The following is a 52,295-nucleotide window of genomic DNA, read 5'->3' on the forward strand; positions in this document are numbered from 1 at the left end:
TTCAGCGCACCCGTGATGAGCTGAAGGCCCCCTTGATGGCCGATGTGGATTCGCTGGAGAATGGCTTGCGCGCAGCCGATCTCGGTTGTGACTGGGTTGGGACCACGCTCTATGGCTACACGGAAGACACGGCGCAGCAGCGCCCCCCCGCATTTGATCTGCTCCCCCAACTTCGCGCTGAACTTCCCAGCTCGGTTCGTCTGATCTGTGAGGGGGGAATTGCTTCTCCAGTGGATGCACGGTTGGCATTGCAGGCCGGAGCAGACACCGTTGTGGTGGGGACGGCGATCACCGGAGTGGATCTCCAGGTGATCGCCTATCGCCAGGGAATGATCAGCTGATCACATCATTCCGGGCATGCCCATTCCACCCATTCCGGGCATGCCCATACCACCCATTCCGCCCATGCCACCCATGGGGTCTCCGTCTCCGGCGGGAGCCGGTGCAGGGGGTTCTGGCTTGTCGGCGATCACAACTTCGGTAGTGATCAGGAGAGAAGCGATCGAAATCGAATCCTGCACGGCCAAGCGCACCACCTTGGCGGCATCAACGATGCCAGCAGCCATCAGGTCTTCATAGGCACCACTGAGGGCATTGAATCCCTGGCCGCTGCTGCGCATGCCAGCAATCACAACGTCACCGTTCTGACCGGCATTGGTGGCGATCTGATGAATCGGCGCCGTCAGTGCCCGCTGCACGATCTCCACGCCGGTGCGTTGGTCGCCGTTGAGGGATGCGGCCAACGCATCCAGGCTGTCGGAGAGTTGCAGCAAGGTGCTGCCGCCGCCGGCAACGATGCCCTCCTCGATGGCTGCACGGGTGGCATTCAGGGCATCTTCGATCCGCAGTTTGCGGTTTTTCAGTTCCGTTTCCGTCGGTGCACCGACCTTGATCACAGCCACGCCGCCGGCCAGCTTGGCGATCCGCTCTTGAAGTTTTTCGCGGTCGTAATCGGATTCGGTGGCCTCCAGCTCACGTCGGATCGCACCAACGCGCTCGCTCACCGCCTGGCGATGGTCGTCGGTGGCGACAATCGTGGTGTTCTCTTTGCTGATGGTGACGCGGCGCGCTTTGCCGAGATCCTCGAGGGTCACTTTGTCGAGGGTCATCGCCTTGTCTTCGCTGATCAGCGTGCCGCCGGTGAGGATGGCGATATCGGCAAGGGCGGCCTTGCGGCGTTCGCCAAATGAGGGTGCGCGAACAGCCGCCACCTGCAGAACCCCACGGCTCTTGTTCATCACCAGCGTGGCCAGGGCTTCGCCTTCCACTTCCTCAGAAAGGATCAGCAGGGGAGAACCACTCTTCTGAACGGTTTCCAGCACAGGGACCAGATCTGTGATCGTGCTGATCTTGCGATCCGTCAGCAGGATCAGTGGGTTTTCAAATTCACAGACCTGACGGTCGGCATCTGTGACGAAGTAGGGGGAGCTGTAGCCCCGGTCGAAGGCCATGCCTTCAGTGATTTCAAGTTCCGTGGCCAGAGACTTCGATTCCTCAACCGTGATCACCCCATCGGTGCTCACCTTGTCCATCGCCTCGGCGATCATCCGTCCGACTTCGTCGTCACCCCCGGAGCTCACTGTGGCCACCTGACGAATGGCATCGCCGGCCACGGCCTGGCTCCGCTCCCCCAGCCCCGCAACAATCTGTGCAGCGGCCTTCTCCATGCCTCGGCGGAGTTCCACAGGACTCGCACCAGCAGCGGTGTTGCGCAGACCTTCACGCACCATGGCCTGAGCCAAAACGGTTGCTGTCGTGGTGCCGTCTCCGGCCTTGTCCTTGGTCTTCGCGGAGACCTGCTGCATCAGCTTGGCGCCCAGGTTCTCGAACGGGTCGTCCAGTTCGATTTCACGGGCGATCGAGTCGCCGTCGTTGACGATGTCGGGTGCGCCGAATTTCTTTTCGAGCACAACGTTGCGACCCTTGGGGCCGATCGTGACGCGCACCGCATCGGCGAGTGCATCAACACCCCGCTCCAGGGCGCTGCGGGATTCGTCAGAGAAAGAAAGGAGTTTGGCCATAGTCGCGGGCACGCCGTTGGTCACTGTCCCACAGCGATGCGGCGCTCGTGGAGAGGCCTTGCGGTGGGGAAAGCCGAATGGTTGCAGCAGCTCGGATGCCGCTCTGAAATGAACTGATTAGGGTCCGGTTATGGGTGAATCTGGAGCGCTCTTCTTTGTTCTGATGGCGGGGCTGGCCGGTTCGATGGCCCTGGTTTACGTGCCCCTGCGCATCTTTCTCACCGCCACCGCCCGCAGCCGTCGGCTACGCCTGCTCCAGCGCATCCGCCGCCTGCGGGATGAGCTGGCTCAACCCCTTGATTCGTAATCCTGGGGTCAGGCCATCACCATGCCGCCATCCACCTGCAGCACCTGACCTGTGATGTAAGCCGCGGCCGGGTCGGCTGCAAGGAAGCGCACGGCACCGGCCACCTGCTCCTGGGTGCCAAAGGTTCCCAAGGGGATGTCTTTGAGGATGGCCTCAGCATCGAGGCCTTTGGTCATATCCGTCGCGATGAAACCTGGAGCCACGGCGTTCACGGTGATGCCACGGCTGGCAAGCTCTTTGGCGGTGCTGCGGGTGAGACCGATAACGCCAGCTTTGGCGGCGGCGTAGTTGGCCTGTCCTGCGTTGCCCATCAGTCCCACAACGGAGGTGATGTTGATGATCCGACCACTCTTCTGCTTCAGCATCGGGCGTGCCACTGCTCGCGTGCAGAGGAACACTCCACTGAGGTTGAGGTCGATCACCGATTGCCAATCGTCGGTTTTCATTCGCATCAGCAGGCCGTCCCGCGTGATGCCTGCGTTGTTCACCAACACATCAAGACGGCCGCTGCGCTCCAGCACCGTCTTGATCAGGCCATCAACCTCGGTCTCGACCGACACGTTGGCTTGCAGGGCGTAGGCCTTCCCCCCTGCCGCGGCGATGGCAGCGACCACTTCATCTGCTGAAGCGGCGGAATTGGAGTAGTTCACAACCACTTCTGCACCCGCTTCGCCAAGGGCCAGGGCGATGGCCCGGCCGATGCCGCGCCCTCCTCCCGTCACCAGGGCGGTCTGTCCGGCAAGAGAAGCGCTGGGAGACATTTAGGCACCGTTGATCGAAGGATCGTACGGAGCCGTCGTCATCCAGCTCAACCCGGCATGGTCTCAACCGTGTCGACGGCCTCCCCAAGCAACGACTGAAAGGTGGCGAGTTGGGTTGTGCTTCCCAGCACGATCAGGAGTTGCCCCGGTGCCATCTGGGTGTCGCCGCCTGGATTAGCGATCAACTTTCCGTTCTCACGGATCGCCAGCACCATGGCCCCGCTGCGACGGCCAAGCTCCAGTTCCGCCAGGCTCCGCCCGCGGATCTCCATCAGGTGCAAAGGGTCGTGACTCAGCTGGAATTCCTCAATTTCATAGTCGGAACCCGCCAACAGCTCCATGAAGTTGAGGGCCAGAGGTCGCAGTGCAGAAGCGGCCATCACCCGACCACCGGCCACATAGGGACTGACCACAACCGTCGCGCCGGCCAGCCGCAGCTTTGAGGCGGCTTCATCGCTGTTGGCGCGTGCAATCAAGCGGCACTCCGGTCGTAGGTCTTTGGCGCTGAGGATCACGTAGAGATTGGATGCATCGCTGGGAAGGGCTGCCACGAGGCTGCAGCAGCGTGCGAGACCTGCGTCCAGCAAGGTTTCATCGAGGGTTGCATCGGCTTGAAGCACCCAAAGGCCATTTTCGTCGGCCACGGCTCGTCGTTCTGGATCGGTTTCGATCACGACGAGTGGCACCGCGTCCCGTTGCAGTTGAGCGGCAATCTCCTGTCCGATTCGTCCGTAGCCGCAAAGAATTACGTGGTCGTGCAAGCCTTCCAGCATGCGGAGGAAGCGGAATTCCCTCAGTCTGCGGAAATATCCCGACTCTTTCAGCCCAAGAACGCGTTGGATGGCCAGTTGCACAACCACCAAGCCACCCACCACGATCAAGACGGTGACCAGGCGGCCTGGAGGTGAAAGGGGGGCGACTTCTCCAAAGCCGATGGTGCTGATGGTGATCAGCACCATCCAGAGGCAATCGCCCCAGTTCCATCCCTCCGTGATCCGATAACCGACGGCACCAGCGAAGATCACGGCACTGAGGGCGCTGATGGGCCCCCGCCATGGAGCTGTGATCAACTTCAGCTCTCCCCTGGCTCGGCGCCGCCTCATGGGAACGTCCTTTAAAAACCGAGGGCCGTCAGAACATCACTGCTCTGAAGCGTGGCGAGCTCCTGCGGGCAACCGAGGCAGCGGATCTCCTGGCGCTCGGGAAGGTCTGCGGCCTCTGCTCCGAGGGCAACCAGGGGGGTGCCGCAATAGGCCGCTAGGCGCTGGGACACCGGGCAGCTGCTGAGCACGACATCGGCATTGGCCACCAGTGCCGCGCGCTTTGAAAGGCTGAGCTCCGCTGGCAGCACCATGCTGCGCAGCGCCGGTAGGCGGCTTTTGATCGTCTCAGGCAGCTTGTGCCACTCCGTTGCAGGCCAGTCATCCCCCAGGCCGGATGGAGACATCAGCAGTAGGGGGCCGTCACCGCTGGGTAGTGCTTCACGGGCTTCATCAAGAACCTCTGCCGCCACGGGCAGGCGGAACTGATCGGCATCGAGTTCAAGCCCTAGGGATTGGAGAAAAGGGTTGAGACGCTGCGCCTTCCAGCCGAGGCCGAGGCTGACCTGGTCGGTGCAGGCAAATCCCTCAACTGCCAACCGTTTGGGGATATGGCTCATCGACAGCATCAGGTTCACCTGTTGCCCTTCAGCGAAGTTGATGCAGATTTGAAAATCGGGTTCGCGCACACAGCCGAGCAGGTTGGCCCAGTCCGCAAGCGTGGGGTTGGCCTCGAAGCTGAACGGCAACAGCTTCTCCAGGCACGGCAGAAGCTTCCATGGAGCTGCTTGCTGGGGGTCACAGGCCACCTGCAGTGTGGCGTTGAGTTTCTGGCAGATGTCGGCCAGAGCCGGTAGACGGTCCATCTGGTCTTCGAGCGAACCCGGGCTCAGGGCAAGAACTCGCATGAAGCGCCGCCATCCATGGTGCGAGCTGATTGTATGGAGGTCGTTTACGCCTGTCCGGGGCAGGAGTCGCTTGTGCATCTGTTGATTGCTGCGGCGGGAAGCGGTCGGCGCATGGGTGCAGATCGCAACAAGCTGCTGCTGCCATTGGCCGGACGTCCCGTCATTTCCTGGACCCTCGAGGCGGCCCTGCGGTCTCAACGGATTGAATGGATTGGGATCGTCGGCCAGGAGGTCGATCGAGAGGCCATCCTTGCGTTGCTGGACGCACCCAGCAAGCCGGTGCATTGGATCCAGGGCGGCAGCACGCGGCAGGAGTCGGTGCTTTGTGGTCTGGCGGGGTTGCCGGAGCAAGCCCGCCACGTCTTGATTCATGACGGCGCCCGTTGTCTTGCTGAACCGGAGTTGTTTGATCGCTGTGCAGCTGTGGTGGAGGACGGCACGGCGCTGATTGCTGCAACGCCGGTGAGCGACACGATCAAGCGTGTGGGATCCGACGGTTTGATTCGCGATACACCGGATCGATCGGAACTTTGGGCGGCGCAGACGCCGCAGGGCTTTGCCGTTGATCAGCTGCGTCGCGGCCACGCTGAGGCGGTTGCCCAGGGCTGGATGGTCACCGACGATGCGTCGTTGTACGAGCGTCTGGGTTGGCCTGTGCAGGTCTTGGATGCCGGCCCCGCCAACATCAAGGTCACCACGCCTTTTGACCTCACCGTGGCGGAGGCGGTGCTTGCCCTCAGGTCAGCAGGCTGAGCCGGCCGCTTTGCCCGTCGAGGCGTGCCATTGCTCCTATGGGCAGGGCTGCGTTGCCGGATCGGTGACCAACGGGTAGGTCCATCACCCTGGGAATGCCGAGATCGGCCGTGCGCTCCTCAAGAACCTGCTCAAGGTTGAAGCTTTCGGAGGCGTCTCTGGTTTCGTCGGCGCACTCCTCGAAATTGCCAAATGCCAGACCCGCCAAGCCCTGCAAACTGCCATTCAGCCTCCACTGAGTCAGCATCCGATCAATGCGGTAGGGGGCTTCGCCCACGTCCTCCAGCACCAGAACGGCTCCTTTGAGGGGGGGGACGAACCGGCTTCCCAACAGGTGGGTGGCCACGGTCAGATTGGCCGCGAGCAGGGGACCTCTCCCCACACCGCCGCCGCCACCACGACCTTGCAGGTCGGGGACGGCGTTGCCGAAGAGCAGGTTGCGCAAGCGGTCTCGGCTCCATTGCGGCTCCTCCGCAAGCGTGGTGAGCAAGGGGCCATGGATCCCCCCTGAAAAACCTGCTGCTTGGCGGGCCCAGAGCAGAGCTGTCACGTCGGAAAAGCCCAGCAGCCAGCCGCTTTGCCAGCGGATGGGCTGCTCAAGCAGCCGAGCAGCCCCCCATCCACCGCGGGCACAGGCGAGCAGCGCTGCGGGTTCGGCCGGATGCAGATCGGCGTGGCGCGCGTCATCGCGCCCTGCGAAGTAGCCCCAACGTCGGGTGGCCAAGGCCTGGGGTTGAACATCCAGCCCCCAGCTCTGCAAAACAGCAATGCCCTGTTGCAGCTTGATGTCGTCTTGAAGGGCTGAACTGGCGGCCACGCAGGCCACACGGTCTCCAGTCCGGAGCGGTGGAGCCGGGGTGATGCGCATTAGGCTCCCAACCCCCTGGCCAGAACCAGGCCGAGCCAGAGCAGCGTCCCTGCCTGCACCTGTTGGGCAAAGTGCTTCCCGTAGGTGCCCATGGAGGCATCTTGCTTGTTTAAGGGGTTGCAGCTGAACTGCATGAAGACTGTGGCAAGCAACCAGAGAGGCCAGAAGGGTGCTGCGATCTGAGCCGTCCAGGCCGCAATGGCAAGGGTGATGGCTGTCACGAGGTAGCAGCCCCGCACCACAGGCACCACGCGGGATCCGAGGCTCAAGGCGCTGCTGCGCAGGCCGAGGCTGGCATCGTCACGTCGATCGGCCATGGCATAGACCGTGTCGAAACCAAAGGTCCAGACCACGGTTGCCAGCCAACTGCACACCAGGGCAGGACTCCAGCTCAAGGAGGCCGTCGCAGCGGACCAGGGGATCAGCACCGCGAAGCCCCAGCACAGCGCCAAGATCACCTGGGGGAAGGCGAACCATCGCTTCGCTGATGGATACCCGAGGATCGGCAGCACGGCCGTGCAGGCCAACGTGAGACAGAGTCTGAGGCTGGCGGCCGGAAGACTCAGCACGACAGCCAGGCTGAGGCCCAGCAAGGTCAGCAGCAAAGCGAAGGCTGGTCCTCGCTGCAGCGCACCCCTGGCCAGAGGGCGACGTTTTGTGCGTTCCACCTTGCCGTCGAACCGCTGGTCCCACAGGTCATTGGCGATGCAGCCCGCACCGCTTACTGCCATGCCCCCCAGCAGGATCTGCAGGATCAGCACAACACTTGGAGGAGCGGTTGGATTCAGCCAGAGGGCCCAGCCTGCTGGGATCAGCAGAATCAGCCGGCCGGTGGGTTTGTTCCATCGGAGCAGTTCGATCCAGGGCTGAAGACGTGCAGAGCTGCTGATCACAATCAACGGGATTTGAAGAACCCTAGTCAGGGCCTGATGGCCTCGGCCGTCAGTGGCAGAGTGGATTCCATTGCCGCTCTGACGTTGATGCTGGATGCCAAGGCCCCAGCCCAGCCAACGGAACAGAACAACGGCGTGCCTCAGGCAGCGAATCCTGATCTGCGCCGGATCGCCGCCATCGACATCGGCACCAATTCCTTTCATCTTCTGGTGGCAGCCGTTGATCCGAAGCTGCGCACGTTTCGGATCATCCAGGCCGAAAAGGCCACCACGCGTCTTGGGGAGCGTGATCCCGAGACCGGTGAGCTGACATCGGCGGCGATGCAACGGGGGCTGGAAACTCTCCGCCAGTTCAGAGATCTCGCCGCCAGTCACCGGGTTGAGCAGATCGTGACGGCCGCGACGAGTGCCGTTCGTGAAGCGCCCAATGGTCGCGATTTCCTCCAGACCATTCTCGACGATCTGGGGATGGAGGTGGATTTGGTCAGCGGCCCCGAGGAGGCCCGGCTGATCTACCTGGGTGTCCTCTCAGGAATGCCTTTTGGAGATCGTCCTCATCTTCTGCTCGACATCGGCGGTGGCTCCACGGAACTGATCCTTGCCGATGGTCGTGATGCCCGCGCCCTCACCAGCACCCGTGTGGGGGCTGTGCGCCTCCAGCGGGACTTTGTTCGGGATGATCCGATGCCTCCCCAACGGCGATCGTTTCTGCAGGCTTTCATTCAGGGGTCGCTTGAACCTGCGGTCGACAAAGTGCGTCGCAGGATCAAACCCGGTGAAACTCCTGTGTTGGTGGCCACCAGCGGCACGGCCATGGCGATTGGCTCACTGGCTGCGAGTGAAGAGGAGCGTCCACCCCGCAAATTGCATGGGTACCGCGTCACCCGGCAGCGCCTGGACCAGGTGGTCGATCGTCTGATCACGATGACCCCTGCTCAGCGGAGGGAGTTGGCTCCGATCAATGACCGTCGGGCCGAAATCATTGTTCCCGGCGCGCTGATCCTGCAAACCACCATGAAGATGCTGGGAGTCGAGGACTTGGTGCTGAGTGAGCGTGCGCTCAGGGAAGGTCTGATTGTTGATTGGATGCTTCGCCAGGGGCTTCTGGAAGACCGCTTCAGCTTTCAGAGCAGCATCAGGCAACGCACCGTGATTCATCAGGTTCAGCGTTTTGCGGTGAATCAGATCAGGGCTGAACGGGTCGCCAGCCATGCCCTAAGCCTCTACGACGCAACGCGAGGAGTGATGCATGACGACAGCGGCGAAGGTCGCGAACTGCTTTGGGCTGCCGCCATGCTCCATTCCTCTGGCCAGCACATCAACATCAGCGCTTACCACAAGCACACCTGGTACTTGATTCGTCATGGTGAGCTGCTGGGCTATTCCGAGGCGGAGCACTTGATGGTGGCGGCCATTGCCCGCTATCACCGCCGCAGCCTGCCGAAGAAACGCCATGAGTCTTGGCAGCTTGTGGCCACCCGAGAAAACCGTCGTTGCGTTCATCAGATGGCCCTGCTGCTGCGCTTGGCCGCGGCCCTGGATCGCAGGCCTGAACCGGTGATTTCAGCACTCCGCATTCATGCGGTGAAAGGAACTCTTGAGCTGGAAATCGTCCCTGAGCGGGTCAACCAGAACGTCAGCCTTGAGCAATGGAGCTTGGAGAGCTGCGCTGAGGTGGTGAAGGAGGCTGTCGGGGTGGATCTGCGCGTCAGCGTTCAGGGTTGAGAGGGATCCAGCGGATGTCGTTCACGGCGCCAAGGGTTCGTGTCTCTGCGTCGGGGTAACTCAGCTGGACCAGATCAGGCCGGCCGGCGTAGATCTCCACCAGATCGGGATTTTCAATCCTGCGCTCACCATTCAGGAGCCCTTCGAATTCCACAATTCCCTCACGCCGCAAGGCGATCCAGCTGGGTTCGCTGCTGCTGATCGTGAGTCCCAGCTCTGCGGTGGGTGGAGCTGGAACGATGAGAGCATCGAGCTCCTCTACAACCTCGGCCACCTCGAGGTCTGCCTCGCTTGGTTCAAGGGTTTGATTGGTAGGCCTCAACCCTTGGGCGAAGCGCGTCAACTCGGAGGAGTTGCTCCACACAACAAAGCCAAGCCCAGCAAGCCCGGCTAGGGCCAAAAGGGGAAGCGGATGAACTGTTCTTTGTTTCTGAGGGGTGATGCCCCGCGTTGTTGCCCCGGGAGTCGCCCGTTTGGGCTGGTTGGTGGTGAGGGGACCGAGGGTCTGAACCATGGCGTCAGCATCCAAACCCAGATGGGAGCTGAGCCGGCGCACCATGGCCTTGATGAACACGGGTTCAGGAAGTTCGGCTTGATCGCCGCGTTCCAGTGCTGCGAGTTGCTCCTCGCCCATGTGCATCTGGCCGGCAAGCTGGTTCTGGGTCAGGCCCGCTGCAGCCCGTGCCTCGGCCAACTGTCGCCCTGCCTCTACAAGGCCCGTGGCTTTGCCTTGGTCGTCCGCAAGACTCCGCTCGTTCATCAATGAGTAAGTCGACCTAGCTCAGGGCTGAACCTAGGCCCATTCCACAGTGCAGTCAGCCCTTGATGAACGCCGAAGGATTAAGTGCCACCAAAAAATATGGGCGATACTGGATTCGAACCAGTGACCCCTTCCGTGTGAAGGAAGTGCGCTACCACTGTGCTAATCGCCCGCACAAATCGATCCTAAACCACTGCCTATTGGGCTTTCGGACGGAACAGGTGGTCGTGGTCAGGCGAGTAAAGGCGTGAGCGTTGAGGACCACCGGCGAGGGCCGGACTGACTACGTAGAGCGTTGTTCGAATCAGATTCCGTTCCCGACTGACCGCAGCCATCTCCCTGAGAGGAACCACTGTGAGCATCTGATCGGGCCAGCTCACCCGATGTCCTATGGCTACTGGCGTGTCGGCGGGATAGTGCTCCAGAAGGGTGGTTTGCACCTCTTCAACGTGTCGTGCACTCAAATAGATGCAAAGGCTGGCGCGCAGGGCGGCCAGCCGATCCAGCTGTTCCCGTTCCGGCACGCCGGTGCGACCTCCAGCGCGACTGAGAACAATGGTCTGCACCACGCCTGGAAGGGTGAGTTCGCTGGCCAGTCCGGCGGCTGCCGCTTGGTAAGCGCTGATCCCGGGGATTACTTCCACGGGGATTTTGGCGTCGTTTAAGGCGCAGATCTGTTCGTTGATAGCGCTGTAGAGCGCAGTGTCTCCGTCGTGGAGTCGCACCACCCGTTTGCCCTGGCGGTGTCGATCGATCAGCAACGGGATCAGGTCTTCGAGCGTGGTCGTGCTGGTGCGGATCCGTTCGCAATCAGCCGGAGCCAGATCTGCGATGGCTGGACAGACCAGGGAATCCGTCCAGATCAGCACATCGGCCTGTTTAAGACGTTCAGCTGCGCGAAGGGTGAGCAGGTCTGGGGCACCCGGGCCTGCGCCGACGAAACTGACAACTTGACTCAACTGCGTTGGCCTGATGGATCAGGCAAGGGTCGCTTTCGTCCGTATAGCCACCAAAGCCCGATCATGCCCAGCGCGACCAAGGTGCAACTCATCAATTGGGCGATGCGGATTCCCCCTTCGCAAGCCGGTGGAAGCGAACCGATGCAGAGAGGATCAATGCGCAGACCTTCGATCCAGACACGGCCGAGGCTGTACCCCACCAGATACACGCAACTCATGACGCCCGATGGGAGCTTCCCAGGAGCTTTCAGCCCGCGGCGAAAGAGCAGCAGCAGAACTGCGAAGAGCAGCAGGTTCCAAATGGATTCATACAGAAACGTCGGGTGGAAAAACTCCGACGTGCTGTAAATCACCGGCCGGCTCTGCGCCGGGATGAACAGCTTCCACGGCAGATCAGTCGGAACCCCAAAGGCCTCTGAATTGAAGAAATTCCCCCATCGACCGATGGCCTGTCCCAAGGCCACGGAAGGAACCAGAACGTCCAGAACATCCCAGAAGGGTTGCCGACGCCAGCGGCAGAACAGGATCAGGGTGATTGTTCCCGCCAGCAAAGCACCGTGGATAGCGATCCCTCCTTCCCAGATGGCCAGGGCCTTGAGCGGGTTTGAGGCGTAGTTGTGCCACTCGAAGGCCACGTAGTAGATCCGTGCTCCGATGACGGCAAACAGCACCAGCAAGGGCAGCAGATCGCTGATCAGGCCGTTCTCCAGCTGTCGAAGCTTGGCCAGGCGGCTGGAGAGGTTCAGTCCAATCAAGACGGCTGTTGCAATCAGCAGCCCGTACCAACGCAGGGGAAGGAACCAGCTTTCGGTAAGAGGCAAAAATTCCCCTGGCGACTGGAAGGTCGCCAGGGGAAACAGGGCTTCAACAGCCATAGCGATCAGACGCCCTCAGCTGCCTGAACTTTTTCGATCTGCCTCTTCTTCAACACCAACATGATCTGAGCCAGAGCCACGGCAGCGAAGAAGGCGAGCAAGCCATAGATCCGAACGGGGTTCTGCAGAACAATTTCCGCGTCCACCTGGCCGAAGCCACCCACGTTGGGGTCGTTGGTCAGGGCAGCACCGGCTTCGATGCTGTCACCAACACTGACCAGCACTTCAGGACCAACTGGGATGGTCTCAGTCACGCTGTTGCCGTCAGCAGCTTTGATGCTGACCACGCTGGCGCCGTTGTCACCGGGCTCGATGGAGGCAATGGTTCCGCTGGTCGGAGCCGTGTAGACGGTGTTGTTGCTCTTCTCACCGGTGGGATACACCTGGCCACGGCCGCGATTGCCACCCACGTGGATCTGGTACTTGCCGAAGTGGATGTTGCTGTCGGTGGCGGGATCAGGGGACAGAACAGGGAAGACGATCTCTTGGTGTTCGTCACCAGGAATCGGTCCCACCAGCAGGATGTTCGGCTGGTCGTCGCTGTACTGGGTGAAGTAGACGCCTTCCGTCTCTTCCTTGATCTCCTCGGTCCAGCGGTCCTGAGGAGCCAGGGTGAAGCCATCGGGAAGCATCACGACAGCGCCCACCTGCATACCCACGTCGCTGCCGTCAGCTCCGATCTCCTGAAGACCCTTCTCGTAGGGAACCTTGACGCTGGCGGTGAAGACGCTGTCGGGGAGCACCGATTGGGGAACTTCAGCCTGGGTCAGCTTTTTGGCCAGGTGGCAGTTCGCACAAACAATCTTGCCTGTGGCTTCCCGGGGGCTGTCGTAGTTCTGTTGAGCCCAGAAGGGGTAGGCCCAGCTGGCAGCCGGGGCAATCAGCAGAGCCAGTCCAATGACTAGCGATCCAAGGAGGAGGGAGAGGTGACGACGCATGGGACGGTGAGGGAATTCAGGCGTAGGGAAGGGAAAGATCAGGCCCACCAGGGCTTATCACCAGTTCTGAAGTCGGTCTCGGTCCACTGGCTCATGAACACGTTGTCGTTCTCCACGCTGACGTTGGCCAGGGCCAGGGAGAGAGGGGCAGGTCCACGGACCACCTTGCCGGTGGCGTCGTACTGACTGCCATGGCAAGGGCACATGAACTTGTTGGCACCGCTGTTCCAGGGAACGACGCAACCGAGGTGGGTGCAGATGGCGTTGATGCCGTAGCTGCCAATGGCGTCTTCGCCTTCAACGATCAGATAGGTGGGATCACCCTTGAGGCCCTGCACCAGGCTGCGATCGCCCTCGGGGTGGCTGGAGAGCCAACCGCTGGCTGTGATCGGGTTGCCCAGCTCATCCTTGGCACTAGTGCCACCGCCGCTGCCGGCTGCCTTGGGGGGGATGAAGTAATTCGCCACCGGGTAGAGGGCTCCAAGGGCCACACCAGTGACGGAGCCGAACGTCAGCAGATTCATGAACTGCCGACGACCCATTCCGGGCACATCGCTCGAGGAGAGTTGTGTCATGGCGGACGTTCATCCAGCTCGGATTGGCGACCATTATGGATGCTTAAGTGCCTGTCAAGCTTTGCAACGACAGGCGTCTTCCTGCTCCTGCCGCTACTGCTTCTGTGCTTGAAATCGCCAACGCCGTGCCCGAGCCGCCGCTCAGCGTCGACGAGGTGATTGCCTGTCTACGCCAGCGCTGGCGGGCGACTTACGACCTTCAGCTGGTGGTGCGACGCCGTCGTTTGTACCTCCAGGTGATGTGGGCCTATCTCGAGCAACAGTCGTTTCCGATGGACCTTGAGGCCTATCGGCAGCATCTCGGTGAGGTGCTGGATGTTGTGAATCGTCTTGGTTTGGCGGGTGAGGTGCGCCAATGGCTTGGTTCCACCCGTGACAAACCGCGTCTGGGCAAGGCGTTGAGTCTTCCGCTGGAGGCGACGGGGCCGGAGGCGGAAACGCTGATCAAGGAGTTTCTGGTCTGAACGATTCGGTCAGAGCCACCAGGCCTACGCCAATTAAAAACAGTGCCGTGATGGCTCCAGCCAGCAGCAGCATCGTGATCGGATCGGTGGATGGCGTCAGCACGGCTCCAGCCAGGGCTGAACCCAGCACAACCCAGCGCCAGGCTCCCAGCATCGGCCTCCAGCGCACAAGCCCCAGAGCCCCGAGGAGCAGCTGCAGGACGGGGAGCTGGAACGCCAGCCCGGTGGCCAGCATCAGCAGCAGAACAAAATCCAGATAGCGCTCGATCGACCAAAGCGGCTCCACCACATCGGCGCCGTAGCTCACCAGAAAACGCAGGGCGGCTGGCACTAGGGCCCACCAGGCAAAGGCCAGGCCCACCATGAACAGGACCGCGGAGCCGGCGACGGCAGGGGCAATCAGGCGTCGTTCGCGGATCGTCAGGCCCGGCAGCACGAAGGCCAGGATCTGAAACAGCACATAGGGCAGGGCCAGGGTGAGTCCGGCGTAGCCGGCAACCTTCAGCGAGACGAATAAAAACTCGCCCGGCGCAAGTTGAAGGAAATGAATGCCACTGGCTGGCGCTTCCAGCAGGCGCACCAGCGGTTTGACTCCCAGCAGACAGGTCAGCGCTGCAATGACAACGGCCAGCAAGCTGCGCAGAACCCGTTGGCGCAATTCCTCAAGGTGATCCACCAGAGGCATCTCCACCTCATTGGGTAAATCGGCATCGCCAGGTGCCCGCCCAATGCGAATGGGTGGTGGTGGTTGCAGAGCTGGGGGACCTTCGGGGCGCTCAGACACGGACGCGGGTCGGGCGGCGCAACAGGTCAGCCCGAGTGTGGATTCAGGCTAGGGGCAAGCAGCCGCTCTTCCGCGCCCTGGGGATCCCCCCAGCGGATCTCAGCTTGTCCATGGCGCACGGTGCCCGGTCCGGCACCGGGAATTCGCTGCAGCTGATCGGTGGGCACCATCACCACTGCCACCCGCGTGTTGCCCCGAGCGCGACTGAAATAGGCCGCCAGGTCTGTTGCCATTGCCAGGTCGGATTCCTCGGCCAGCCCATTGGAGCTCTTCAACACCACATGACTCCCTGGGCATTCCTGGGCGTGAAACCAGAGGTCACCACTGCGGGCCTGGCGCAGCGAGATCCAGTCGTTCTGGCGGTGGTTCCGCCCCACCTGAACCTTGAGACCTCCCGGAGTGTTCAGTTCCAGCGGATTGGGCTGGTCCCGTTGACGCTGCTGTCTTGTGTTGCGACGGCGTTCCTTTGGCTGCAGCAGCTCATCGAGTTCCTCCCGCAGATCATTGAGGGCGGAGAGGCGTGCTGGGCAGTCCTGCCAGGTTGCGCTCAGTTGATCCTCGATGAAGGTTTCGCTCTCGTTGATCAGCTCAAGACGTCGCTGATGGTGCTTCAGCCGCTGCTCGAGGATCGGGCGCGATCTCCGTAGTTTTTTGGCCCGGCGATAGAGCGACTGGGCTTCATCGACCTGGTCGCGGCTTGGGTTGCCAATGCAAAGGAGAGCATCCGCCTGGCGTTGAAGGGCCCCGTGCCCGTCGGTGGCCTTCAGGCGCTGACGTTGGTCCTCCTGGGCGGCCTGTTCTTTGCTGCGCCAACGCTCCAGGCGTTGACGCAGGTCATGGTTGACCCGTGCCAGGGCCCGTTGCTCTTGGCATTGCTGGTGCAGGGATCCCAGCGTGAGCGCCAGAGAGGGTTGTGGATGCACTTCAGTACGAGGAGATCCCCAGACCCGGTAACGACCGTCGTTCTCCACCACGAGGGCGAACTGTTCGCTCTCGAGTTGGTCCAACCAGAGAGACCATCGCTCAAAGAGGTGGCTCCACTGGCTGGCATCCAGGCTGTCCACCGGGGTGTTCACATGGTCTCCGGCGAGCTGTCCAGCGAGGGCTGGGCTGATCCCCTGATAGGTCTGCTGAAAGGCCTTGCGCAGCGGGATCGGGACGAGAGAGAGCCGCTCCTTCCAGCGTTCAAAGCCCTCCGTTCGATCCGGTGCCAACCCCTGAAGCATCGGGGGTTGGCTGTAGGAATCACCGGTGGAGAGAGGGCGCACGCGGGACTGATGGTCCCGGACCTGGCGCCCCAGAGCAATGATGCGGCGCTGCTCATCGAGGAGCAGGAGGTTGCTGTGCCGTCCCATCAGCTCCAGCACGAGCACCCGCTGGATCGGTTCCCCAGGGCGTTGGGCAAACCGGAATTCCACCACCCGTTCAAAGCCGCTCTGGTGAAGCTCCACAAGAGCCAGCTGGCGGAGGCTGTGTTGCAACTGTTGCGCGAAGGTGCTGCCGCTGCCGCTGCGCGGGGGAGGGTTGACCTCCACCAGTCGAGGTGCTTCGGCTTGCCAACTCAGTTCCAGCCACACCATCCCCTTGAGGCTGCGGCATCCCAGTTGAATCGTTGCCGGGTCCGGTTGTTGTGCCTTTTCGAAACGGCTTGGCACCAGCTTTGGACGCAGATTCCAGAGCACCGCGCGAAGCGTGGTGAGATCCATTGGCTGCAGGCTGGTGGAGGCGATCACCTGGAGCACCGGGCGGAGCGTTGGGGCTTCCTACTCTGCTGAGCCACGCAGACGCCGCGATGTCCACCAGTGGAAAGCTCACCTTGATCACCGGTCCCAGTGGAGTCGGCAAGGGAACCCTGGTGAACCAGCTGCTGGAGCGCCATCCCCAGATTTGGCTGTCGGTGTCTGCCACCACCCGTTCTCCGCGCCAGGGGGAGCAGGACGGCATCAACTACTTCTTCCACAGCCGTGCGGGGTTTGAGGCCTTGGTGGAGCAGGGAGGTTTTCTGGAGTGGGCGGAATTCGCAGGGAATTGCTACGGCACTCCCCGCGGTCCTGCTGAGCAACAAATGGCGGCGGGGCGCCCTGTGCTTTTGGAGATTGAGTTGGAAGGTTCCCGCCAAGTGCGTCGCAGTTTCCCGGATGGGTTTCAGATTTTTCTGGCTCCCCCAAGCTTTGAGGAATTGGAGCGCCGGATCCGGGGGCGCGGTACCGATTCCGAGGACGCCATTCAGCGCCGCTTGACTCGCGCTCGTGAGGAACTCGAGGCTCAACATGAATTCGATGCCGTCGTGATCAACGACGATCTCGAATCAGCGTTGAACCAGGTGGAGACGCTGATGGGGCTGGGATAACGCGAAGCTGCTGATCTTGGCAACGCGGTGCAGGCACAAAAAAAGGGAACCCGAAGGTTCCCTTATCTGATATTGATCAACCCGTGGTTCACATCGGGTGGAAGAGAAGATCGGGGAAGAAGCGGTTCCACTCGATCAGAATGCCGGCGGTGGCGGTGAACCAGATGGCTGCAACTACTGGAGCTGCGGTCAGAAACTTGTTCATTGTTGAGGGAGCAATGGTTGAAGTCGTATGAATCAGCGCGGTGAAACAGTCACCTTGCTGTCGTCTTCGAGCAACTTGCCGCTGGTGAATTCACCGAATGCAGCGAGGGGCCAGGTGGCGGCAGCCAGAAGGCTCTTGAAGGCAATGCTGCGATCGATGAAAATTTCGTACTGGGCAGCATTCTTGCCGCGGGTTGCTTTCAGGTACTCACGACCGGCCCAGCCGATGCAACCGGTGATGTACAGAAACATGATCCCGGGATAGACAAAATCACCGGCATGACTCCAGCGGCCGTCCACGATCAGGTGGGGAAGGCCATCCTCACCACAAGAGGCCTGGCTGTACATCTCGAAGCGGGCTTTGGCCTGAGGCGTTGTAGCGGCAGCGGCACGCTGCTGGAAACGGGCGCTTTCAGAGCAGGGTGTGAGGCCAGCCACATCCGCCTTGGCGACGGGGGCGAAGCCGAACACCAGGAGTGCTGAAAGCACGACGGCGAAGAGACGACGCATCGGAACGATTCCTCTGAACGGTGCCCCGAAAGGGCAAGATGTCACAAGCAGGAGAGTAGGAGAGGCGCATCGCTCCGATGCATGCAGTGCTTGCCCTCGAAACAAGTTGTGACGAGTCTGCGGCTGCGGTCCTACTCCGTCACGCTGATGGACGAATCGACGTTCTGGCGTCGCGGATTGCGTCCCAGGTCGAGGAGCATGCCCGTTGGGGTGGTGTTGTGCCTGAAATCGCCTCGCGTCGTCACGTCGAGGCCCTGCCTGGGCTGGTGGAGGCCGTTGTCAATGAGGCGGGTGTCGCTTTAGGGCAGCTGGATGCCATAGCGGCAACGATCACTCCAGGCCTGGCTGGGGCTCTGATGGTGGCCTCGGTGACCGGCCGCACCCTTGCCGCGCTGCATCAGCGCCCCTTCCTCGGCATCCATCATCTGGAAGGCCATCTGGCCTCGGTGATGCTTGGAGATGCTCCACCGCAAGCGCCTTATTTGGTGCTGCTGGTGAGTGGGGGCCACACTGAGCTGATCCTGGTGGCTGACGACGGGGCGATGACGCGTCTAGGCCGAAGCCATGACGATGCCGCTGGAGAAGCTTTCGACAAGGTGGCGCGCCTGCTCGGTCTGGGATACCCCGGAGGCCCTGCCATCCAGGCTGTTGCCGAAACGGGTGAGGCAACGCGCTTCCGCCTGCCCAAGGGGCGGATTTCATTGCCGGGCGGTGGGTTTCACCCCTACGACTTTTCCTTCAGTGGTCTGAAGACAGCCATGCTCCGCACCGTGGAAACACTGCGGCAGACCAGCGATCCGCTGCCTCTTGCCGATCTGGCCGCCAGTTTCGAACAGGTAGTGGCTGATGTTCTGGTGGAACGCAGCCTCCGCTGTGCTGAAGACCATGGTGTTCAGCAACTGGTGATGGTCGGCGGTGTCGCTGCGAACCGTCGTTTGCGCCAATGCATGCTCGAACAGGGGAAAAAGCGGGGCATAGCAGTCTCCATCGCTCCTCTGGCCTTCTGCACCGACAACGCTGCAATGATCGGAGCTGCGGCCTTGATGCGTCTGGGCCAGAACACGGCTTCCACCTCTCTTGAATCGGGAGTTGCGGCCCGCTGGCCCTTGGATCAAGCCAATGCTCTTTACACATCAGACCCACCCTTTTAAAGAAGCCTTTTAGGCTTAAACGCACCCTTCGGTCTCTGCGTCGTGGATCAACCGGAAACCAGATCAGATGCTCCGGAGCCCGTGGAGGCAGAAGAGCTGAACGCCTGGAAGCGTGGGTTTACTCCGCAAGCCGAAATCTGGAACGGCCGTCTGGCGATGATCGGCCTGTCCGCAGGGATCGCAGTAGTCCTTTTGGTGCGTGTGTTCAGCGGTGGCTGATTAGCTTCGGCCCCGTAGGGCTTGAGCCAGTTCGTTGGGTTTGAGGCTGACAGCTACAGCCTCTGTGGCGTCAATGCGATCTGCCTCCACCAGGGCCAGCAGCGATTGATTGGTTGTCACCATCCCATCAAATCCGCTGCGTTCCATGATTTCCTCCACCTCATCGAGCGCCCCCCGCTGGATGTAGTCCTTGCAGGCATCGGTGTTGATCAGAATGTCGTGATACGCCGCCCGTTTTCCGTCTTTCGTCTTGATCAATCCCTGGGCGATCACCCCCAGCAGCGACTCGGACAACGAACGGCGCACACTCTCCTGTTCCTCAGGTGAATACATGCCAAGGACCCGTTCCACGGTTTTCACCGCTGAATTGGTGTGGAGCGTCCCGAACACCAGGTGGCCGGTCTGGGCGGCTTCGAGGGCCGTGGAGAGGGTTTCCTGATCCCGGATTTCGCCCACCAAAATCACATCAGGGTCTTCCCGCAGGGCGGCCCTCAGGGCGTTGTGGAATTTGAGGGTGTGCAATCCCACTTCCCGGTGCCGGATGAGGGACTTGCGGCTCTCGTGCACGAACTCGACGGGATCCTCGATCGTGAGGATGTGCCGTGCCTCGTTGCGGTTGATCCAGTCGATCATGGCCGCGAGGGTTGTGCTTTTGCCGGACCCTGTCGGTCCGGTCACCAGGATCAGTCCCTTCCGACGGGCCGCGAGGCTCTGCAGCACGTTGGGGAGATGCAGCTGATCCATGCTGAGGATCGTCTGCGGAATCAGGCGCAGCACCATGGCCGGGCCGCGCAGTGAATCCATCAGGTTGATGCGCACGCGCACGAAGGGGAAGGCATGGGAGCCGTCGAATTCCTTGTCGCGGTTGAAGCCATCGATCTGCTGTGGCGTCAGGATTTCCTGGAGCCATCCCTGAAAGACATCGGCCTGGGTCAAGGGCCATTCCGTGCCTTGCATGTCTCCCCGTGCGCGGTAGCGCGGTACTTCTCCAACACCCAGGTGGACGTCGGAATGGCCGGCCTCATGGGCGATGCGAACGATCTCCTCGAGGCTTGGAGAGCCATCTGCAGCTGATCTGCGCGCCGGGTTTTGAACCTCCAGAGATCGTTCTGAGGTACGAACCGAGGTTGGGCGCGGCGGGAAGCTGGGGGGGGAAACCGGCTGAGCCACGTTGATGGCGAGGGATCTTTCATCAGGATCGTCTCGATGCTCGGACTGGCAAGGATTTCTCACTGTTCTCTCCGGGTTGACGCCCGTAAACTCCGGCGGTCCGTCTGGATGGAATGGCTGAACAGCCCCGCGTCACGATCGTTCTGGGAACGCGTCCCGAGGCGATCAAGCTGGCTCCGGTCATCCGGACGTTCCAAGCCTGTGATGCATTGCAGACCCGTGTTGTCTTGACCGGTCAGCACCGTGAAATGGTGTGCCAGGTGATGGATCTGTTCCATCTCCAGGCGGATCAGGATCTCAATCTGATGGCACCTCGTCAGACCCTGACGCATGTCACCTGTGCTGCTCTGCAAGGGCTACGGGAAGACTTTCAGGCCTACCCCCCGCAGTTGGTCCTGGTGCAGGGCGACACCACCACGGCGTTTGCCGCTGGTTTGGCTGCGTTTTACGAGCAGATCACGATTGGTCATGTGGAGGCCGGTCTGCGCACCGACGATCTTTTGGATCCCTTCCCAGAAGAAGCCAACCGCCGGCTCCTCTCCCAGATCGCGACCCTTCATTTCGCGCCGACGGCTAAGGCGGAATCCAACCTGAAGGCCTCCGGTGTGGTCGGGGAGATCTCCGTGACCGGCAACACCGTGATCGATGCGTTGTTGTTGATGGCGAAATCGGCGCCGGATGTTCAGTTTGATGGCCTCGATTGGGACCAACAGAGGGTGATTCTCGCCACGGTCCATCGGCGTGAAAACTGGGGTGAGCGTCTGCATGACATCGCTGCAGGAATGCTGAAGGTGCTTGAGCGCTACCCCGACACGGCGCTTCTGCTGCCCATGCACCGCAACCCGACGGTGCGTGAACCGCTGCAGGCCCTGCTTGGAAGCCATCCCCGTGTCGTTCTGACCGAACCTTTGGACTACGACCGTCTCGTCGCAGCGATGAAAGGCTGCTGCCTTTTGCTCACCGATTCCGGTGGTCTTCAGGAGGAGGCCCCTGCGCTCGGGAAACCTGTGCTGGTTCTGCGGCGCACCACGGAGCGGCCCGAGGCCGTTGATGCAGGGACAGCCCGGCTGGTGGGCACGGATCCCGATGTGATTCTGGAAGAGACCTCGCGGCTGCTTGGGGATGCCACGGCCTATCAAGAGATGTCCCGCGCCGTTAACCCCTTTGGCGATGGTCATGCCAGTGAACGCATCCTTGAGCGTTGCCGCCGACAGCTCGGGATCTGAAGCGTCCCTCAGCAGCGATGGCTGTTACCGCTGGTGGCTGCGGCGCTGCCTGGGTACGGGCGAAGGGTGCCTCCTCTTCCTGGGTCTGAATCCCTCAAGAGCCGATGGCCAGCGTGATGATCCGACCCTGCGCCGTTTGATCGGCTTCGCCAGGACATGGGGATATCGGGAGTTGCTGGTGCTGAATTTGTTTGCCCGGATGTCGCCGTCTCCGGCGGCGCTGCTGCGGGTGAAGGACCCCATCGGTGAGCAGAACGACGCGATATTGAACCTCTGGTTCAACCACTGGTCCCAAACATCTGGGGTCGATCTCTGGTGTGGATGGGGGGCGAATGGGGTGCGATGGGACCGGGCTCAACTGGTTCTTGGAGACATTCAGCGTTTGTTGCCACAACGCCGACGCTCGGTTCCCGACTCGCCGCATCCTCTGATGTTGGGTCAGACGGCCTCGGGGCAACCGCGTCATCCGCTGTACGCCCCGCGCAACGCCTGTCTTCGCCCTTTTCTCTGGGCAGACCCGGAACTGATCCGTCATCCTGTGGGGACCGTGATGGATGTCTTTCTGCGCTGATGTCCCGTACGCCCCGCCGCTACGCCGTCCATCTCCACCTTGTGGGAGGCCAAACCGAACGGGTGTTTTTTCCGAAACTCGAGACCTTTCAAGAGTGGTATCAAGGGGTGGTCAATGCCGAGAACCAGGGCGGTTTCGTCAACGTTCCCCTCAGCGATCTGGAAGGCGAGTATCTGGTCGTACGTCCCCAAGCCGTGATCGGCGTGCGCGTGGAACCTCAGTTCTCCTCTGTCGATGACGCCTGAGCGTCTGGGCCTCCTCTGGGGCGTCACGGTTTCCTCGGGTGCTGCGGCCCGTTTTCTGGCGGCCAAGTCGGAATTTCCTGGGGTGGTGTTGCTGCTCTTGTCTGGGTTGCTGATCGGTCGCTCTGGTCTGGGTTGGGTGGAACCCCTCGACCTCGGCTCCGGGCTTGGAACCGTGGTGGGTCTTCTCGTCAGCCTGGTGCTTTTCGACGGCGGACTGAATCTGCGTCTGCCTGGAGACACGATCAAGGCCACGGTGCAGCGGATTGCAGCCCTGCGTTTGTTGATCTCCCTGGGCGGCGGTCTGTTGGCAGCCCATTGGCTTGCCGGCCTCAGCTGGTCGCTCGCCGCTGTATTCAGTGCCATCGTGCTGGCCACGGGGCCAACGGTGGTCACCCCTCTGGTGCGTCAGATTCGGCTCGCCCCTCCTCTGGGTGAAGTCCTGGAGGCTGAGGGGCTGCTGCTGGAGCCTATCGGCGCCGTTTTAGCCCTGCTGCTGTTGGAGCTTGCCCTTGGCAACCTGCACGGCTGGCGTGAGGTGATGCTCGGCCTGCTGTATCGATTGGGCGGCGGTGTGCTGATTGGCGCAAGCGTCGGCTGGCTGCTGTCTGAGCTGCTGCGACGGCTCAACCCCGATCAGTTGAAAGGGCTCCCACTTCAGCTCAGTCTGGGTTTGCTGTTTCTGATGTATGGCGTCAGTGAGTGGCTGCTGCCGGAATCCGCCCTGCCTGCTTCGGTGGCGGCGGGCATCGTCGTCGGTCGACGTCCAGGACCTCACACCGCTGAATTGGATGGCTTGATTCAGGAACTGGCGCAGTTGGCGATCACCATGCTGTTTCCACTGCTGGCCGCTGACGTGTCCTGGGCTGAACTCAGCCCGCTGGGTTGGGGCGGAATCCTCTGCGTGCTGTCGTTGATGCTCGTGGTGCGTCCGATTGGCGTGGGTTTGGCCACCATCGGGCTGCCCTTCAAGCTTGAGCAACGGCTGTTTCTGGGTTGGCTAGCTCCTCGAGGCATCGTTACCGCTGCGGTGGCCTCTCTTTTCGCTATCCGTTTGGAGCAGGCCGGAATCCTTGGGGCTGGACGCCTTCAGGGGTTGGTGTTCCTGACCATCCTGATGACGGTTGGCCTCCAGGGCCTCACAGCCCAGCCCTTGGCTCGGGCTCTTGGCCTGGTTAAAACCGACGATGACGAACCTGCCTCAGCCGAGGCAGCGGCGCAGACGCGGCAGGTCCTCACCGATTCGGGCCAGCAGTGACCATGTGGTAATTAGGTCGGGGCCTTGAAGACGCCCAAGCAGAGCGGCGCGCAGGGATTTCATCACAACCCCTTTCTTCACACCGGCTGCTTTGGCGGCATCCCCCAGCCAAGCCTTGGCTTGATCGATGTCACTGCCATCCCAAGGGTTGTTTTCGAGCCGCTGTATCAGGTCGGCAAGGGCTGTTTGAGCTCCCTCGACGGCCAGTTGCTCGACAGCATCCTCCTGGAGGTCAGGACAATCAAAGAATGGTTCCGCTTGGTCGACGCCATCTTTGAGCAAGGTGAGGGATGGCCCCAGCAAGGCACAGAGGTCGAGGCACCAGCTGGTGTCGCTGGGAGTGGTCCAACCGCGCTCGGCCCAAAGAGGCGTCAGTTCTTCCAGGAGCTTTCCTGCGGTCCAGCCATGCAGAACCTGGGCATTCAGCCAGTTGAGCTTGTCCCAGTCGAAACGCGCACCGGCTTTGTTGACGCGGTCGAAACCAAAGACGGCTGCGGCCTCACTCAAGCTGAATCGTTCCTCCATGCCCTCCGGCACGGACCACCCCAGCAAGGTCATGTAGTTGGCGATGGCGTCAGGGGTGTAGCCCATGGCGCGGAAGTCGTTGATGGAGGTCACCCCATCCCGTTTGGAGAGCTTGCGTCCCTCGGCATTGAGGATGAGAGGAGCGTGGGCAAAGGTGGGCAATGTCAGGCCAAGCGCTTCGTAGAGGAGCAGTTGCTTGGCGGTGTTGGCAATGTGATCTTCACCGCGGATCACATGGGTGATCTCCATCGCGGCGTCATCGACCACCACAACAAGGTTGTATAAGGGATCGCCGATTTGATCGGCCGGAGCACGACGGGCAATCACCATGTCTCCGCCAAGGTCAGAGCCTCGCCAGCTCATGGCCCCACGCACCAGATCATTCCAGCGAATTTCGGCAGCGTCATCAATGCGAAAGCGGATCACCGCTTCACGGCCTTCTGCCTGAAATGCCTGCTCCTGCTCGGGCGTCAGAGTCCTGTGGCGGTTGTCGTAGCGCGGAGCTTGATTGGCCGCTTTCTGCGCATCGCGCATGGCCGTGAGTTCCGTTTCGCTGGCGTAGCAGCGGTAGGCCAACCCCCGATCGAGCAGGGTCTGTATCGCTTCACGATGCTGCGTCACCCGTTCGCTCTGGATGACGGGTTCCTCGTCCCAGTTGATCCCCAGCCACTGCAAGCCTTCGAGAATGTTTTGGGTGTACTCGGGCTTGGAGCGCTCCTTGTCGGTGTCTTCAATGCGGAGCACGAACGCTCCTTGCTCATGCTTGGCATACAGCCAATTGAAAACAGCGGTTCGCGCCGTTCCAATATGAAGCGTGCCCGTTGGGCTGGGGGCCAATCGAACGCGCACCATCGTGGGTTTTGGTGGTGAGAACGGGACCGACGGGATTCGAACCCGCAACTTCCGCCGTGACAGGGCGGTGCTCTAACCGGTTGAACTACGGTCCCAGATCTGATTCAGAACTCGCGAGACGCGCTCCGAAGAATCTGATCTGTGTCGCCTGCGCGACCTGATCAGTATCAACTGTTGCCCTGCCCTCCGTCAATAACTGATCGCCGGATCAGCCTTGTTTTGTCTTCCGAGTGCTGTCATAAAAAATCCCCGACGACAATGTCGCCGGGAACTGAGGGAAGCATCGGTTCATGACCGAGTGCTCAATGAGTCAGGGACGGAATCCTGCAGGTTCGATGAGCCGAACCTGATTGCCGCGGGCGGTGAATTCACGTCCTTGATCACTTTGAACGACCACGCGGCCGCCGGACTTGACGCGTATCACTCGGGCACGGACCCAGCCGAGGGCGGCTGATTCCAACACCTTCACAACATCACCAGGTTGAAGATCCAACTCCATGCTCAGAACCGGGAAACTGCACGAGGGGAACATCGGACGCGCCGTGGAGGACTCGAACCCCCGACATCAGGTTTTGGAGACCTGCGTTCTACCAACTGAACTAACGGCGCAAGGCGATGTGCCCCTCAGCCAACGTTGAAGTTGGCAACTGATTGAACGAGGTCGAAACCTCAGCGATCGAAGCGCTGCTTCACGCGGGTGGCCTTGCCCACCCGTTCCCGCAGATAAAAAAGCTTCGCCCTGCGCACTTTACCGCGCCGTTCCACCTTGATGGAAGCCACCTGGGGACTATGCAGCATGAACACCCGCTCAACGCCGATGCCCTGGAAAATCCGGCGCACGGTGATGGTCTGGTTGAGACCGCCATGGCGCTTGGAAATCACCACGCCCTCGTAGGGCTGAACACGCTCCTTGTTGCCCTCGCTGATGCGAACACCAACGCGCACGGTGTCACCCACGTAGATCTCAGGAAGATCATCTTTCTGCTGAGACGACTCAAAGGAACGAATCAGAGCTTCGGGGCTCAATTTTTTGGCAGGAGCACTGGAAGCCTTGCTGGGCTTCGCTGCTGTGGCCTCAGGTGCTGTTTCCACAGCCGTTTCGGTGTTGTCGTCGGTCACCGCTGTGTCCTTCGAATCGGCTGCCATCCCAGCTCCGCGTTGAATCGCCAAACTATGAGTGTACCTTTCGACGCCATTGCTCCATCAGGAGTCCTATCCCTGTGATCAGCATCCACAGCAGGCCGATGGCATTGAGAAGAACGACGACCGGTTCCAGTGTGGAACCGAGCCATTCCCCTTCGTGCACCACCATTAACCAGTGAACCTGTTCACGGCTGGCTCCGAACCAGTCCCGGGCCAGGCGGTAACTGACACCGGAGAACACCGTCACCAGCAAAGGCGCCAGAACGACAGGTGCAACGCTTCGATGCAGTTCGCGCAAGCGCACAAGCAGCGACATGACCGGCATCAATTCGGTTGCTCTTGATAGCGTGACGGATATTGGGTTGAGCCATGAATCTCTTTGCTGATCTTCTGGCATCCACCCAGGCAGCGCAGGGGCAGGTGACGGCGACAGGCCCGCGCATCCAGAAGCGTCGCGGTGTTGAGATCAAATCAGCCCGTGAAGTCAAGATCATGCGTCAGGCCAGCCATATCGTCGCCACCGTGCTCAGAGAGGTGATGGGAATGGTGGAGCCCGGCCAGACAACGGGAGATATCGACGCTTATGCCGAAAAACGCATTCGAGAAATGGGAGCAACTCCCAGTTTCAAGGGATATCACGGCTTTCCTGCGAGCATTTGCGCCAGCATCAACAACGAAGTGGTGCACGGCATCCCTAGTTCGAAGCGTGTGATCCGCCAGGGTGATCTGCTGAAGGTGGATACCGGCGCCTACTTCGAGGGGTATCACGGCGACAGCTGCATCACGATCTGCGTTGGAGATGCGCCCCAGGAAGCACAGACCTTGAGCCGTGTTGCCAAGGAAGCCTTGATGGCTGGTCTAAGCCAGGTCAAAGCAGGCAACACCCTGCTGGACATCGCTGGAGCCGTTGAAGATCACGTCAAGGCCAACGGTTTTAGTGTCGTGGAGGATTACACCGGCCACGGTGTCGGCCGGAACCTGCACGAAGAACCTTCCGTGTTCAATTTCCGCACCGACGAGCTTCCCAACGTCACCTTGCGTCCTGGCATGACCCTGGCGATTGAGCCCATCCTCAATGCTGGCAGCAAGGCCTGCCGCACGTTGCGGGATCAATGGACGGTTGTGACCCGCGATGGCTCTCTCTCGGCTCAGTGGGAGCACACCGTGCTCGTGACCAGTGATGGATGCGAAATCCTCACAGATCGGGGCGACTGAGGATCCGGCTATAGGCCCGCCGTCCAAGCTCGGTCAGGGGCATCAACACATAGGTCAGTGGGTTTGGCGTCACGATCACAAGGCGAAAGCCCCAGCTCGCCTGGCGCAGCACTTGGGTTGCGACGAAATCGGCGCCCATCACCCCAATCGGATTGAGTGATGAACGAAAGGGTCCGAGCACCAGCTTTCGAAGGATCAGGGCTTCGCGGCCTGAGGCATCGAGTACCGCACCGCGGATGCTTACCAGCTGTCCCAGCATCCGCTTGGTGAGTTCATACACAGGACTTACGGCAGGCTGGATTTCAGCCTCCGAGGTGTTGATCCAGACCTCCCTCGCACTGCCCTGCGGCGATGCTCTGCTGATGGCCTCAAATCGCTGCATCAGCCTCCAGCTGCTCAAGGTGTTGATCTCCAGCGCCTGATTGATCACCTCGGGGCTTTGGTCGCCCTGAGGATTGATCCCATGGTTCAGGACCAGAACATCGATCTCCGCTAGATCGGCATCCAAGCTGGCTTCGTCTCCGCAGCTCCAGCTCACCCAACGGTGTGGACCATCCGCTTGCTCTGGAGGTGTGGAACCATGGGTGAAACCGATCACCTGGGCGCCTGCGGCACGGAAGCATCGGGTTAGGGCTGCTCCAAGGGCTCCACGAGCGCCTGTGATGCCGATCCGTTTTCCTTGGAAGGGGGACTGGGCCATGGGGCCAGCTTGGGGCATCCTTGAAACGAGCGGAGCAAGAATCAAGCACCAGCTGTGTCAGATGCCGCCCAACTGGTTTTGTTTGCTCCTTACTGCGGTGGTGTCAGTCGCGAGCAGGATCTCTCCGCAGCCCTGCAGATCCTGAGCTGCGGGGAGCTGAAGGGGCGGCGTCCAGTTACCGGAATTGATGGTTACCGATTTGAACTCCGCTGGAATGGGGTCGCTGCGCCGATGGAGAGGCTGGACTGCCAACTTCGTTTTCCCGGTCATCCCGAGGGGGCTGTTGATTTCGCCGTCACCACCCATCAGCTGGTGGCCTGGCTGATGGATCGTTCCCATCTGCAGCCATCGGAGCCGGATCTGCCTGATGGGTTCTGGCAGTGGTTGTTGATGGAGCGCGGAGATGCGCCTGAACAGGCCTAGATTCAATGATGTCAGGCATCACCTCCATGGGAACGACACTGTTGATCGGATCGTGTGAGCCGTTCAGTGGGAAGTCGGCCCTCGTTCTTGGAATTGCCCAGCAGCTTGCTCGCGCCGGACAGCAGATCAGGTTCGGAAAGCCCTTGGCCACAAGCCTGGATTGGGATCCGAACCAGGGCCCGTTGCCTCAACCTCTCATCGACGACGACGTTCGCTTTGTTGGTGAAACGCTGAATCTGCCGCCTGAACGTCTGATTCCTTCGATGCATCTGCTGTCGCCGACAACAGCTGCCCAGCGCCTTGGCCAGGGCGAGTTGGATGCCGGCCAAGGTTTCGCGGAGCTTCGTCAGCGCATTCAGGCTGACGAAGGACTCACCCTCTTGGAATGTGCGGGAAGTCTCCAGGAGGGATTGCTGTACGGCCTCAGCCTTCCGCAGCTGGCCACAGGTCTGGATGCCAAGGTCGTGTTGGTGCACCTTTGGCAGGACAGCCGCAGCGTGGATGCGCTGCTGGCGGCCAAGCAGACCCTGGGTGACCGTCTGGTTGGAGTGGTGCTCAACGCCGTCACGCCAGAGGAGGTCGAAAGCTTGGAGCGCCAGGTGGTTCCTGCCTTGCAGGGCCTGGGCCTGCAGGTGTTCGGCGTTATGCCCCGTTCCCCGTTGCTGCGCAGCGTCACGGTTGGTGAGTTGGTGCGGCGGCTGAATGCCCGGGTGATTTGCTGCCAGGAAAGGCAGGAACTGTTGGTGGAAACCCTGAGCATCGGGGCGATGAATGTGAATTCGGCCATGGAGTTCTTTCGAAAACGACGCAACATGGCTGTGGTGACGGGGGCTGATCGCACGGACATCCAGTTGGCTGCTCTGGAGGCATCAACCCAATGTTTGATCCTTACTGGGGCAGGGGAACCTCTTCCTCAATTGATCAATCGCGCTGAAGAATTGGACGTGCCCTTGCTCAAGGTGGAGCATGACACCCTGGCCACGGTGGGCGTGATTGAGCAGGCGTTCGGTCATGTGCGCTTGCATGAAGCTGTGAAGGCCACCTACGCCTTCCGTCTTGTGGAAGAGCACTGCAAGCTCGATCAGCTCTTCAATGCATTGAATCTGACGGTTCAGCACGCCTGATGGTTGCTAACTTCCGATGAAATCAGGCGGCGGGTTTTCATTGGGTCAGTCACTGGATCTGCCAGCTCTTGATCGGGTTGACACCCTTGCGCAGGAACTCGCTCTTCTGCAGGACAAAAGCCAACGAAGGATCGCCATTCTCGGTAGCCGTCATGTGCCCGTTGTGGCGGTTCACCTGATCGAATTGGTGGCCCGCTCACTGGTGCAGGAAGGCCATTCCCTGATCACATCAGGATCTCAGGGAGTGAATGCTGCGGTGATTCGCGGGTGCCTTGAGGTGGATCCCTCCAAACTCACCGTGCTCTTGCCCCAGAGCCTCGATCGACAGGTGCCTGAAATCCGAGATCTCCTGGACAGGGTGTTGCACCTTGTGGACAAGCCCGAGCAGGATGATCTGCCTCTGCCGATGGCCAGCAGTTTGTGCAATCAAGAGATCATCAACCGTTGTGATCAGTTGATCTGTCTCGCATTTCACGACAGTGAAACGCTGTTGGCGAGTGCACGAACTGCGGAGGATATGGGGAAGGTGGTGAGCCTTCTCTACTTCGACTGATCAGCCGGCAGTGCTGATCACGGCCCGAAGTCCCTCCACGTAGCAGATGCCAACGGCAGTCACCCCCGTGGCCCAGCAGAGTCCCCTCAGAGGTGGGACGTTGCCGACGTAGGCGAACAGATAAACGAAACGGATGCCTGGCCAGATCCAAGCTGCCGTGACGGCCGTTGGGCTGTTGACTCCGCTGATCAGACACAACAGCATTGCCGGTGCCCCCAGGGTCAGTGCTTCCCAGCTGTTCTCCTGTGCCCACACGGCGCGCTGCCCGAAGGCTGGCAGCCGTTCAAACATCGCCCGAGGTGCCTGAAGATCAGCCATGGTGAAGTCGGCTTTGGCCCGTCCGGCACCAGTGAGCACGATGCTCACCATCACGACGGCTCCCATCAGGCAGAGGGCCCAGGCAAACGCAGGAGACATGACATCCGATCAATCCCGTGGACCCTAACGGGCACGGGTGGACCGCAACCTGCTGGAGATCGGCGGGTTTCTAAGCTGGAGGATCGACAGGTTTGCGACATGGCCAGCACTTATTCCTTCGATGTGGTCTCCGACTTTGATCGTCAGGAGCTGGTGAACACCCTGGATCAGGTGCGTCGCGATGTTGGCAACCGTTATGACCTCAAAGATTCAGGTACCGAGATTGACCTGGAGGAAACCGAGCTGGTGATCACCACGGCCAGTGATATGACGCTTCAGGCTGTGGAGGATGTGCTGCGAACAAAAGCGACCAAACGCAACCTGTCTCTCAAGATTTTCGATTTTCAATCACCTGAAACAGCAGGAGGCAATCGGGTGAAGCAGGTGGTGAAGCTGCGTAAAGGCCTGAGTCAGGAGATTGCTAAGAAGCTGAGCAAGATGGTGCGTGATGAGCTCAAAAAGGTGACGGTGGCAATCCAGGGTGAAAGTGTGCGGATCACGGGCAAGAGCAAAGATGATCTACAAGCCGCGATTCAGCTCGTCAAGAGTAAGGAAGATGAGCTTGATGTTCCTTTGCAGTTTGAGAACTATCGCTGATGAGGAGATTGCAACGTTTGGCTTTGAGGTGATGCAAGTCCAAAAGCAGTCTTGATGGTGTCCCCAAAAATGTGAGTTCCTGCCACAAACCCATGGCTCAACAAGTTTTGTGCTGGTGTTTGTGGTAATTTGATCAAAATTTTCGGTTTTAGTGAGCAGCTTCGCCATCGCGGTTCGTGTTTTTGATGGCGAAGCTCCCTACCTTCAGTCTTTCATTGATCACCATCGCCGCCTAGGTGTTGATTCTTTTTACCCGGTGGTGGCCCCTGGGGCTGCGCCACTGTGTCGCGAAATTTTTGCGCGAAATGGAATTGCTTTCCATGAGTCGGATGGTCAGAGAATTAGTTCTGTTCAGGATCTGATTCGTGAGGATTATGTCGCCGTTATTGATGCTGACGAATACTTGCATCCTGATCTGTTCTCTTTCCTCGATCAGGAGAAGGCGGAATCGCTTCTGATGCCTTGGAGGCTGACGGCATCGATGAATGATGGGTTTTTTGAAGCTCCGCAAAAGAGATTTTTTGTTTTTCCTCAGATCAAGTCGATCGTCAAAACATCGGCGCTTCATCGGCTTCGCCTTCATGCTTCTGCCACGACTGGGTCGGGGCGTTGCCTGGGGATTGCACAAGGCCAGCAATTCCCTGTGCAGCATTACTACCTTCGCGGTCTCGATGACCTCCTGCTGAAAGAGGGTGGTGTTGTGAAGCGAACCTTGGCGCAGAGTTCAGGACGGAAGGAGGTGAATCTGAACGCTGATACGAATTCGATGGATTTCCCCAGCCGTCATGCCCGTGTGGCCTTCCTTTTGAACGTGCTCAAGTCCATGCCTGACCAGCCTGACCCCTACAGCATGTCGTTAGATCGTTCCATGTTGGATCATCTCCGGGACAATGTTGAGGGTGATCCAGAAGCTGCTAAGCAAGAGCTACATGACAGTGTTGTGAAGATTCAAAAGGTTTACCGGAACCGCACAATTCGTCGGGAAATTAGAGCCACGCAGCAGCTCCTTGCTGCAGATCCGTGCAAGGTGAGTTACCAAAAAAGGGTCTTGAAATTGCTTCGCCAGGATTTTCAGTTTCGTCGCTCATGGTTGGGACGTCTGGAACACACTTGTGACTCCTTGTTGATGCATTGGACTTGAGCTGCATGGGTGAGGGACGACGTCTAATCGCTCTGGTCCCGGGCCCGTCGAGCATCGATGATCTTCGCCAGTTCCAGCACATAGCCTGCGGTGCACCAGCGCCCATGACTGCGGGATCGGTTTTCAGGGTCCGAACGGATTTCAGCGGTCTCTGCCATTACTAGATCCAGCTCTCCCTGCGGCAGGTCATAGAGCTCCTGTAATTCAAGTTCCCGGCTGAGCAGATGGCTGCGAAACCATTTGCGGTTTAGTTCCTGGGGCGGGATGTCTCGGCTCAAGGGGCATCACTGCGTGGATGTGTCATTCTCCGGCCATGCAGGTACTGAGCTGGGCCCAATTCGATCAGGCGGTGCAGCAGTTGGCTTCACGCTTTGCCGATTCTGCGTTGACTGGCGTTTATGGGGTCCCCCGGGGAGGGCTGTGCCTTGCCGTCGCGCTCAGCCATGCGATCGATCGCCCCTTGCTCTCAGCACCCGAGCAATCAGCCCTCATTGTGGATGATGTCTATGAAACCGGACGCACCTTGCAGTCGTTGAAACTTCAAGTGCCGCAGGCATCCTTCGCTGTTTGGGTCAGCAAGGGTTGTCCTGATTGGTGGACGGCAGCTGTGATTGTCGAGTCGTCGGAATGGCTGGTGTTCCCTTGGGAAAACCTTGAACAGGCCCGTGCGGACGAGCAGGCCTATCGCGCCTCCCGTGGCTTGTGATGAACAACACCGCACTCAGGATTTATTTGGCGTCTCCCTATGGCTTTTCGGCGCAGTGGAAGCGGCTGCTGTTGCCGGAGTTCATCGGGGCATTGGAAGCCCTGGGGTTGGAGGTATGGGAGCCCTTTTCGCGCAATGGTCAGGTGAATCTGGCGGAACCGGGATGGGCCTATCGCGTCGCGCAGCGGGACCTGCAGGATGTGCGTGATGCTGATGCCCTGTTCGCCATCGTGAATGGAACGCCACCCGATGAAGGGGTCATGGTGGAACTTGGTGCTGCCATTGCCCTTGGTAAACCCACCTTCTTGTTTCGGGATGATTTCCGCAGGTGCACCGATTCCGAGCAGTATCCGCTCAACTTGATGTTGTTTGCCGGTCTTCCCGAACTGGAATGGCAGAAGTACGTCTACAGCGACGTGTCTCAGATCAATGATCCCCAGAAAGCCTTGGCCTGTTGGGCACGATCTTGATTCTCTGGTGAATCAATCGTGGTCTGTTGATGCTGCTCGCTTTTGGATGAGCGCTACCGGGTTGTGATGGTGATGATCAGTTGATGTTTGGTTGTCTCAGTTCAAAGGGCGCGGGAAGAAGTTGCTCAAGTTGCCTTGTTCCCACACCATCAATGCTCACCTCGGCCTTGCTTGGCAGCAGTTCCTGCATCACCTGACGGCATGCGCCGCATGGCATGCGGGATCCTGGGGCTGCATCGCTTTTGGCATCGATGCAGCTCACGGCCAGTTCAATCGGTTGTTTGCCCTGGCTGATCGCCGTAAAAAGGGCGACCCGCTCGGCACAGATGCTCAGCCCATAACTGGCATTTTCCACATTGCAGCCGTCGATCACACTGCCGTCATCACATCGCACGGCAGCTCCCACGTGGAAGTTCGAGTAAGGGCAATGGGCACGTTTGGCGGCTTGTTGAGCGCGCACCAGTAAAGACTCAGCGTTGTTCTCGGCAGGTGCCATGGGCCGTTTCAAAAAGGCTGCTCAGGGTTTGCGTCCCAGCCGATTGGGTCAGCCTGGATTGCTGGCTGAGTTCGAATCCCTTTTGGGGATCAATGACCAGATCTCCGCTCACTGCAACATGACTCTCCTGGGCAGGTCTGCTGGAGGCGCCGGAGTCGTTGAATTTCAGTGCTCCTAATGAGGCTTCGTAAGACCAGTGATAGGTCATGCGATCCTCCTCCATCTGCTCAACACCGGAACTACTGAAGCGTTCCACCAGGGAGGTGAGCCTGCTGTCGATCACTGTCTCCGGTTGAATCCCAGGTTTTTCACCGCGATCAACCCGGAATTGCTGCTGCTCAAGCTGTCGAATGCCTGGGATCGGTTGGCCAGACCACCGGCTCTCCACGGTCTGGATCGTGCAGACCAGTGGAGGCAGAGGAGGTACTGGGGCCAGCACGGAACGATCAGGCCACGGCCGCGAAGCTTTCGCGGAAGGCGTTGATCGTCGCTTCGATGTCGGCGTCGGAGTGCGCCAGGGACGTGAAACCGGCTTCGAAGGCCGACGGTGCGAGGTAGATGCCCCGCTCGAGCATGGCGCGATGCAGCTTGCCGAAGCGTTCAGAATCCGTGCTCTTGGCTTCTTCAAAGTTCCGCACCGGGCCCTCGCATAGGAAGAAGCCGAACATGGCGCTGACACTGGCAGCTGTGATCGGCATGCCAGCGGATTGGGCTGCGTCCTTGATGCCCGCCACGAGCTTCTGGGTTGTGGCCGTCAGCTTCTCGTAAGTGCCGGGCTGCTTGAGCAGTTCCAGGGTCTTGATACCGGCGGTCATCGCCAGGGGGTTTCCACTCAGGGTTCCTGCCTGATACATGGGGCCTGCCGGAGCCACCATTCCCATGATGTCGGCGCGGCCGCCGTAGGCGCCCACGGGAAGTCCGCCACCGATCACCTTGCCCATGGTCGTGAGGTCTGGAGTGACGCCGAAATGCGCCTGGGCACCGCCGTAACTGATCCGGAATCCGGTCATCACTTCGTCGAAGACGAGCAGGGCACCGTTCTCCTTGGTGAGTTCCCGCAGACCTTCGAGGAAGCCGGGTTCCGGCTGAATGAAGCCAGCGTTACCAACAATGGGCTCGAGGATCACGCCGGAGATGGCGTCGGGGTTCTCAGCAAACAAAGCCTTAACGGCCTCGAGATCGTTGTAAGGCGCGGTCAGGGTATTGGCGGTGGTGCTGCGGGGCACCCCAGGGGAATCGGGCAGGCCAAGGGTGGCTACGCCAGAACCAGCCTTCACCAGGAACATGTCCGCATGGCCGTGGTAACAGCCCTCGAACTTGATCACCTTGTCCCGGCCGGTGTAGGCACGGATCAGCCGCAACACAGCCATGCAGGCCTCGGTGCCGCTGTTGACGAAGCGCACCATCTCAACGCTGGGCACAGCGTCGATCACCATTTCAGCCAGGGTGTTCTCCAGGGCACAAGGTGCTCCGAAGCTGGTGCCCTTTTCGATCGCCTCCTGCAGTGCTGCGATCACCTCGGGGTGGGCGTGGCCGCAGATGGCCGGTCCCCAGCTGCCGATGTAGTCGATGTATTTATTTCCATCCACGTCCCAGGCATAGGGACCCTTCACCCGATCGAACACGATCGGCTGACCGCCAACCGACTTGAACGCCCGCACAGGGGAGCTGACACCTCCAGGCATCAGGGCCTGTGCTGCGCCGAAGATGGCCTGAGAGTGGCTGGTGTTCAACGCGGGAGCTGTCACTGGAACCGACGCCAAAGGGCTGATGCAAACCGTGCAACATCCTGACTCAGGAACGTCCGGTTCTGTTTGCTGTGTTTCTTAATTGCCCACTTCGCACGCATTTTGATGCGTAGTCTTTAGTCAGATCGAGATCGATGTGGCCCACGACTGGTCAGTACTGGAGAGGGATCTGCGCCGATGTCTGCCCCCTCGGGCCATCGTGGCGAAGCGTCAGGAACTGCTCAGTTACGACTGTGACGGACTGACGCTTGAGCGCCACTGTCCGCCTCTGGCGGTGCTGCCGGAGACCACCGAACAGGTCGCCGCGGTGTTGCAGTGCTGCCATCGGCACGGTGTGCCGTTTGTGGCTCGCGGCAGCGGAACCGGCCTCTCGGGGGGAGCGTTGGTGGATCAGCAGGCGCTTCTGGTGGTGACCAGTCGCATGCGTCGGGTGCTCGACCTTGATCTGGCCAATCAGCGGGTCACGGTGCAGCCCGGGGTCATCAACAGCTGGGTGACGCGCGCTGTCGCAGGTGATGGGTTTTATTACGCCCCGGATCCGTCCAGCCAGGTGGTTTGCAGCATCGGCGGCAATGTGGCAGAAAATTCGGGAGGGGTGCACTGCCTCAAATACGGCGTGACCAGCAACCACGTGATGGGGCTTGAGGTGGTGCTGCCCGATGGAACCATCACGCAGTTGGGCAATGGGCTGGCCGAATCCTGCGAACTGGATCTACGTGGTGCGTTCATCGGCAGCGAAGGAACGCTGGGCATTGCAACGGCCATCACCCTGCGCCTGCTTCGGGCTCCGGAGTGCGTGAACGTGCTGTTGGCGGATTTCGCCACGATGGAAGCGGCAGGGGAAGCGGTGCGATCGGTGACCGCGAGCGGCCTCTTGCCGGCGGGGATGGAAATCATGGACAACGTCACCATCAACGCCGTCAATGATTTTTTCGGGTACGACGAGTACCCCCGTGATGCTGCGGCCGTTCTGCTGATTGAGCTCGATGGCCAGGAGGCTGAGGTTCAGGCCTCTTCTGAACGTGCCGAAGCGCTTTGTCGAGCGGCAGGGGCCCGTGGGCTGCGGCGGGCCCAAGACCCCACGGAGTGCGAGGTCCTCTGGAAAGGCCGTAAATCCGCGTTTTCCGCAGTGGGCAAAATCACGCCGACCTATTACGTGCAAGACGGTGTTGTTCCCCGCAGCAGCCTTCCGTCGGTACTTGCGGCAATTGAACGGCTCAGCCAGGAGCACGGCCTGCCCGTGGCCAATGTTTTCCATGCCGGCGATGGCAATCTTCATCCATTGATCCTGTATTCCCTGGACCAGCCCAACGTGGAGAGGAGCGTCAAGGAGCTCGGTGCCGCCATCCTGCGAGTGTGTCTTGATGCTGGCGGCAGCATCAGCGGAGAGCATGGCGTCGGCGCCGACAAGCGTTGCTACCTCGACTGGATGTTCACCCCCGACGACCTGGAAACGATGGGGTTGTTGCGTTCCGCCTTCGATCCGGACAACCGGGCCAATCCGGGCAAGGTGCTGCCTACGCCGCGCACCTGCGGGGAATCGGCCAAACGGATGGTGACGCTGCCCGCCGGAGTTGAGCTCTACTGAACTGAATCAGAACAACGGTTCATCGTCGTCGTCGTCGGCTGGAGGCCAGTCGAGGTCAACGCTGACGGGGGCATGGTCGCTGGGCTGTTGGTTGCCGCGCATGCCTTTGTGGATGACGCAGCTGCGGGCGAGTCCCAGCAGCTCGTCACATAGATAGATGTGGTCGATCCGCCAGCCGCGGTCCCGGTCCCAGGCACCGCTGCGGTAGTCCCACCAGCTCCAGTGACCGGAGTCCGGTTCGAACACCCGGAACACGTCCTGAAGCCGATCACCTAGGGCGTCACGAAGGGCCTGGCGTTCGGCATCGCTTGCCATGATTCCGCCGGTCTGGCGGTCGGGGTCAGGAAGATCGCGTGCTTCGAGGCCGATGTTGAAGTCGCCGACCATGCACAGCGGCTCGCCGCGTTGCTGTTGAGCTTCGAGATAACGCTTGAGGCAGCCGAGCCAGGCCAATTTGTAGGGGTATTTCTCCGACTTCAGGCTCGATCCATTCGGTACATAAAGGTTGAGCACGCGAACGCCATTCAGCAGTGCGCTGATCACGCGCTTCTGGTCGCCGAGATCGTCCGCTTCTGCGTCATCCGGGAGCTCCCCAACGAAGCCGCAGCGCACATCCTCCAAGGGCTCGCGGCTGATCAGGGCGACGCCGTTGTAGGCCTTTTGGCCATGGATGTGCACGTGCCAGCCAGCAGATTTGAAGGCTTCAAGGGGAAACAGAGGGTCATCCACCTTGGTTTCCTGCAGACAGAGCAGATCCGGTTGCTCGCTCTCCAGCCAGCTGAGCACCTGATCCAATCGCGTGCGAACTGAGTTCACGTTCCAGGTGGCGATCTGCACGGTTGATCCAGTGGCGTCCAAGACCCTTAGCATCAGCTAATTCTCAAATTCGTTGATGTCTCGCCGTCTTGCGGCTGTCGCGCAACTGGCGCTGTCTTCCCTGGTGATGACAGCCATCCCGGTGGGGGGGCATGCCCAGGTTGAAGCGCCTTTTCAGAACCGCGAGGAACGCGAGATCTACGGCGACACCGATAGCAGCGGCTCAATTTTGGATTCCGCGAACCCCATGGATCTGTTGAATCAGATTCGGCGGGCGACGGCCATGGATGACGCCACGCCACCCTCCGATGCCATAGACGCGGCCCTCAAGGCCTATCAGAACCCTCCTGAAACGCCGTAGCGCTGGGTTGTTCAGAAGCGGTGCTGCGGGCTGCGCTTAAGCCGAATTTTCCTGCCACCAAATCGATCAGGGGATGGATCACCCCGTTTGTGTCCCGCCGTTCCCGGGCCTGCTTCAGCAGGTTGTGGACAGCCTCTGCATCGCCCTTTTCTTGCCGCAACAGCGCTAGGGCCAAAAGGGGCCTTGCATCATTCATGCTCTCTTTGGCCAGTTGGCCATACAGCTTTATGGCGACCTGATCGGATCCGCCTTGTCTCAGCAGATCAGCCAGAAGCAAGCCGATCTCTAAACGTTGGCCAGGCTCTAGGCCCTTGAACCGGGTGGTGAGCTCCGCTGTGGCTTGACGATGGCGTCCTTGCTCTTGATCCAGCAGCACCAACAGTTGCAGAGCCTGCAGATCATTCGGATGCAGCCGCAGCAGGAGTTGGAGGTCGCGCCGGGCTGCCTCTGGCTGGCCATTGCGACGTTGCAGTTCCGCTTTGAACAGGGAGATTTCGCGCGGCGTGGAGCGGCCAGATAGCCAGGGTTGCAGCACCACTTCGGCCTCTTGCAGGCGCTCCAGTGCTACCAGGCGGTCCAGCAGCAGGACCCGTTCTGCCTGACTGAGATCTTGCTGATCCTGGAGTTGCTTTATCAGCAGCTCAACCTGTTGATCTTCAGCCTGGCGATGCCCGCGCGCTCGCGTTTCCGGGGCCATGGAGGCAACGCAGATCCAACCGACCATTGCAGCCCCAACGATGGATGCCAGCAGCAACAGAATCCGGCGCGGGCTTGGCATCCGATCTCGAATTAGCCACTTCAGTCTGAGGAGATTGCAGTGGGCTGGCTACAGTCTTTACAAGGGCTTTTGACTCCGCCCGGATCAGCATCAATGCGCGCCCATCCGATTCCCCCGGTCACAGAGCCGTTGCAGTACCGGGCCATCGGGCTTGTGCGCGGCACTTACGCCCCAACCGATCCCGAGCAACTCACCCGCGGCACCTTGACCGATGCCAATGGGGTCCCTCTTGAAACTGTTGTGCTCGGTCGTGTGCTCACCCTGATTCGGCGGCATCTCCCCCTGGATCAACCCCACCTCTGGGTCGTCTATCCCAGAAGCCGTGAAAGTGATCATCTGCATCTGCAGATCGCTGGGGTATGGGAACCCAGCACCCTGGCTCCGGACCAAGCCGATGCCTCCGACACCCTGCCGGAGGGTGACGATTTCTTCTCCATTCGAGGGGAGTTGATCTTCACCAAGCCTGAAACTGGCGAAATGGTGGTGAAGGTGAGGCAGCAGGCCCGTGCAGACGGCCACCGTCCGCTTCCCTTCAAAATCCAGATCAAGGGAGAGCTTCCCCTTGAACACCTGCGTCACTTCGTCAGCCTCGACCTGCGCCGCCAGGGACAGGAACTGCACCTCGAAAATCATGAGGTGATTGCTCCCATGCCGACGCGTGGAGGCAAATCCAAGGGAGGTCGTGGGCGTGCCACCTCCCGCGCTCGCAGCTGATGGCAGAGGCGGGGCAGGGCTCTACGGGGGCACTTCGGGCAGGCGTTGCCGTTGCAGGCATTACCGCCCTCGGCGCTTTCGGCCCTGCCCTGGGTCTCTCTGCTGCCTGGATCGTGGTGGCGGTTGGCGGTGCCCTGGTCACCCTCAGCGTTGATGCCGCCACCTGGGAAGGTATGGGCGGACACATCCTTGCCGAAGCTTTGCCCGGTGGGCAGGAGCGTTTGCGTCGAATTGCGGTGCATGAGGCGGGCCATGTGCTGATCGCGGAAGAGGAGCAACTTCCGGTTCAGCAGGTGCTGGTGGGAACCCTGGCCTGTGTGCGTGCAGGATTGCGTAGCAGCGGCGCAACTGAGTTTGCTGTGCCGGACAGCGTCCGCATGCCTCTTGAGGATCTACGGCGTTGGAGCCGGGTGCTTCAGGCCGGTATCGCCGCTGAGACCGTGGTCTTTGGCAAAGCCCGCGGTGGTGCTGATGACCGTGCTTTGTTGGGACGGCTGTGGGGACTGTCGGGCCATGACGTGGCTACGGCCCAGCGGGAGCAGCGTCGCGCCCGCCGTGAAATTGAGCAGCAGTTGCGTCAGCAGCGTGAGGCGCTTGACCAGCAGGCTGGTGTTCTGTTGGAGACAGCCCCGCGTCTGGGGCGATGAGTGCTCTTTGGATTGATGCCCCAACCGGGTTAGCAGGGGACATGCTCCTGGCCGCACTGTTGGATTTAGGCGTGGACCAGGCCGTGGTGGAGTCGCCGCTGGCGGCCCTCGGTTTGGCAGGGAGCTATCGGATTACCCAGCAGGAGGCGCGCAGTGGAGGTCTCCGGGGGGTCCGCGTTGATGTGCAGGGTCTTGAAGATCAGCCGCCCCACCGCCACTGGTCGGGGATCCGTGATCAGATCAATGCAGCTGCCTTAGCGCCATCGCTGAAGCAACGGGTACTGGCCGTGTTCACCCGTTTGGCGGAAGCCGAAGCCACCGTGCATGGAACTCCGGTGGAGGCCGTTCACTTCCATGAGGTCGGAGCTATCGATGCTCTCGTGGATGTGGTGGGTGTCTGTGCCGCGATTGACGATCTCAAGCCAGCCAGGATCGTCTGTTCTCCGTTGCCTGCTGGGAGCGGAACGGTGGCAACCGCCCATGGCCTGTTGCCGGTGCCCGTCCCTGCCGTGCTCGAACTGGCGCGACGTCACCGCATTCCTTTGCTTCAGGGCGGAGACCTGCCCACGGGAGAGTTGGTGACGCCAACGGGCCTCGCCCTGGTTTCGGTTCTGGCGGAACAGTTTGTCGCTCCTGATCGTTTGGTGGCCGAGAAGGTTGGTGTTGGCCTCGGCCATCGCCAACTGGACCGCCCCAACCTGGTGCGCTTGGTGCTGCACAGCCCAGCGGCGAATGCGGTGGAAGGTCCCCGTTGGGAGTCGTTGGTCGTGCAGGAAGCCTGGATCGATGACGCCACCCCAGAAGAGGTTGCGGTCTTGACCAATCGCTTGCGTGAGGCGGGAGCGATCGATGTGGCGGTGCAGCCGTTGCTGATGAAAAAGGGCCGCAGTGGCCAGTTGTTGACGGCGCTTGTGCGGGATGAGGATGCCGATCAGATCCGCAGCCTCTGGCTCAGTGCTGGCAGCAGCATCGGCCTGCGTGAGCGGTGCCAGGGACGCTGGGTGTTGCCGAGGCGGCAGGGCGTGCTCGAAACCCCCTGGGGGCCCGTCGCCGCCAAACAGGTGCGTCGCCCCGATGGTCGTTGCACCGTCAAGGCCGAAGCGGATGCCCTGGAGGCCCTTCAGGCCAGCACTGGGTGTTCCCTTGATGAGCTGCGGGCTGCTGTCGCTTCAGCACCGTTTGTCAGCACGGAAGATTGGGCTTGATGAGCAAGTTTCTCCGTCAACCCAAGCTCTGGATCACGCTGGCCAGCCTGATCTTCATCGCTGTGGCTCTGGCCCAGCAGGGGGGGCAACTTCGCCAGCTGAGCTTGATGGCCAACGGTTGGTGGTGGCTGGTGCTGGGGCTTGGACTGACCTGGCTCAGCATCCTGATCAATGGTGTGGCCTGGCGGGATCTGCTGGTTTGGTTGAAACATCCTCCCCAGGGCCTCGCTGTGGTGCCACTGTTTGTGCGCAGCAATCTGCTCAAGTACCTGCCGGGAGGGATTTGGCACCTGGTGGAGCGGGTCCGGGTGCTACGCCCGGCGATTGGCGGCGGCCCTGCCCTGGCCGGGGTGATCCTGGATCCACTCCTGATCGTGGCGGCGTCCGTTCTGGTTGTGGTTGCTGGTGGATGGCAGCAGGGCCTTGCTCTGCTGGCACCCTGGCCTGCACTGTTGATGATTCCCCGCTGGCGCGAGCCCCTTCTGCGTCGACTGGAACGTTCCAAGGCGGCGCAATTGCAGTCAGCTGGCAGTGGGCCCTTGGAAAGTGAGGGAAGCGGCCGCGGCGGCTATCCCTGGCGGCCCCTCAGCCTTCAGCTGCTGTTCGTGCTCTGCCGCTTTGCCGGGTTCTGGTGCAGCGTCCAGGCCTTCGGCATTCAAAGTCCGGCGCCATTCACCTGGCTCGCGGCCTTTGGACTGGCCTACGCCGTTGGGCTGGTGGTGCCTGGTGCACCTGGGGGGCTGGGAGTGTTTGAGGCCACCCTGCTGCTGCGTTTGGGTGCTGCCGTGCCAGAGGCACAGTTGCTCGCAGTGGTTCTCAGCTACCGACTCCTCTCCACCCTGGCCGATGTTGTTGCCAGCGGGGCACTGGCGGCTGATCGGATGGTGGTCCAAGGTTTGAAACGTCCCCGCTGACCCCCGTGCTGTTGTGCTGCTGAGTCGTCGTCAGATGCTGCAGTTGGTGCTTGGCACCGGTTTCACTGCAGCGGCCCTGCCCTTGAACGCCGCCAGGGGGGCTGTTCACCGCGTTGGGATGATCAGCGATCTCAACAGCAGCTATGGCTCCACCAGCTACATCCCTGCCGTTGATCAGGGGTTGAATCAGCTCATTGGCCTGAAGCCGGATCTGGTGGTGTGTGCTGGCGACATGGTCGCTGCTCAGATGCCAGGCCTCAGTGGCCAGCAGCTGGATGCAATGTGGCGGGGCTTTGAACGGTCCGTTCTGCAGCGATTTCAGGCGGCGGACATCCCACTGCTGCCAGCGATCGGGAACCATGACGGTTCACCGGGCTTCCCCGCGGATCGTGCCGCTGTGGGTCGGTTCTGGACCCCGATCCGTTCATGGATGGGATTGGCGTTTGTGGATGCTTCGCAGTTCCCGTTTCGTTACACGGTGCTGCAGGACGGGATCTTCTGGTTGGTCTGGGATGCCAGCTCAGCCCGTGTTCCTGAGGATCAGTTGGCCTGGGCACAACAGCAGTTGGCCAGTCCCAAGGCACAAGCGGCTCGTGCTCGGTTTGTTGTGGGCCATCTCCCCCTGGCCGGTGTTGGTCTGGGCAAGGATCGCCCCGGTGATGTGTTGGAGCGGGGACGTGCGCTTGAGGCCTTGATGGACGCCGCCGGCGTGCAGGCATACATCAGTGGTCATCACCACGCCTGGTTCTCCAGCCGAAGTGGTCAGCTCGATCTGATTCAGCTCGGCGCCTTGGGCAGTGGCCCAAGGCGCCTGCTGGACGGTGGAGCGCCAGCACAGCAGACCTTCACCTTGCTGGAGATCGATGGGGGAAGGGGCACCCTTCTGGAGACCACCTACGCCGTTTCCACAGGACGGCCGCTGTCCTGGTCAACACTCCCTCTACGTCTCAACACCCGTGCTGGTGTTCTCCAGCGCAATGCATCAGAGCGGTTGCTGAGGGGGTGACGAGCTCTCTCGTCTGGAGGCTTGATCCAGCGTCGGGACCAAGGCCATGGCGGCGACCAAACCCAGAACGAGGATCATCAGGGCCGGCAACATCGCTTCGGCCAGTCGTTCATCGCCGGCGTACTGGAACACGCGCACCGAGAGCGTGTCGAAGTCGAAAGGCCGCAGAGCGAAGGTGAGGGGAAGCTCCTTCACCGTGTCGACAAAAACCAGCAGCAGCCCGACGGTGATCGGTCCGCGCAAGAGGGGCAGATGCACGCGTTGGAGCACGCGTTGCCATGGCGATCCCATCCCCGTAGCTGCCTCATCGAGGCTCGGACTGATCCGCTCCAGGGCTGCGTCCAGGCCCCCTTTCGCCACCGCCAGAAATCGATCGCTGTAGCCCCACAGCAGCAGGAGCAAGGGGGCGACCTGCCAGGGGGCGCCAGTGAGCAACAAGGCCAGAGCCAGGACGGTGCCGGGGATGGCGTAGCCCGTTCCGGCCAGGAAGGTGAGGCTTTTCAGCCATGGGGCGCTGGACCAGCGTTTGGCGATGGCCAGCACGAGCGCTGCCGTTACCGCCAAAACGGCAGCGACAAGGGCCAGCAAAAGACTGCGGCCGCTCAGGCTGATCAGATCGTCGTTCCAGCTGTTTTGGAGCTGATCCAAGTTGCTGGCGGCCCATAGCAGCGGGGTCCCCAGGCTCACGATCGGAGGGATGACGGAGAGCAGTTGCGCCACACCAGCACGGAATCCATGCAGGTGCCAAGCGGTTGCGTCCCCGCCGGCCACGCCATCACTCCAGCGTCGACTGCGCCTGCGCAGGCTGCGTTCACACACCACCAACGTCAACACGATCACCAGCGTGATCAAGGCCAAGCTGATGGCGCCTGCGGGATCGCCGTTGGACTGCCAGGTTTCCAAGATGCCTGCGGAGAGACTCGGAATGCTGAGGAGCTGAACGGCACCCAGCTCATTGACCACTTCCATCCCCATGAGAGCGACACCGGCTCCGATCGCGGGTAATGCAATGGGTAAGGCCACACGCCGGAAGGCTGACCAGGGACCGACACCCAGGCTGCGACATGCCTCCAGCTGACGCTGACCGCTGACGGAGAAACTTTCGGTGCTTAGGAGGAACACGTAGGGGTAGGTCGTTAGGGCCATCACAGCGATGCCCCATCCCATGCCGTGAATGGTCCAGCTGTGGCGACTTCCAAGATCGACAAGGGTGGCCGAGAGGAGATAGGCCGGCGTTGCCAGAGGAATCAGCTGGGCAATGCGCAGCCATTGCCGACCGGGAAAACGGCAGTTGCAAAGCAACCAACCATTGGCTGTGCCGAGCACAGTGCCAAGCGTTGCTGTGCCGAGCAGCAGCTGGATTGTGCCAACGATCTGTCGCATGCCATCGGGGCCAAGATCGCTGAAGCCGCTGTGTAAGGACGTCAGGGCTTCCTTGACCAGCGTCAGCACAGGCCAGATGGCAATCAGGCCAGTGATGGAGGCGATCAGGATGAGGGCCAGCCGGGTTGGGCTTGGAACAACAATCCGGTTGGGCAGCAACTTCACTTCAGCGATGGGCGGGACACCGTTGTCGCGACATGGCATTGCGACATTGCCATGGAATGATTCTGGCGATGAACGATGGGGATCTGATTCAGGGCGTGCAAACCGCACACCGGCTTCGATCATTTGTCACACTCATAGGCTCGGTCGCTTCCCAAGCTTCAACTGATCTGTGGAACAGCTGCTCCCGATGGAGCCAACGGTTGCTTTAAACGGGGTCTGGCATAGCTACGGCGATGCGTCTGACAGCTGGACCCTGAAGGGGGTCGATCTTCAGGTGGCGTCAGGGGAGTTGTTGGGCTTGCTGGGACCCTCCGGCTGTGGCAAAACCACCCTGCTTCGCTTGATTGCTGGCTTTGAACGCCCCCGACGCGGCACGGTTCAGCTGGATCAGCGAATGGTGGCTGGAGATGGGGTCTGGATGGAACCAGAACGCAGGGGCGTTGGCATGGTGTTCCAGGACTACGCCCTATTCCCTCACCTGAACGCTTGGCAGAACGCCAGTTTCGGTTTGCCCCGGCGGAATCCCAACCGTGATCGCGTGGTCTGGTTGTTTGAGTTGCTGGGGCTGAAGGGGCTCGAGCAGCGCTACCCGCACCAGCTCTCCGGTGGCCAGCGGCAACGGTTGGCGTTGGCCCGCGCTTTGGCCCCAGCGCCAAGGGTTGTCCTGCTAGATGAGCCTTTTTCAAGTCTTGATGTGGAGGTAAGGCTCCGCCTGCGTAGTGAGCTGGCCTCCGTGCTCGACGCCTGCGGTGCGAGCGGCGTGATCGTCACCCATGACCCCGGAGAAGCTCTGGCGATTTGCGATCGCGTTGCCGTGATGCGGGATGGAGTGCTGCATCAATGTGCATCGCCCCCCGAGATCGTGAGATCTCCTGCGACGCCTTTTGTTGGATCCTTTGTGCTCCAGCGCAATTTGATTCCGGTTCAGGCCCATGGCCAAGGCCAGTTGTCCTGTCTGCTGGGAGAACTGGATGCATCTGCCCCATGGGTCCAGGCTGACGGCAGAGCCTCCGATGACTGTTGTGTGCTGGTGGATCCGCACGACATCAATGTCGTCGCCGATGGCGAAGGTGAGGCAAGCATCTTGGGACGTGAATTTCTGGGGGATGCATGGGAATACCGAATCCGTGTCTCTGATGTGCTGGTGCGGGCCCACTGTCCGATCGATCAGGAGCATCCTCCCCACACCCGTTGCCGCCTCACGTTCAGGGAAGGGGCCAGAGTCACGCTGCTTCCGCTTGGCCACGCGTTGGCATAAAAAATCCCCCGCTGCAGCAGAGGATTGAAGAAGTGGATGTTGATTTCTTCAGCGTTGCTGATGGCGCACGGGGATGGGCACAAGAGCCGGTTGGCGTAAGCCACCTCCACCGTTGTCGTCGTCGGAATCAGCCAGAAGCCACAGCAGCAGGCTGGCGAGAACAAAGACTGTTCCGAGCAGCAGTGGTTCGACCATCGAGGTTTCTCCCATGGCACGCACAATAAGCAGCATTCCTGGGTTCTGCTGAATCAGCTGAAACCTTTTCCTGCATCCGGTGCCACACAGGCCTTGAGTTGCTTCCGCAGCATGTTGTGGTCGATGTTGCGGCCGATCAGCACCAATTGATTCTTGCGATCTCCGTTCCAGTCGGTGTCGTCAATGGAAAAGCGTTTGCCTGCTAAGTGGAACACATGGCGGCGTTCGCTTTCGTTGAACCAGAGGATTCCCTTAGCCCGGAACACCTCCTGGGGCATTTGATTGTCCAGGAAGTTCTGGAACTTGCGCAGGGAGAAGGGGCCATCACTTTGGAAGGACATGGAGGTGAATCCCTCGATGTCCTGATGCTCACCGTGGCTGTGGCTGTGGCTGTGGTGATGGTGTCCGTTGTCATGGCTCTGATCATGACCGTGATCGTGCCCATGGCTGTTATGACCATGGTCGTCATGACCGTGGTCATGGTCATGGCTGCATTGGCCATGGTCGTGGTCGCAGTCGCTGTGATCCAGGCTCGGATCGTCGGCGGGGGAACTCACCTTGTCGGATTCGAACAGGCCAACGCTGAGCAGCAGGGCCAGGGGCACGTCTCCTTTCACCGACCGCAGGATCCGAGCATCGTTCTTGACGTCTCTGAGTTGCTGTTCGACGGCCTCAAGCCGCTCCTCGGAGACGAGGTCGCACTTGTTCAGCAACAGGATGTCGCCGTAAATCACCTGGGCCCGGCCAACTTCCGTGTCCAGCACGACGTTGTCGAAGTTTTCTGCATCGATCAACGTGATGATCGAATCCAGGCGGGTTTGATCCCGCAGCTCACTACCAAGAAAGGTCATGGCTACCGGCAGGGGATCGGCCAGACCTGTGGTTTCGACGACGATGTAATCGAGTGGCTCTGGGCGTTCAATCACCCGTTCCACCGCCTCCATCAGCTCGCCGTTGATTGAGCAGCAGATGCAACCATTGCTCAGCTCCACCATGTCTTCATCGGTGGTGACGACCAGATCGTTGTCGATGCCGATTTCACCGAACTCGTTCACCAGCACCGCGGTCTTCACCCCCTGCTGATTGCTCAAGATGTGATTCAGCAGCGTGGTTTTCCCCGCTCCGAGGAAGCCGCTGAGGATGGTGACGGGGACGTTGGCGGTGGCTGGTGCAGTGGTCATGCGCAAGGACCCTCTCAACTCATGCTGGCAGCAGGGCGTCAATGGCGCTGGCCAACTCCACATCCAGGCTGCTGAGGCCGCCGAGATCATGGGTGGTTAGGTCGATCGAGACGCGGTTGTAGACGTTGCTCCAGTTCGGATGATGATTTTTGGATTCGGCCAGCAAGGCCACCTGTGCCATGAATCCAAAGGCCTCCACGAAGCTGTTGAACTGCAGATCGCGGTGCAGCCTGTCTCCGTCCACAACCCAATTGGGCAAGGCTGTGGTGAGTGCCGACTTCTGGGCGGCGTCGAGGCGTTCAACTGGCATGGGAGCCCTAAATCACGACCACATCGTGGCTGGCGTCGGTCGTCAATCGCTCAGTTCATGCAATCGATCAATCATCAGATCGGTGTCTGTATCGATGCCGTCGTCGGTTTCCCAGGCATTGGGGTCGTGGCGGGCCTGAATGGCTTGATTGATCCGTTCTCCATTGCGCAGGCTCAACAGAGTTTGAGGCGTTGCTGAGCTGGTTTGCGTGTTGCTCTCCGGGGTGGGGCAGCTCGATGGTTCACCGAACAGGTGGCAGGCGATTGTTCTGGTGTGAGCAGCGCTGCGGTGCTCCCAGAGGTAAACGGCTTGCCAGGTGCCCAGCAGCAGCTGTCCTCTACTGACGCTCAGGCTGAGGGTCTGGCTGGTGAGTGCTGTGCGGATATGGGCCGGCATGTCATCCGCTCCTTCGTCGTCATGGAGATAGCGGCGGTGTTCTGGAACGGCATCCGCCATCCATGCATCGAGGTCTTGCAGCACCCGTGGATCAGCGTTCTCGTTGATCGTGAGGCTTGCGCTGGTGTGCAGACAGGTGAGGTGCAGAACGGCTTGGTCCAGGCCCGTGCTGCGGATCCAGGCATTCAACCGACCGTCCAGACGGGTGAATCCTTTCCCAGGGGTTTGGACCGAAATCTGATGCAGGATCTGCTGCACTCCCACCACTCTCGAGCGTTCTCTCCTTACTTTGCGTGTTGCAGCACCGCCTGAGTCCATGGCCAGTCCCTCTGCCCCCGAACTGACCCTGCTTTTCGACGGGGGCTGTCCGTTGTGTGTGCGGGAAGTTCGCTTTCTGCAGCGGCGTGACCGTCAGGGCCGGCTGGCTTTTGTCGACATTGATGCCACTGATTACGACGCAGAGGCTCATGCCGGAATCAGCTACCGCGCTGCCATGGGCCGCATTCACGCCATTGCAGGCTCCGGTGAGGTTCTGCGGGATGTGGCCGTCTTTCGCGAGGCGTACCGCCTGATTGGTCTGGGGTGGCTCTACGCACCGACCCGTTGGCCCCTGATCGGCGGTGTGGTCGATTGGGTCTACGGGATCTGGGCGGCCCGCCGGCTCCAGCTCACCGGGCGTGCCGACCTTGAGACCCTCTGCCAAGGACGCTGCGATTTGAAATGAACCGCCCTACTGATAGGGCGATGGCTGCCGGTAGATGAGCTTGAGCGGCCAGAGCGCCATGGGGAGGGCGATCCCAAGGGCCAACTGAAGTATCCGTCGGCGCATCGGTGCAGGACGTCTCAACCGCTTCACCATGGCCTGCATCGGTGGTTCGATGCCACTCCAAGACTCGTTAGGGTGGCAAAAACAGAGTGAGATGGCTTCTGCCGCAACGGCTTGGGGGCAGCTGGGAGCCCATCTGAAAGAGACGCAGCTGCTTGGTTCGATCCAAAGCACCCTGTACTGGGATCAGAACACCCGCATGCCCTCGGCCGGGGCGTCCTGGCGGGGGGAGCAGCTCACCCTTCTGGCGACCCAGCTCCATGCCCGTCAGAGCTCCGCGGCCTATGCGGATCTGCTCGCTACAGCGCGTCAGCATTGGAACGCAGGTGAGCGATGCCTTGAGCAGGGCCGCAATCTGGATCTGCTGGAGCAGGATCTGTGCCGGCAGCAGTCCCTTGATCCAGCCCTGGTCGCCGCCTTGGCGAAGGCCAAGGCCGAGGGCTACAACCTCTGGCAGCAGGCTCGAGCGGCCTCTGATTTCAGCCTTTTTGCACCGGCGCTTCAGTCACTGATTGACCTGCGTCAGGAGCAGGCCAGGCAGCTGGACGAGCCTCGCTCCTGTTGGGAGACCCTGGCGCAACCTTTCGAGCCGGATTTGCGTCTGGAGCGTCTCGAGGCCCTGTTTGCTCCGTTGCGGCAACGGTTGCCGCAACTGGTCGCTCAGGCATCCAGCCGTCAGCGACCCCGATCAGCAGGTTGGGATCTGGAGGAGTCCAGCCAGCAGCATCTCTGTGATCAGCTGCTCAGGGCCTGGGGCCGCAACCCCGCCATCACCTGCATGGCACGCTCTCCCCACCCTTTCTCGATCACGTTGGGCCCGGCCGATTACCGGATCACCACCCGTGTGGTGCCAGGACAGCCCTTGTCGTGCTTCCTGGCCACCGCCCATGAATGGGGGCACTCCCTTTACGAGCAGGGTTTGCCGGACCAGAGCCACCAATGGTTCGCCTGGCCGTTGGGTCAGGCCACCTCAATGGCGGTCCATGAAAGTCAATCGCTGTTCTGGGAAAACCGCGTTGCCCGCAGTCGTCCCTTCGCGGAGCAGTGGTGGAGCCGTTTTGCTGACGTTGGAGCACCCTTCGGTGGAGCCCAGGACATGTGGCAGGCCATGAACCCCATGGCGCCCGGTTTGAATCGCGTTGAGGCGGATGAACTCAGCTACGGCCTGCACATCCTGATTCGCACCGATTTGGAGATTGCGTTGCTCGAGAAAGGGTTGGCGGTGCAGGACCTCCCCGGCGAATGGAACCGGCGCTACCAGGAGCTCCTCGGGGTCCGGCCCATGAACGATGCCGAGGGATGCCTTCAGGATGTGCACTGGAGTGAAGGTCTGTTTGGCTATTTCCCGTCGTATCTCTTGGGGCACCTCATCAGTGCACAGTTGAGCGAAGCGATGGCGGAGGCCATCGGGTCTCCGGAAGAGCATGTGGAGCGTGGCGATGTCACGCCCTTGCTGGCTTGGCTGCGTGAGCATGTTCACCCGCTCGGACGCAGTGTGAATGCCGATCAACTGGTGGAGAGGGTCACCGGTCGGCCCTTGAGCACCGATGCCTTCCTCGGCTATCTGGAGAACAAGCTTGATCGGCTGCAACTGGTCCTCTAGCCGCTTGCAACTCGACGGGATGAGGGGGCCCGTAGGATGCGCCGCGCTGTCCATCGCCGTTTATGGCCAACCTCGATCAGGCACCCAGCCGCAGCATGCCCAACCTGCTGCACGTGCTGCCGGCCTTCGCTGATGAAGCCGAACTTCGTCTCAACACGATCGTGGAGCTCAACTCCAACACGATCAACAAGTATGAGCTGATCACCGAAACCGGCCATCTGAAGCTGGACCGCGTCGGTTACTCCTCGCTGGCTTACCCCTTCGCCTACGGCTGTATTCCCCGCACCTGGGATGAAGATGGCGATCCCCTCGATATTGAAATCGTTGGTGTCACCGAGCCCCTGATTCCCGGTTCGATTGTGGAAGCCCGCATCATCGGTGTGATGACCTTCGACGACGGTGGTGAAGTCGACGACAAGGTGATTGCTGTTCTTGCCGACGACAAGCGCATGGATCACATCAAGAGCTGGGAAGATCTCGGTGAGCATTGGAAGAAAGAGACCACCTACTACTGGGAGCACTACAAGGATCTGAAGAAGCCTGGCACTTGCACGGTGAATGGTTTCTTCGGCACGGAAAAGGCCGTTGAGATCATCAAGAGCTGTGAGGGTCGCTATTTGGCTGAGATCGATCCCAAGTTGGTCGACTGAATGAGTCGGCGTTCGACTCCTAATCAGGCGGGGGGTGTCCCCCGCCTTTTTCATGGTTCAGCGTTGGAACATGTTCACCAGGACGGAGCGGCGCGCCTGAGGGTGTTGGGGGTGGCCGCAGTGGGCTCCGCGCTGCGAGGAGAGCACCATGTCTCCGGCCTTGGCAAACAGAGCAATGGCCTCAGCCCCTCGCAGCTGACTGAATTCAAACGGTCCAAGGCCGTGGCGCTTGTTGAAGCGGGCGTTACGCCACCAGAGCCGCCGTCGGCGTTGGGACCTGGGTACGAAGCAATAGGGCCCATCGGCCAGTGATTGCACATCACTGAGGTACACGAAGGATTTGAACTTCAGTGAGCGTCCATCGCAGTGGTAGCTGCGCGTGTCTTGCACGCCTCGGTTGAGGTAAAGGTTGCGGCATTTCACCCGCATTCGATTGAAGCTGCTCAACAAAAGCAACCGCTGAATCACCGATTCCTGCAGGCAGGTGTGGATGCTGCGGTTGAGGCTGTCGGAGAGGCGCTCGGGATGAAAGATGTCGATCATTCCTGCATCGCTACCGCTGCGTCCATCAGGTCGCTTGACCCGGTAGTTGATGACCGACCGATCGGCGTCGCGGAACTGGTTGTAGCCCTTCAGCACCCGCTGATCAGGAAGATT

The 52,295-nt window shown here is 60.7% G+C and carries 66 protein-coding genes and 3 tRNA genes (2 of these 69 cut by a window edge); 31 read left to right on the top strand and 38 right to left on the bottom strand.

Annotation, left to right across the window (positions count from 1 at the left end):
* On the top strand, positions 1-341 hold the end of the coding sequence (locus FZZ90_RS11520; protein ID WP_226425929.1) for an N-acetylmannosamine-6-phosphate 2-epimerase. It extends 349 nt beyond the left edge of the window; only the last 341 of its 690 coding nucleotides appear in the window; its start codon lies beyond the left edge, outside the window; it ends in the stop codon at positions 339-341.
* Here FZZ90_RS11520 and groL read toward each other — a convergent pair whose 3' ends face one another.
* Entirely contained in the window at positions 342-2,021 is a 1,680-nt protein-coding gene (gene groL / locus FZZ90_RS11525; RefSeq protein WP_226425930.1) for a chaperonin GroEL, read from the bottom strand.
* Positions 2,022-2,151: 130 nt separating this feature from the next.
* Between groL and FZZ90_RS11530 the strand changes: the two genes are divergently transcribed.
* The gene (locus FZZ90_RS11530) at positions 2,152-2,328 is read left to right on the top strand and encodes a hypothetical protein (protein ID WP_006850012.1); all 177 of its coding nucleotides are present in this window, start codon (positions 2,152-2,154) and stop codon (positions 2,326-2,328) included.
* Positions 2,329-2,336: 8 nt separating this feature from the next.
* On the opposite strand, the gene fabG is transcribed toward FZZ90_RS11530, so the two are convergent.
* From fabG to FZZ90_RS11545, 3 genes are read right to left on the bottom strand one after another with little or no spacing between them, the layout of a single operon-like run.
* Positions 2,337-3,089, bottom strand: a complete 753-nt coding sequence (fabG, locus tag FZZ90_RS11535) for a 3-oxoacyl-[acyl-carrier-protein] reductase (protein ID WP_226425931.1) — start codon at positions 3,087-3,089, stop codon at positions 2,337-2,339.
* A 47-nt stretch (positions 3,090-3,136) separates the two neighbouring features.
* Positions 3,137-4,192 (bottom strand): TrkA family potassium uptake protein, encoded by a 1,056-nt coding sequence (locus FZZ90_RS11540; protein ID WP_226425932.1) that lies wholly within the window; start codon positions 4,190-4,192, stop codon positions 3,137-3,139.
* Positions 4,193-4,203: 11 nt separating this feature from the next.
* Entirely contained in the window at positions 4,204-5,037 is an 834-nt protein-coding gene (locus FZZ90_RS11545) for a glycosyltransferase family 9 protein (RefSeq protein WP_226425933.1), read from the bottom strand.
* Positions 5,038-5,109: 72 nt separating this feature from the next.
* Here FZZ90_RS11545 and ispD point away from each other — a divergent pair, with 72 nt between their 5' ends.
* Positions 5,110-5,790, top strand: coding sequence for a 2-C-methyl-D-erythritol 4-phosphate cytidylyltransferase (gene ispD / locus FZZ90_RS11550; RefSeq protein WP_226426026.1), 681 nt, complete (start codon positions 5,110-5,112; stop codon positions 5,788-5,790).
* Here the strand turns inward: ispD and FZZ90_RS11555 are convergent.
* Both FZZ90_RS11555 and FZZ90_RS11560 read right to left on the bottom strand, forming a co-directional pair.
* A complete protein-coding gene (locus FZZ90_RS11555; protein WP_226425934.1) occupies positions 5,774-6,658 on the bottom strand; it encodes an LD-carboxypeptidase in 885 nt (294 codons plus the stop codon). The two genes, ispD and FZZ90_RS11555, sit on opposite strands and share 17 nt — an antisense overlap.
* Complete coding sequence (locus tag FZZ90_RS11560) at positions 6,658-7,551, bottom strand: 4-hydroxybenzoate polyprenyltransferase (RefSeq protein WP_226425935.1); 894 nt, start codon at positions 7,549-7,551, stop codon at positions 6,658-6,660. The genes FZZ90_RS11555 and FZZ90_RS11560 overlap by 1 nt, the downstream gene beginning before the upstream one ends.
* A gap of 87 nt (positions 7,552-7,638) precedes the next feature.
* Here FZZ90_RS11560 and FZZ90_RS11565 point away from each other — a divergent pair, with 87 nt between their 5' ends.
* Positions 7,639-9,276 (top strand): Ppx/GppA phosphatase family protein, encoded by a 1,638-nt coding sequence (locus tag FZZ90_RS11565; RefSeq protein ID WP_370631063.1) that lies wholly within the window; start codon positions 7,639-7,641, stop codon positions 9,274-9,276.
* Here the strand turns inward: FZZ90_RS11565 and FZZ90_RS11570 are convergent.
* From FZZ90_RS11570 to petC, 6 genes are all read right to left on the bottom strand, one after another.
* Complete coding sequence (locus FZZ90_RS11570; RefSeq protein WP_226425937.1) at positions 9,260-10,036, bottom strand: RodZ family helix-turn-helix domain-containing protein; 777 nt, start codon at positions 10,034-10,036, stop codon at positions 9,260-9,262. The genes FZZ90_RS11565 and FZZ90_RS11570 overlap by 17 nt on opposite strands.
* A gap of 100 nt (positions 10,037-10,136) precedes the next feature.
* Positions 10,137-10,208, bottom strand: a tRNA-Val gene (locus FZZ90_RS11575).
* A gap of 25 nt (positions 10,209-10,233) precedes the next feature.
* Positions 10,234-10,995 (bottom strand): precorrin-4 C(11)-methyltransferase, encoded by a 762-nt coding sequence (cobM, locus tag FZZ90_RS11580; protein ID WP_226425938.1) that lies wholly within the window; start codon positions 10,993-10,995, stop codon positions 10,234-10,236.
* The gene (lgt, locus tag FZZ90_RS11585) at positions 10,992-11,870 is read right to left on the bottom strand and encodes a prolipoprotein diacylglyceryl transferase (RefSeq protein ID WP_226425939.1); all 879 of its coding nucleotides are present in this window, start codon (positions 11,868-11,870) and stop codon (positions 10,992-10,994) included. The genes cobM and lgt overlap by 4 nt, the downstream gene beginning before the upstream one ends.
* Positions 11,871-11,875: 5 nt before the next feature.
* Complete coding sequence (gene petA, locus FZZ90_RS11590; RefSeq protein WP_226425940.1) at positions 11,876-12,808, bottom strand: cytochrome f; 933 nt, start codon at positions 12,806-12,808, stop codon at positions 11,876-11,878.
* A 38-nt stretch (positions 12,809-12,846) separates the two neighbouring features.
* Positions 12,847-13,383, bottom strand: coding sequence for a cytochrome b6-f complex iron-sulfur subunit (gene petC, locus FZZ90_RS11595; RefSeq protein WP_226401539.1), 537 nt, complete (start codon positions 13,381-13,383; stop codon positions 12,847-12,849).
* 47 nt (positions 13,384-13,430) lie between these two features.
* Here petC and FZZ90_RS11600 point away from each other — a divergent pair, with 47 nt between their 5' ends.
* Positions 13,431-13,847: a DUF3067 family protein gene (locus FZZ90_RS11600; RefSeq protein WP_226425941.1), complete on the top strand. Its 417-nt coding sequence runs from the start codon at positions 13,431-13,433 to the stop codon at positions 13,845-13,847.
* On the opposite strand, the gene tatC is transcribed toward FZZ90_RS11600, so the two are convergent.
* Together tatC and FZZ90_RS11610 are read right to left on the bottom strand one after the other, a co-directional pair.
* The gene (gene tatC, locus FZZ90_RS11605; RefSeq protein ID WP_226426027.1) at positions 13,828-14,532 is read right to left on the bottom strand and encodes a twin-arginine translocase subunit TatC; all 705 of its coding nucleotides are present in this window, start codon (positions 14,530-14,532) and stop codon (positions 13,828-13,830) included. The two genes, FZZ90_RS11600 and tatC, sit on opposite strands and share 20 nt — an antisense overlap.
* Before the next feature lie 125 nt (positions 14,533-14,657).
* Positions 14,658-16,337, bottom strand: coding sequence for an NFACT family protein (locus FZZ90_RS11610; RefSeq protein WP_226426028.1), 1,680 nt, complete (start codon positions 16,335-16,337; stop codon positions 14,658-14,660).
* Positions 16,338-16,423: 86 nt separating this feature from the next.
* Here FZZ90_RS11610 and gmk point away from each other — a divergent pair, with 86 nt between their 5' ends.
* On the top strand, positions 16,424-16,981 hold the full coding sequence (gene gmk, locus FZZ90_RS11615) for a guanylate kinase (RefSeq protein WP_226426029.1): 558 nt from the start codon (positions 16,424-16,426) through the stop codon (positions 16,979-16,981).
* An 88-nt stretch (positions 16,982-17,069) separates the two neighbouring features.
* Here the strand turns inward: gmk and psaJ are convergent, their stop codons facing one another.
* Together psaJ and FZZ90_RS11625 are read right to left on the bottom strand one after the other, a co-directional pair.
* The gene (gene psaJ, locus FZZ90_RS11620; protein WP_006850741.1) at positions 17,070-17,186 is read right to left on the bottom strand and encodes a photosystem I reaction center subunit IX; all 117 of its coding nucleotides are present in this window, start codon (positions 17,184-17,186) and stop codon (positions 17,070-17,072) included.
* 32 nt (positions 17,187-17,218) lie between these two features.
* Positions 17,219-17,695 carry a Photosystem I reaction center subunit III gene (locus tag FZZ90_RS11625; RefSeq protein WP_226425942.1) on the bottom strand — a complete coding sequence of 159 codons (477 nt, stop codon included), beginning with the start codon at positions 17,693-17,695 and terminating at the stop codon, positions 17,219-17,221.
* Positions 17,696-17,772: 77 nt separating this feature from the next.
* On the opposite strand from FZZ90_RS11625, the gene tsaD reads away from it, so the two are divergent.
* Both tsaD and FZZ90_RS11635 read left to right on the top strand, forming a co-directional pair.
* Positions 17,773-18,846, top strand: a complete 1,074-nt coding sequence (tsaD, locus tag FZZ90_RS11630) for a tRNA (adenosine(37)-N6)-threonylcarbamoyltransferase complex transferase subunit TsaD (protein ID WP_226425943.1) — start codon at positions 17,773-17,775, stop codon at positions 18,844-18,846.
* A gap of 42 nt (positions 18,847-18,888) precedes the next feature.
* Positions 18,889-19,065, top strand: coding sequence for a chlorophyll a/b-binding protein (locus FZZ90_RS11635; RefSeq protein WP_226414054.1), 177 nt, complete (start codon positions 18,889-18,891; stop codon positions 19,063-19,065).
* On the opposite strand, the gene FZZ90_RS11640 is transcribed toward FZZ90_RS11635, so the two are convergent.
* A complete protein-coding gene (locus FZZ90_RS11640) occupies positions 19,066-20,166 on the bottom strand; it encodes a type IV pilus twitching motility protein PilT (protein ID WP_255613862.1) in 1,101 nt (366 codons plus the stop codon).
* 182 nt (positions 20,167-20,348) lie between these two features.
* Between FZZ90_RS11640 and wecB the strand changes: the two genes are divergently transcribed.
* Genes wecB through FZZ90_RS11660 form a run of 4 tightly spaced genes read left to right on the top strand, consistent with a single transcriptional unit; the run spans position 20,349 to position 23,532 of the window.
* Positions 20,349-21,461, top strand: a complete 1,113-nt coding sequence (gene wecB, locus FZZ90_RS11645) for a non-hydrolyzing UDP-N-acetylglucosamine 2-epimerase (RefSeq protein WP_226425945.1) — start codon at positions 20,349-20,351, stop codon at positions 21,459-21,461.
* Positions 21,430-22,032 (top strand): DUF1643 domain-containing protein, encoded by a 603-nt coding sequence (locus FZZ90_RS11650; protein ID WP_226425946.1) that lies wholly within the window; start codon positions 21,430-21,432, stop codon positions 22,030-22,032. Before wecB ends, FZZ90_RS11650 begins: the two co-directional genes overlap by 32 nt.
* Complete coding sequence (locus FZZ90_RS11655; RefSeq protein ID WP_115010390.1) at positions 22,032-22,277, top strand: hypothetical protein; 246 nt, start codon at positions 22,032-22,034, stop codon at positions 22,275-22,277. Before FZZ90_RS11650 ends, FZZ90_RS11655 begins: the two co-directional genes overlap by 1 nt.
* Complete coding sequence (locus FZZ90_RS11660) at positions 22,267-23,532, top strand: sodium:proton antiporter (protein WP_226425947.1); 1,266 nt, start codon at positions 22,267-22,269, stop codon at positions 23,530-23,532. Before FZZ90_RS11655 ends, FZZ90_RS11660 begins: the two co-directional genes overlap by 11 nt.
* Here the strand turns inward: FZZ90_RS11660 and gltX are convergent.
* The 6 genes from gltX to FZZ90_RS11690 form a co-directional block, all read right to left on the bottom strand.
* The gene (gene gltX, locus FZZ90_RS11665; protein WP_226425948.1) at positions 23,476-24,909 is read right to left on the bottom strand and encodes a glutamate--tRNA ligase; all 1,434 of its coding nucleotides are present in this window, start codon (positions 24,907-24,909) and stop codon (positions 23,476-23,478) included. The two genes, FZZ90_RS11660 and gltX, sit on opposite strands and share 57 nt — an antisense overlap.
* A 21-nt stretch (positions 24,910-24,930) precedes the next feature.
* Positions 24,931-25,004, bottom strand: a tRNA-Asp gene (locus FZZ90_RS11670).
* A 215-nt stretch (positions 25,005-25,219) separates the two neighbouring features.
* Positions 25,220-25,408, bottom strand: a complete 189-nt coding sequence (locus FZZ90_RS11675) for a hyperconserved protein Hcp (RefSeq protein WP_006043540.1) — start codon at positions 25,406-25,408, stop codon at positions 25,220-25,222.
* A 37-nt stretch (positions 25,409-25,445) separates the two neighbouring features.
* Positions 25,446-25,518, bottom strand: a tRNA-Trp gene (locus FZZ90_RS11680).
* A 60-nt stretch (positions 25,519-25,578) separates the two neighbouring features.
* Positions 25,579-26,055, bottom strand: a complete 477-nt coding sequence (rplS, locus tag FZZ90_RS11685; protein WP_226425949.1) for a 50S ribosomal protein L19 — start codon at positions 26,053-26,055, stop codon at positions 25,579-25,581.
* 25 nt (positions 26,056-26,080) lie between these two features.
* The gene (locus FZZ90_RS11690) at positions 26,081-26,368 is read right to left on the bottom strand and encodes a PepSY domain-containing protein (RefSeq protein WP_226425950.1); all 288 of its coding nucleotides are present in this window, start codon (positions 26,366-26,368) and stop codon (positions 26,081-26,083) included.
* 53 nt (positions 26,369-26,421) lie between these two features.
* On the opposite strand from FZZ90_RS11690, the gene map reads away from it, so the two are divergent.
* Positions 26,422-27,267, top strand: coding sequence for a type I methionyl aminopeptidase (gene map / locus FZZ90_RS11695; protein WP_226425951.1), 846 nt, complete (start codon positions 26,422-26,424; stop codon positions 27,265-27,267).
* Here the strand turns inward: map and FZZ90_RS11700 are convergent.
* Positions 27,248-27,985 carry an SDR family oxidoreductase gene (locus tag FZZ90_RS11700; RefSeq protein ID WP_226425952.1) on the bottom strand — a complete coding sequence of 246 codons (738 nt, stop codon included), beginning with the start codon at positions 27,983-27,985 and terminating at the stop codon, positions 27,248-27,250. The genes map and FZZ90_RS11700 overlap by 20 nt on opposite strands.
* A gap of 36 nt (positions 27,986-28,021) precedes the next feature.
* Here FZZ90_RS11700 and ebsA point away from each other — a divergent pair, with 36 nt between their 5' ends.
* Genes ebsA through FZZ90_RS11715 form a run of 3 tightly spaced genes read left to right on the top strand, consistent with a single transcriptional unit; the run spans position 28,022 to position 30,067 of the window.
* Complete coding sequence (ebsA, locus tag FZZ90_RS11705; RefSeq protein WP_226425953.1) at positions 28,022-28,390, top strand: type IV pilus biogenesis protein EbsA; 369 nt, start codon at positions 28,022-28,024, stop codon at positions 28,388-28,390.
* 26 nt (positions 28,391-28,416) lie between these two features.
* On the top strand, positions 28,417-29,514 hold the full coding sequence (locus FZZ90_RS11710) for a phosphotransacetylase family protein (protein WP_226425954.1): 1,098 nt from the start codon (positions 28,417-28,419) through the stop codon (positions 29,512-29,514).
* Positions 29,515-29,530: 16 nt separating this feature from the next.
* Positions 29,531-30,067, top strand: coding sequence for a DNA-protecting protein DprA (locus FZZ90_RS11715; RefSeq protein ID WP_226425955.1), 537 nt, complete (start codon positions 29,531-29,533; stop codon positions 30,065-30,067).
* Here the strand turns inward: FZZ90_RS11715 and FZZ90_RS11720 are convergent, their stop codons facing one another.
* On the bottom strand, positions 30,068-30,484 hold the full coding sequence (locus tag FZZ90_RS11720; protein WP_226425956.1) for an MAPEG family protein: 417 nt from the start codon (positions 30,482-30,484) through the stop codon (positions 30,068-30,070).
* A 99-nt stretch (positions 30,485-30,583) separates the two neighbouring features.
* Between FZZ90_RS11720 and FZZ90_RS11725 the strand changes: the two genes are divergently transcribed.
* Together FZZ90_RS11725 and FZZ90_RS11730 are read left to right on the top strand one after the other, a co-directional pair.
* Entirely contained in the window at positions 30,584-31,081 is a 498-nt protein-coding gene (locus FZZ90_RS11725; protein ID WP_226425957.1) for a YajQ family cyclic di-GMP-binding protein, read from the top strand.
* A 151-nt stretch (positions 31,082-31,232) separates the two neighbouring features.
* Entirely contained in the window at positions 31,233-32,222 is a 990-nt protein-coding gene (locus tag FZZ90_RS11730) for a glycosyltransferase family 2 protein (protein ID WP_226425958.1), read from the top strand.
* 23 nt (positions 32,223-32,245) lie between these two features.
* Here the strand turns inward: FZZ90_RS11730 and FZZ90_RS11735 are convergent, their stop codons facing one another.
* On the bottom strand, positions 32,246-32,500 hold the full coding sequence (locus FZZ90_RS11735) for a hypothetical protein (protein WP_226425959.1): 255 nt from the start codon (positions 32,498-32,500) through the stop codon (positions 32,246-32,248).
* 17 nt (positions 32,501-32,517) lie between these two features.
* Between FZZ90_RS11735 and FZZ90_RS11740 the strand changes: the two genes are divergently transcribed.
* Positions 32,518-32,928 carry a phosphoribosyltransferase gene (locus tag FZZ90_RS11740; protein ID WP_226425960.1) on the top strand — a complete coding sequence of 137 codons (411 nt, stop codon included), beginning with the start codon at positions 32,518-32,520 and terminating at the stop codon, positions 32,926-32,928.
* Positions 32,928-33,398: a nucleoside 2-deoxyribosyltransferase gene (locus FZZ90_RS11745; RefSeq protein WP_226425961.1), complete on the top strand. Its 471-nt coding sequence runs from the start codon at positions 32,928-32,930 to the stop codon at positions 33,396-33,398. Before FZZ90_RS11740 ends, FZZ90_RS11745 begins: the two co-directional genes overlap by 1 nt.
* A gap of 76 nt (positions 33,399-33,474) precedes the next feature.
* On the opposite strand, the gene FZZ90_RS11750 is transcribed toward FZZ90_RS11745, so the two are convergent.
* The 3 genes from FZZ90_RS11750 to hemL are packed head-to-tail and all read right to left on the bottom strand — an operon-like array spanning position 33,475 to position 35,642.
* The gene (locus FZZ90_RS11750; protein WP_226425962.1) at positions 33,475-33,894 is read right to left on the bottom strand and encodes a cytidine deaminase; all 420 of its coding nucleotides are present in this window, start codon (positions 33,892-33,894) and stop codon (positions 33,475-33,477) included.
* Positions 33,869-34,333, bottom strand: coding sequence for a hypothetical protein (locus tag FZZ90_RS11755; protein ID WP_226425963.1), 465 nt, complete (start codon positions 34,331-34,333; stop codon positions 33,869-33,871). The genes FZZ90_RS11750 and FZZ90_RS11755 overlap by 26 nt, the downstream gene beginning before the upstream one ends.
* A 7-nt stretch (positions 34,334-34,340) precedes the next feature.
* Entirely contained in the window at positions 34,341-35,642 is a 1,302-nt protein-coding gene (gene hemL, locus FZZ90_RS11760; RefSeq protein ID WP_226425964.1) for a glutamate-1-semialdehyde 2,1-aminomutase, read from the bottom strand.
* Between the two features lie 136 nt (positions 35,643-35,778).
* Between hemL and FZZ90_RS11765 the strand changes: the two genes are divergently transcribed.
* On the top strand, positions 35,779-37,230 hold the full coding sequence (locus tag FZZ90_RS11765) for an FAD-linked oxidase C-terminal domain-containing protein (protein WP_226425965.1): 1,452 nt from the start codon (positions 35,779-35,781) through the stop codon (positions 37,228-37,230).
* Between the two features lie 6 nt (positions 37,231-37,236).
* On the opposite strand, the gene xth is transcribed toward FZZ90_RS11765, so the two are convergent.
* Entirely contained in the window at positions 37,237-38,100 is an 864-nt protein-coding gene (xth, locus tag FZZ90_RS11770; RefSeq protein WP_226425966.1) for an exodeoxyribonuclease III, read from the bottom strand.
* A gap of 22 nt (positions 38,101-38,122) precedes the next feature.
* On the opposite strand from xth, the gene FZZ90_RS11775 reads away from it, so the two are divergent.
* Positions 38,123-38,407, top strand: a complete 285-nt coding sequence (locus FZZ90_RS11775; RefSeq protein WP_226425967.1) for a hypothetical protein — start codon at positions 38,123-38,125, stop codon at positions 38,405-38,407.
* Here FZZ90_RS11775 and FZZ90_RS11780 read toward each other — a convergent pair.
* Positions 38,373-39,185: a hypothetical protein gene (locus tag FZZ90_RS11780; RefSeq protein WP_226425968.1), complete on the bottom strand. Its 813-nt coding sequence runs from the start codon at positions 39,183-39,185 to the stop codon at positions 38,373-38,375. The genes FZZ90_RS11775 and FZZ90_RS11780 overlap by 35 nt on opposite strands.
* 93 nt (positions 39,186-39,278) lie before the next feature.
* Here FZZ90_RS11780 and FZZ90_RS11785 point away from each other — a divergent pair, with 93 nt between their 5' ends.
* Genes FZZ90_RS11785 through FZZ90_RS11805 form a run of 5 tightly spaced genes read left to right on the top strand, consistent with a single transcriptional unit; the run spans position 39,279 to position 43,671 of the window.
* A complete protein-coding gene (locus tag FZZ90_RS11785) occupies positions 39,279-39,899 on the top strand; it encodes a hypothetical protein (protein ID WP_226425969.1) in 621 nt (206 codons plus the stop codon).
* Positions 39,899-40,546, top strand: coding sequence for a hypothetical protein (locus tag FZZ90_RS11790; RefSeq protein WP_226425970.1), 648 nt, complete (start codon positions 39,899-39,901; stop codon positions 40,544-40,546). Before FZZ90_RS11785 ends, FZZ90_RS11790 begins: the two co-directional genes overlap by 1 nt.
* On the top strand, positions 40,543-41,751 hold the full coding sequence (gene larC, locus FZZ90_RS11795) for a nickel pincer cofactor biosynthesis protein LarC (RefSeq protein ID WP_226425971.1): 1,209 nt from the start codon (positions 40,543-40,545) through the stop codon (positions 41,749-41,751). The genes FZZ90_RS11790 and larC overlap by 4 nt, the downstream gene beginning before the upstream one ends.
* Positions 41,751-42,665 (top strand): lysylphosphatidylglycerol synthase domain-containing protein, encoded by a 915-nt coding sequence (locus tag FZZ90_RS11800; protein WP_226425972.1) that lies wholly within the window; start codon positions 41,751-41,753, stop codon positions 42,663-42,665. The genes larC and FZZ90_RS11800 overlap by 1 nt, the downstream gene beginning before the upstream one ends.
* A 34-nt stretch (positions 42,666-42,699) precedes the next feature.
* Complete coding sequence (locus tag FZZ90_RS11805; protein WP_226425973.1) at positions 42,700-43,671, top strand: metallophosphoesterase; 972 nt, start codon at positions 42,700-42,702, stop codon at positions 43,669-43,671.
* Here the strand turns inward: FZZ90_RS11805 and FZZ90_RS11810 are convergent.
* The gene (locus FZZ90_RS11810) at positions 43,648-45,258 is read right to left on the bottom strand and encodes an iron ABC transporter permease (RefSeq protein WP_226425974.1); all 1,611 of its coding nucleotides are present in this window, start codon (positions 45,256-45,258) and stop codon (positions 43,648-43,650) included. The two genes, FZZ90_RS11805 and FZZ90_RS11810, sit on opposite strands and share 24 nt — an antisense overlap.
* Before the next feature lie 148 nt (positions 45,259-45,406).
* Here FZZ90_RS11810 and FZZ90_RS11815 point away from each other — a divergent pair, with 148 nt between their 5' ends.
* On the top strand, positions 45,407-46,477 hold the full coding sequence (locus tag FZZ90_RS11815; protein ID WP_226426030.1) for an ABC transporter ATP-binding protein: 1,071 nt from the start codon (positions 45,407-45,409) through the stop codon (positions 46,475-46,477).
* Between the two features lie 48 nt (positions 46,478-46,525).
* Here FZZ90_RS11815 and FZZ90_RS11820 read toward each other — a convergent pair whose 3' ends face one another.
* Genes FZZ90_RS11820 through FZZ90_RS11835 form a run of 4 tightly spaced genes read right to left on the bottom strand, consistent with a single transcriptional unit; the run spans position 46,526 to position 48,823 of the window.
* Positions 46,526-46,708, bottom strand: a complete 183-nt coding sequence (locus FZZ90_RS11820) for a hypothetical protein (protein WP_226425975.1) — start codon at positions 46,706-46,708, stop codon at positions 46,526-46,528.
* A gap of 17 nt (positions 46,709-46,725) precedes the next feature.
* Positions 46,726-47,853, bottom strand: a complete 1,128-nt coding sequence (locus tag FZZ90_RS11825) for a GTP-binding protein (RefSeq protein ID WP_226425976.1) — start codon at positions 47,851-47,853, stop codon at positions 46,726-46,728.
* Between the two features lie 19 nt (positions 47,854-47,872).
* On the bottom strand, positions 47,873-48,163 hold the full coding sequence (locus FZZ90_RS11830; protein ID WP_226425977.1) for a 4a-hydroxytetrahydrobiopterin dehydratase: 291 nt from the start codon (positions 48,161-48,163) through the stop codon (positions 47,873-47,875).
* Positions 48,164-48,205: 42 nt separating this feature from the next.
* Entirely contained in the window at positions 48,206-48,823 is a 618-nt protein-coding gene (locus tag FZZ90_RS11835) for a secondary thiamine-phosphate synthase enzyme YjbQ (RefSeq protein ID WP_226425978.1), read from the bottom strand.
* A 52-nt stretch (positions 48,824-48,875) separates the two neighbouring features.
* On the opposite strand from FZZ90_RS11835, the gene FZZ90_RS11840 reads away from it, so the two are divergent.
* On the top strand, positions 48,876-49,283 hold the full coding sequence (locus FZZ90_RS11840) for a thiol-disulfide oxidoreductase DCC family protein (RefSeq protein WP_226425979.1): 408 nt from the start codon (positions 48,876-48,878) through the stop codon (positions 49,281-49,283).
* A 6-nt stretch (positions 49,284-49,289) separates the two neighbouring features.
* Here the strand turns inward: FZZ90_RS11840 and FZZ90_RS12850 are convergent, their stop codons facing one another.
* Complete coding sequence (locus FZZ90_RS12850; protein ID WP_255613846.1) at positions 49,290-49,418, bottom strand: hypothetical protein; 129 nt, start codon at positions 49,416-49,418, stop codon at positions 49,290-49,292.
* A gap of 61 nt (positions 49,419-49,479) precedes the next feature.
* On the opposite strand from FZZ90_RS12850, the gene FZZ90_RS11845 reads away from it, so the two are divergent.
* Both FZZ90_RS11845 and FZZ90_RS11850 read left to right on the top strand, forming a co-directional pair.
* Positions 49,480-50,988, top strand: a complete 1,509-nt coding sequence (locus FZZ90_RS11845) for a carboxypeptidase M32 (RefSeq protein WP_226425980.1) — start codon at positions 49,480-49,482, stop codon at positions 50,986-50,988.
* Positions 50,989-51,050: 62 nt separating this feature from the next.
* Positions 51,051-51,638 carry an inorganic diphosphatase gene (locus FZZ90_RS11850; protein ID WP_226425981.1) on the top strand — a complete coding sequence of 196 codons (588 nt, stop codon included), beginning with the start codon at positions 51,051-51,053 and terminating at the stop codon, positions 51,636-51,638.
* Between the two features lie 57 nt (positions 51,639-51,695).
* On the opposite strand, the gene FZZ90_RS11855 is transcribed toward FZZ90_RS11850, so the two are convergent.
* Positions 51,696-52,295 carry the 3' portion of a hypothetical protein gene (locus FZZ90_RS11855; protein ID WP_226425982.1) on the bottom strand. Its footprint extends 276 nt past the window's final position, so the window shows 600 of its 876 coding nt (coding positions 277-876); its start codon lies beyond the right edge, outside the window; its stop codon occupies positions 51,696-51,698.

Origin of the sequence: Synechococcus sp. MU1617, assembly GCF_020514235.1 — a bacterium.
GTDB lineage: Bacteria > Cyanobacteriota > Cyanobacteriia > PCC-6307 > Cyanobiaceae > Parasynechococcus.

Excerpts from the sequence above, each read along its gene's own strand:
- petC (WP_226401539.1), bottom strand. The coding sequence starts at position 13,383 with ATGACACAACTCTCCTCGAGCGATGTGCCCGGAATGGGTCGTCGGCAG.
- wecB (WP_226425945.1), top strand. The coding sequence starts at position 20,349 with ATGGCTGAACAGCCCCGCGTCACGATCGTTCTGGGAACGCGTCCCGAG.
- FZZ90_RS11555 (WP_226425934.1), bottom strand. The coding sequence starts at position 6,658 with ATGCGCATCACCCCGGCTCCACCGCTCCGGACTGGAGACCGTGTGGCC.
- psaJ (WP_006850741.1), bottom strand. The coding sequence starts at position 17,186 with ATGAACAAGTTTCTGACCGCAGCTCCAGTAGTTGCAGCCATCTGGTTC.
- FZZ90_RS11745 (WP_226425961.1), top strand. The coding sequence starts at position 32,928 with ATGAACAACACCGCACTCAGGATTTATTTGGCGTCTCCCTATGGCTTT.
- FZZ90_RS11690 (WP_226425950.1), bottom strand. The coding sequence starts at position 26,368 with ATGTCGCTGCTTGTGCGCTTGCGCGAACTGCATCGAAGCGTTGCACCT.
- FZZ90_RS11660 (WP_226425947.1), top strand. The coding sequence starts at position 22,267 with ATGACGCCTGAGCGTCTGGGCCTCCTCTGGGGCGTCACGGTTTCCTCG.
- FZZ90_RS11545 (WP_226425933.1), bottom strand. The coding sequence starts at position 5,037 with ATGCGAGTTCTTGCCCTGAGCCCGGGTTCGCTCGAAGACCAGATGGAC.
- tatC (WP_226426027.1), bottom strand. The coding sequence starts at position 14,532 with ATGCCTCTGGTGGATCACCTTGAGGAATTGCGCCAACGGGTTCTGCGC.
- FZZ90_RS11610 (WP_226426028.1), bottom strand. The coding sequence starts at position 16,337 with ATGGATCTCACCACGCTTCGCGCGGTGCTCTGGAATCTGCGTCCAAAG.
- FZZ90_RS11840 (WP_226425979.1), top strand. The coding sequence starts at position 48,876 with ATGGCCAGTCCCTCTGCCCCCGAACTGACCCTGCTTTTCGACGGGGGC.
- FZZ90_RS11700 (WP_226425952.1), bottom strand. The coding sequence starts at position 27,985 with ATGCCCCAAGCTGGCCCCATGGCCCAGTCCCCCTTCCAAGGAAAACGG.
- gmk (WP_226426029.1), top strand. The coding sequence starts at position 16,424 with ATGTCCACCAGTGGAAAGCTCACCTTGATCACCGGTCCCAGTGGAGTC.
- FZZ90_RS11725 (WP_226425957.1), top strand. The coding sequence starts at position 30,584 with ATGGCCAGCACTTATTCCTTCGATGTGGTCTCCGACTTTGATCGTCAG.
- FZZ90_RS11740 (WP_226425960.1), top strand. The coding sequence starts at position 32,518 with ATGTGTCATTCTCCGGCCATGCAGGTACTGAGCTGGGCCCAATTCGAT.
- FZZ90_RS11805 (WP_226425973.1), top strand. The coding sequence starts at position 42,700 with ATGCTGCAGTTGGTGCTTGGCACCGGTTTCACTGCAGCGGCCCTGCCC.
- gltX (WP_226425948.1), bottom strand. The coding sequence starts at position 24,909 with ATGGTGCGCGTTCGATTGGCCCCCAGCCCAACGGGCACGCTTCATATT.
- FZZ90_RS11830 (WP_226425977.1), bottom strand. The coding sequence starts at position 48,163 with ATGCCAGTTGAACGCCTCGACGCCGCCCAGAAGTCGGCACTCACCACA.
- FZZ90_RS11825 (WP_226425976.1), bottom strand. The coding sequence starts at position 47,853 with ATGACCACTGCACCAGCCACCGCCAACGTCCCCGTCACCATCCTCAGC.
- FZZ90_RS11570 (WP_226425937.1), bottom strand. The coding sequence starts at position 10,036 with ATGAACGAGCGGAGTCTTGCGGACGACCAAGGCAAAGCCACGGGCCTT.
- FZZ90_RS11790 (WP_226425970.1), top strand. The coding sequence starts at position 39,899 with ATGGCAGAGGCGGGGCAGGGCTCTACGGGGGCACTTCGGGCAGGCGTT.
- FZZ90_RS11655 (WP_115010390.1), top strand. The coding sequence starts at position 22,032 with ATGTCCCGTACGCCCCGCCGCTACGCCGTCCATCTCCACCTTGTGGGA.
- FZZ90_RS11750 (WP_226425962.1), bottom strand. The coding sequence starts at position 33,894 with ATGGCACCTGCCGAGAACAACGCTGAGTCTTTACTGGTGCGCGCTCAA.
- tsaD (WP_226425943.1), top strand. The coding sequence starts at position 17,773 with ATGCATGCAGTGCTTGCCCTCGAAACAAGTTGTGACGAGTCTGCGGCT.
- FZZ90_RS11780 (WP_226425968.1), bottom strand. The coding sequence starts at position 39,185 with ATGCCAAGCCCGCGCCGGATTCTGTTGCTGCTGGCATCCATCGTTGGG.
- larC (WP_226425971.1), top strand. The coding sequence starts at position 40,543 with ATGAGTGCTCTTTGGATTGATGCCCCAACCGGGTTAGCAGGGGACATG.
- groL (WP_226425930.1), bottom strand. The coding sequence starts at position 2,021 with ATGGCCAAACTCCTTTCTTTCTCTGACGAATCCCGCAGCGCCCTGGAG.
- FZZ90_RS11775 (WP_226425967.1), top strand. The coding sequence starts at position 38,123 with ATGTCTCGCCGTCTTGCGGCTGTCGCGCAACTGGCGCTGTCTTCCCTG.
- rplS (WP_226425949.1), bottom strand. The coding sequence starts at position 26,055 with ATGGCAGCCGATTCGAAGGACACAGCGGTGACCGACGACAACACCGAA.
- FZZ90_RS11800 (WP_226425972.1), top strand. The coding sequence starts at position 41,751 with ATGAGCAAGTTTCTCCGTCAACCCAAGCTCTGGATCACGCTGGCCAGC.
- FZZ90_RS11540 (WP_226425932.1), bottom strand. The coding sequence starts at position 4,192 with ATGAGGCGGCGCCGAGCCAGGGGAGAGCTGAAGTTGATCACAGCTCCA.
- FZZ90_RS11820 (WP_226425975.1), bottom strand. The coding sequence starts at position 46,708 with ATGCTGCTTATTGTGCGTGCCATGGGAGAAACCTCGATGGTCGAACCA.
- xth (WP_226425966.1), bottom strand. The coding sequence starts at position 38,100 with ATGCTAAGGGTCTTGGACGCCACTGGATCAACCGTGCAGATCGCCACC.
- FZZ90_RS11810 (WP_226425974.1), bottom strand. The coding sequence starts at position 45,258 with ATGCCATGTCGCGACAACGGTGTCCCGCCCATCGCTGAAGTGAAGTTG.
- FZZ90_RS11850 (WP_226425981.1), top strand. The coding sequence starts at position 51,051 with ATGGCCAACCTCGATCAGGCACCCAGCCGCAGCATGCCCAACCTGCTG.
- FZZ90_RS11815 (WP_226426030.1), top strand. The coding sequence starts at position 45,407 with ATGGAGCCAACGGTTGCTTTAAACGGGGTCTGGCATAGCTACGGCGAT.
- map (WP_226425951.1), top strand. The coding sequence starts at position 26,422 with ATGAATCTCTTTGCTGATCTTCTGGCATCCACCCAGGCAGCGCAGGGG.
- FZZ90_RS11785 (WP_226425969.1), top strand. The coding sequence starts at position 39,279 with ATGCGCGCCCATCCGATTCCCCCGGTCACAGAGCCGTTGCAGTACCGG.
- fabG (WP_226425931.1), bottom strand. The coding sequence starts at position 3,089 with ATGTCTCCCAGCGCTTCTCTTGCCGGACAGACCGCCCTGGTGACGGGA.
- FZZ90_RS11715 (WP_226425955.1), top strand. The coding sequence starts at position 29,531 with ATGAAATCAGGCGGCGGGTTTTCATTGGGTCAGTCACTGGATCTGCCA.
- FZZ90_RS11530 (WP_006850012.1), top strand. The coding sequence starts at position 2,152 with ATGGGTGAATCTGGAGCGCTCTTCTTTGTTCTGATGGCGGGGCTGGCC.
- FZZ90_RS11565 (WP_370631063.1), top strand. The coding sequence starts at position 7,639 with ATGCTGGATGCCAAGGCCCCAGCCCAGCCAACGGAACAGAACAACGGC.
- FZZ90_RS11675 (WP_006043540.1), bottom strand. The coding sequence starts at position 25,408 with ATGGAGTTGGATCTTCAACCTGGTGATGTTGTGAAGGTGTTGGAATCA.
- petA (WP_226425940.1), bottom strand. The coding sequence starts at position 12,808 with ATGCGTCGTCACCTCTCCCTCCTCCTTGGATCGCTAGTCATTGGACTG.
- FZZ90_RS11845 (WP_226425980.1), top strand. The coding sequence starts at position 49,480 with ATGGCTTCTGCCGCAACGGCTTGGGGGCAGCTGGGAGCCCATCTGAAA.
- FZZ90_RS11720 (WP_226425956.1), bottom strand. The coding sequence starts at position 30,484 with ATGTCTCCTGCGTTTGCCTGGGCCCTCTGCCTGATGGGAGCCGTCGTG.
- FZZ90_RS11710 (WP_226425954.1), top strand. The coding sequence starts at position 28,417 with ATGGGAACGACACTGTTGATCGGATCGTGTGAGCCGTTCAGTGGGAAG.
- FZZ90_RS12850 (WP_255613846.1), bottom strand. The coding sequence starts at position 49,418 with ATGGTGAAGCGGTTGAGACGTCCTGCACCGATGCGCCGACGGATACTT.
- lgt (WP_226425939.1), bottom strand. The coding sequence starts at position 11,870 with ATGGCTGTTGAAGCCCTGTTTCCCCTGGCGACCTTCCAGTCGCCAGGG.
- FZZ90_RS11625 (WP_226425942.1), bottom strand. The coding sequence starts at position 17,695 with ATGCGTCGTCTCTTCGCCGTCGTGCTTTCAGCACTCCTGGTGTTCGGC.